This is a genomic window from Brenneria nigrifluens DSM 30175 = ATCC 13028 (genome assembly GCF_005484965.1).
GTDB classification, from domain to species: Bacteria; Pseudomonadota; Gammaproteobacteria; order Enterobacterales; family Enterobacteriaceae; genus Brenneria; species Brenneria nigrifluens.
On the sequence record NZ_CP034036.1, the window covers coordinates 4,190,752 to 4,248,422 of the forward strand.

The window sequence follows — 57,671 nt, forward strand, 5'->3', positions numbered from 1 at the left end:
CCTGGAAAGTACCAGGAGGAGAGGTTGCAGGGCACTCTCCTCAGGTGGACATAGTGAAAGCCGCAGTAATAGCGCAGGCACCTCGCAATATTCTCTCTTCAGCACATGCTGTCTACTATTCCTCTGTTGCTGGCGCACGTTACAGTGCCGAAGATTTCCAGCCAGACTACTGGTATCGCATCCTGCGGGAGACTGTTTTGTTTGAAAACAGTATTCGAGCCTTAATCAACGACGGACATCGCCTTTTTATTGAAGTCAGTCCACACCCAGTTCTGACCTCCATCATTGAAGAACATCTGCGCGCCGCTGGCGTTAAAGGCGCAGCTATCTCCACGCTCGATCGTCGGAAAAATGACAAAGAGAGTTTACTTTATTCCCTCGCTCACGCATTTATCAACGGCGCGTCAATTGATTGGACAAGCGTATTCACTCAACTGCTTCCACAGCAAGCAGACGGCTATTACGCAGCACTGGCCGGTGTGGAGGAAGCCTCGTCCGTTGCCGGAGCGACCTCTTCACTTTCAGCTAATTCAGTAAGTACCACGCTAAACGACGACATCGATCGAGTCGCGCTGGGAAATCGCTCGCCGTCTGAACAGTACGACATACTACTGGGACTCGTATCACGTGAAGTTGAAACACTGCTAGGCGAAACCTTTTCCTCGGACATGCAGGCGTTTCGTGATATTGGCTTTACCTCGTTGACCGTAGTCGAGTTCTCACGAGGGCTATCCATTGCGACGGGAATAGAACTTCCCTCCACGCTCGTTTACGACCACCCCACACCACGAGCATTAAGTGAATATCTGAGACAAGAACTTGGCCTATCGTCATCCGATGATGGACAGGAAGCGCAGGAGACGCGCCATCACGACGAACCTATTGCAATCATTGGTATGGCATGCCGTTATCCTGGAAATGTAAACAGTCCTGAAGCACTGTGGGATCTGCTCGTGAACGAGCGCGATGCCATCGGTGATTACCCGTCGGATCGTGGATGGGATGTCAATAAACTGTATGATCCGGAGGCAGGCAAATTCGGTAAAATATCTACCCGTACCAGTGGTTTTTTATATGAAGCACCGCTATTTGACGCCGGATTCTTCGGTATCTCACCACGAGAAGCCTTAACATTGGAGCCCCAACAACGGCTTCTGCTTGAAGTCTCGTGGGAGGCCATTGAACGCGCGGGCATCGATCCATCAGGCCTATATGGTTCGAATACCGGGATATATGCTGGCATCATGGCGACAGAATATGGCTCCCAGATTCAACATGCCTCAGAGGACGTTTCAGGCTACGGCTACATGGGCACCGCCACCTGTGTGGCGTCTGGCAGAGTAGCCTATAGCCTTGGCCTGCATGGACCGGCAGTCACAATTGATACCGCGTGCTCCTCGTCGTTAGTTGCCATTCATACCGCCTGTGAAGCGCTCCGCAGCAATGACTGTAAATTAGCGTTAGCGGGCGGTATTACTATTATGCCGACGCCAGGTGTACTCATCGATTTTTCTCAACAACGCGTGCTCGCACCGGATGGTCGATGCAAAGCCTTCTCCACGTCAGCGGATGGTGTGGGGCTATCGGAAGGCATTGGTATGTTACTGCTGGAGCCGCTCTCTCAGGCTCAGGCGAACGGGCATAAGGTATTGGGCGTTATCCGCGGTAGCGCAGTGAATCAGGACGGTGCTTCTAACGGGCTGACCGCTCCTAATGGATCCGCTCAACAAAAGGTCATTCGCCATGCGCTGGCTAACGCGGGTCTTAAGTCGCAAGATGTCGATGTCGTCGAAGCGCACGGTACGGGCACTCGTCTTGGCGATCCTATCGAAGCGAATGCGCTGATGGCAACCTATGGCCGTCAACGCTCAGCCGAACAGCCGTTACTCCTGGGGTCAATCAAATCCAACATCGGGCATACGCAAGCCGCCGCTGGGGTTGCCGGGCTGATCAAGATGCTAATGGCTTTCCGTCATAACATGCTGCCGCGCAGTCTGCACATCACTGAACCGTCTCACGAAGTCGACTGGTCAAGCGGTGCGATAAAACTACTTTCAGCCTCACAGCCCTGGCCGCAAGTCGGCGATCGGCCCTATCGCGCAGCAATCTCTTCATTCGGCGTCTCCGGCACCAATAGTCATCTCATTGTGGAACAACCTCCGAGAGATCCCATTGACCACGCAAATGCCGTCGCTGTCTCTGCACCACAGGAAATGCTCTGGCCAATTGCTGCAAAAACCGACACTGCGCTACGCAAAAAAGCAGCGCAACTACGGGAGTATCTAGCGAGCAACCACGAGATTGATCCCATTAATGTGGGTTACTCGCTCGGCATTTCACGCAGCCAATTCCCCTACCGCGCCGCCGTCAGGGGTCAGTCAAAAGAAGCGTTAGTAAAAGGATTGCAAGCTCTTGAAAATATGCAGGATGATTCGGCACTAACCGTCGGAACCTCACCGGCCAACGAATCTGGAAAACTGTTCTTTGTTTTCCCTGGACAAGGGTCACAATGGCCTGAAATGGGGATGGAACTGTATAATAACTTTTCTGTTTACCGGCAGGCTATCGACGAGGTTGATAGCGCGCTTCGTGCCTATGTCGATTGGTCACTGATTGACGTTCTGCGCGGCAACCCCGGAACTCCGCCTTTAGACCGCGTTGACGTCGTACAGCCCGCGCTTTTCGCCGTGATGACCGCACTCGCTCGCCTCTGGCAATCTTTCGGATTTACGCCGCACGCCGTCGTGGGGCACTCTCAGGGCGAAATCGCCGCCGCCTATATCGCGAGCGCCCTGTCGCTACAAGATGCGATCCGGATCGTAGCGTTACGCTCAAGGCTGATGCTTAGCCAGTCAGGACACGGCGCAATGGCCACGCTCGGCCTTTCCGAAGAGCAGACCCGCGCTTTCCTTTCTCCAGATGAGGGAGAAATTACCCTCGCCGTCTTCAATAGTCCGACATCAACTGTGGTTTCAGGCGATACCCGTTCCATCGAGACACTGCTCCAACGTTGTAAAAAAGCGCGGGTTCGCGCTAAACGGATTGCAGTCGATGTCGCAGGCCACTCGCCGCAACTCGACACACTGCGCCCCATTCTGATGGAGCTATTTTCCAGTGTGAAGCCCAATGCCACTCGCATTCCTTTTTACAGCACTGTGGGCGGCCATGTGTCTGACGCCCCACTCGATGGCACGACGCTCGGTGCCAAATACTGGTGCGACAATCTATGCCACCCGGTACATTTTTTCAACACAGTATCTGCATTGAGCAAAAACGGCAAAGTGACCTTTTTAGAGTGCAGCCCGCATGCGGTATTGCTGCCCGCACTCGAAGAAACAACAGACAATACGGCGACGATCGTCGGCTCAATGCAGCGCAATAAGTCCGCTGTTGAATGTCTGACGCAGGCAATGGCACATTTGTACGTCAGTGGACACAGCATCAACTGGCGAGCACTTCACCCCGATGCCAGTCTCGTAGACATTCCGACCTATCCTTTCGAGCATCGTCATTACTGGCTAACACCTCCCACCGCCAGCAATGTCGTCACCGTTGGACAACGCCCGACGGAACATGCACTGTTAAACGCGATCATCGACTTGCCAGACGACGAAGGCGTTCTGCTGACAGGACGAATCGGACTCTCCAGCCAGCCCTGGCTTGCGGATCACGCTGCGACCGGCGTTGCACTGGTTCCCGGAACCGCTTATCTGGATATGGTGAGCTATGCCGCGTTACTGACGGACCACCACAGGATCGCAGAACTGGTGATACAAGCGCCGCTGGTGCTGCCTGAACAGGGTGAGTTGGATCTGCAGCTCAGAGTCGGGCGAATTGATGAGCAAGCGCTGCGCGCTGTCACAATCCATGCCCGGCTCCATAACGATGAGGCGTTGGATGCCACCGAGTGGACGCTATACGCCAACGCGTTATTACAGCGCGGCGTCTCAAAACAGGAACGCCCGTTTGACAATGTGGACTGGCCGCCCGCCGGCGCCGAACCGTTGGATCTCACCCGTCTTCATCAACGGCTCTCCGCGGCCGGGTATGAATATGGCGCAGCGTTTAAAGGGCTGAGTGCAGCCTGGCGCCACGGCGATAGCGTGTATGCCGAAGCCAGTCTGCCTGAAGAGCTATCGACGAACGGACATCTCCTACACCCTGCGCTGCTCGATACCGTGCTGCATACCATCGCGCTGCCCGATAGCGAAGATGACGATGCAACAACGCTACGGCTGCCATTCGCACTGAGCGGCATTACGTTGGCTGACAAACAGCCACGCCAGTTACGCGCCCGCTTAAATTTGAAAACAAACGATAACATCAGCCTGATTGCCACTGATGAGACTGGCGAAACGGTGATTTCGATTGAGACGCTCAATTTACGGGAAACCACGCGAGACAAGCTACGTAACCAGTTACGCATCCAGCCTGAATACGATCTACTGCGCACGACATGGAGTCCTTTACCCAGCGCATCTAAAGTAAAAGAAGCCCCTGCTACTGCCAGTTGGGGATTGCTTGAAAGCGATCTCGATGGCACCAGTCCACTGGATATCGCCGTTCGCTATGAATCGCTACGCGCGTTAAGTGCGGGACTGACGTCATCCACGCTGCCGACGGTACTGGTTTGGCCGTTACCGGTCAGCGATTCGGCGAAGACGGATAATCCCCCTTACACGACCCGCTCGCTATGTGAACAGGTTATCGAACAACTCCAACTCTGGCTGTCTGATGAACGCCTGGCCAACACCACCCTGCTGGTGATCACGCGCCGAGCAACAGAACATGCATCCCATGAGTGTTTGGATGTAGCGCATAGCGCTGCGTGGGCATTGCTGCACTCAGCTCAGAACGAGAACCCCGGCCGCATCGTGCTACTTGATACCGACAGCCCTCTCACCGACACCGGGCTACTCAGCGCGGCGCTGGCAAGCGATCGTCCACAGTTGGCGCAGCGCCAAGGACAACTGCTCATTCCACATTTGGCCAGAACGGTGAAAACCGGGCTGCTAACGCCGCCCTCCGATAGTGCGCTGTGGCGCCTGGACATTTCGGATACTGGGAATCTCGACAACCTTATGTTAAAACCCGCCCCTGAAGCCAACGCGCCACTGGGCAGAGGACAGATCCGACTTAGCGTGCGTGCGGCCGGCGTTAATTTCTATGATGTCGTGTGCGCGCTGGGACTCATCGCGCCTCAGCATGAATTCGGCACGGAAGCCGCTGGCGTCATTACGGAAGTCGGGCCGGACGTAAAAGACTTCAATATAGGCGATCGGGTGATGGTACTGACCGAAGGCGCGTTTGGGCCGACGGTTATCGCCAATCAGACGACAACTTTCCACCTGCCAGAAAACTGGACTTTCGCGCAAGCCGCCGGCGTCCCCATCGCCTTTCTCACCGCCTATTATGCGCTTACGCAACTCGCCTCGTTGCGTAAGGGAGAACGTGTTTTGATTCACGCGGCGGCGGGCGGCGTCGGTCAGGCAGCCATTCAATTGGCGCATCATTTGGGGGCGGAAGTGTTCGCCACCGCGCATCCTGACAAGTGGCCGATTCTGCGCCAACTCGGTATCGCCGGCGATCATATTGCCAGCTCACGCAACCTTGAATTCACCGGGAAATTCCGTCCGCAGCTTACTGGCAAAGGTATTGACGTGGTACTCAACTCTCTTACCGGCGAGTTTATCGACGCGTCAATGTCGCTAATGGCATCGGGAGGTCGCTTTATCGAACTAGGTAAAACCGATATTCGCGAGAATTTTCCTACCGACCTGACTTATCACTACCTTGACCGACCAGACAGCTCCCCTAAACAGACAGCAGAGATGTTGACCACGCTATTATCTCTGATGCGTGCAGGTTCACTGGCACCGTTGCCGATCACCGCATTTGATATCAGAGAGGCGATACAAGCCTTCCGCTTAATGCAGCAAGGGCGACATACCGGCAAAGTTGTTTTGACCTTCTCTCAACCACTCAATCCTGACGGAACCGTGTTGATTACCGGGGGAACGGGAACACTGGCTGGACTACTCGCACACCATCTGGTAGAGGCGCATCAGGTCAAAAACCTGATTCTCGCCAGCCGTCGCGGCGCTCGCGCTGACGGTGCAGCACAATTGAAAGCGAAACTGGAAAACATGGGCGCAACGGTCGAAATTGTCGCCTGTGACACCACCGATCCTCTTGCGCTGGATAAACTGCTCGCAGCAATCCCTGACGCACATCCGTTGACTGGCGTGTTCCACACCGCAGGCGTACTGGCTGACGCCACCATCGCCAATCTGACAGCAGAGAGCCTTGATACGGTATTCTCACCAAAAATCGACGCAGTCTGGCACTTGCACCAAAAAACTCGTACTGACGATCTCGCGGCTTTCGTTCTCTACTCATCCAGCGCGGGTACATTAGGTAGCCCAGGGCAAGGAAACTACTCGGCCGCGAACAAAGCGCTAGACACGCTGGCGCACAACCGCCGCCGTGAGGGATTGTGCGCCACCTCCCTCGCCTGGGGTTGGTGGCAACCCGTCACCGAGCTATCGAGTCGGCTCAGCGAGACTGACAACGCGCGTATCGCGCGTACCGGTCTCGCCCCTATCACGCCGGAACACGGGAATGCGATGATCGATGCAGCATTGGCATTGCCTTATGCCGTCTATACCGCCGCACCATTGAACCCGCAGATGTTACGTAAAAATATGCAGTCTGGGCGTCTCCACCCGTTATTTGAACGGTTGGCAGGACCTGCGCTTGCGCGTCGGGCGTCATCCGGCGGAGAAAAAGCGCCCGATTTGCGCCAGTCTCTGTCTCCATTGGAACCCGGCGCACGGCTAAAGCAGCTACAAGTCACCATTGTCGATAACATCGCAGGTATCCTTGGCCTTGATAACGGTTCGCTTCTCGTACCCGAGCAGTCATTTAAAGAGAGCGGCATCGACTCACTTATGGCGCTGGAGTTACGTAACCGCCTGTCGGCTATTTCCGGCCTGCGTCTGCCGGCGACGATGACGTATGACTACCCCACCCCAGTCGCGCTGGCTGAATATCTCGATGCGGAACTGTTCTCCGGGCTGGACATGACGATGAACGAAACGATAACGGAAGAAAATGAGTTGTACGTTCGTGAACGTATTGCTGGCATCCCGCTTGCCAGTTTGCGTGATGCCGGCTTGCTGGAAAAATTAATTCAGATAGCCGACGGCACCGTCCCCGTGGAAAAAGCCCCGAGAAATGTTCAGTTAACCGATATCGAATTCGCCAGTATAGATGAGTTGGTGTCTATGGCCCTATCTGACAAGGACAACGCACTATGACACACGGAAAAAACAATAACGCAGCGAAAAATACTGGCGTTGACCAGGGAACCACCGAGCAACGTCTGATGGATGCGTTACGTCACAGCCTTTTGCAGAACGAACAGTTGAAACAGAGTAACCAGAATTTGACCCAAGCGGCACATGAGCCTATCGCCATTATTTCAATGGGCTGCCGCTTACCCGACGGCATCCACTCTCCCGAACAGCTTTGGCAACGCCTTTCCGATGGCGAAGAGGCTATTGATTCCTTTCCCGCCGATCGGGGATGGAACGTGGATACCTTATTTGAACAAAACCCGGAACTCAGGGCCATCGCCAACACCTGGAGAGGTGGTTTTCTAGAAGATGCTGCAGGTTTCGATGCCGGTTTCTTTAAGATATCCGACCGTGAAGCACTGGCGATGGACCCTCAACAACGCTTACTACTTGAAGTGAGTTGGGAGGTTCTAGAACGTGCCGGTATCGTTCCCGCCACGTTAAAAAACAGCCAGACCGGCGTTTTTATCGGTGCCACGCACAACGGCTATCTCAGCGATATCGAGCGGCGCAACCCCGCCGCCGACGGTTATCGGTTACAAGGCAGTCTGAGCAGCATCAGTTCTGGGCGCATTGCTTACGCGTTAGGGCTGAACGGTCCGGCCATTACGGTGGACACCGCTTGCTCCTCGTCTCTTACCGCGATCCATCAGGCCATTCACTCCTTGAGGAACGGCGAGTGTTCACTAGCCCTTGCAGGCGGCGCGACGATTATGGCCTCTCCTGAGGTCTTCGCCGAGTTCACCCGTCAGGGCGGTCTTGCCGCTGACGGAAGGTGTAAAGCCTTTTCTGACCATGCCGACGGCACCGGTTTTTCTGAAGGCATCGGGCTAATTTTGCTGGAAAAGCTCTCCGATGCCTTACGGTCTGGACATAACGTGCTGGCCGTGATTCGAGGAAGCGCGATTAATCAGGATGGCGCCAGCAACGGGCTAACTGCGCCAAGCGGTCCTGCACAGGAACAGGTCATCCGTCAGGCGCTGAAGAATGCGGAATTGACCTTCTCCGACATTGATGTTGTAGAAGCACACGGCACAGGCACCACGCTTGGCGATCCCATTGAGGCACATGCGCTGCTCAACACCTACGGCAAACACCGTTCGGACGATCAACCACTCTGGCTTGGCTCACTGAAATCCAACATCGGCCATGTCCAGCTTGCCGCTGGCGTCGCCAGTATCATTAAAATGGTGATGGCTCTCCAACATGGGCGATTACCCAAAACGCTACATGCTGAGACACCGTCCAGTAAAATAGAGTGGTCGCGTGGCAACGTTAAACTACTTAACATGGCGCGCGACTGGCCCGATACCAGACGCCCCAAACGTGCAGCAGTATCATCATTTGGTTTTTCCGGTACTAACACCCACATCATTCTTGAAGAAGCTCCGCCGCTTACGCCTCTAGCAGAAGAGACCGCACCGACAAGCGCGTTCGCCGCTCCCGGCATCGCACTGCCGTTGTCAGCGACTTCACCAGCAGGACTGTGCGCCCAGGCTAAGCAACTACACACATGGATTACCCAGAACACAGACGAGGAGCCGGACCTCACCGCTATCGCCTATTCGCTAGCGACCACCCGTAGCCATTTTGATTATCGCGCCGTCATTACCGCAGAAGATAGCAAAAATGCGCTCAACGCACTGGAGGAACTGGCAGCCAATCACTACGCCCCCGGTGTTATTCAGGGTGTCCGCTCCCCGTCGGGTAACGTCGCGTTCCTTTTTACTGGGCAAGGCGCGCAATGGCCAACAATGGGACAGGGTCTATACCATATGTCCCCAGTATTCGCTCAAACGCTCGACGAAGTCTGCAGGTATCTCGATCCCCTGCTGCCGCAACCGCTTAAAACAGTGATGTTCGCAGAAAAGAGCAGTGCAGATGCCTTGCTACTGGATCGCACTGATTTTACCCAGGCAGCCTTGTTCGCGTTTGAGACCGCTTTATGCCGGACAGTCATGCATCTCGGTGTGCAGCCTGATGTCCTGAGCGGCCACTCTATTGGCGAGATCACCGCCGCCTATATTGCTGGCGTATTCACGCTGGCTGATGCCGCGACATTCGTTGCTACGCGCGGACGGCTAATGGAATCCATTACTGTAGACGGCGCGATGGTCGCCATTGAAGCCAGCGAGACGGAGGTTTTACCGTCGTTGCAAGGATATGAAGCATGCGTCTCGATCGCCGCGATTAATGCGCCATCTTCTGTAGTCATCTCCGGTGATACGAATACTGTACTCAGTATAGCCGAGCAGTGGCAGTCGCGCGGCTACCGCACACATCGTTTAAGAACCAGCCACGCATTTCATTCTCCCCACATTGATAGCATCGTTGATACCTTACGCCGAACGCTGTCAGCACTGTCGTTTCAGGCTCCTGCCATTCCGATTGTTTCAACGGTTACCGGTCAACGTCTGACCAATGAACAGGCGTGTTCTGTTGAATATTGGGCTAATCAGGCACGCTGTGCGGTGCGATTCGACGCAGCGGTCCAATGGCTTGAGACACACAATATCGTCGCCGCGCTGGAAATCGGCCCTGATGGTGTGTTAACGGCTCTGGGTCGAGCCAGTACGACCCGTGAATCTAGCGGCATCCCAAGCACGGCGTGGATTGCCTCCTTGCGTAAAGATCGGGATGAGTGTCGCCCCTTCTTTGCCGCGTTGGCCAAACTTTACGCGCAAGGAAAACCGCTGGACTGGAGGAAATTGCTCGTTCAGACACTGACCGTGCCGTTGCCGACCTATCCATTCCAGCATCGACGCTATTGGTTGCAGGCACCGTCGGCGCGGCCAACGTTCGACGGCGGACTCTTTGCGGTTAATCACCCATTCCTGCATGCAGGAATCCGACTAGCCGGTGAACAAGGCTGGGTTTTCACTGGCCTGCTGGATGCGGCGAAGCAGCCGTGGCTCTTGGAACACGTCGTTGGCGATGTCGCCGCAGTGGCGGGAACCGTAACCGCCGAACTCATGCTTTACGTCGGCGAGCTTATTGGCTGTCAACGCCTGGACGATCTCACCCTACAAACCATTTTACCTATTGAGAAACAGGTTCCCGCCCATATTCAATTGCGTATCGGCGAACCGGAGGCAAATGGCGGACGTCAGGCCGACGCCTATTTCTATCTATCCAGTCCCGAACAGACGCATGACCAGATGCCTATCTGGCAACGCTATGCGACGTGCTATCTAGTGCCAGACCACAGTACGCCCCCGGAATGGACGGATCTACGCTCACCGAACTGGCCGCCAGCGGATGCCAAGCAGGTCGATTTCAGCCCTCTCTATGAACAACTTGCCGAACAAGGCGTAGTGTTGGGTGAATCGTTCCAACAACTGACCAACGTCTGGGAACATGACAACAACCTATATGTCGAGGCGACATTGGCCCCGATTCAGGGAGAGCAGGCAGGGGATTTCATCCTGCACCCAACCATACTGGATGCGGGTATGCAGGCGGCATTGATCGAGAAACTCGACGTAGAAACGGAAAACAATCAACCCCGTCTCCTGTTCTACATCAGCGGACTGCGACCTTACGCCAAGAATGTGCAACGCCTGCGAGGACATCTGGTGCGTAAACCCTTGACATCCTCCTCCCTGGGTTACCGCGAATATTCTCTACGGCTCGCTGATGATACCGGGCGAGCCGTCGCCGTCGTTGACGCCATCGTACTGAAATCGTCCCCCCCCTCACGTATTGAGCCATCGCGCCCTCCGTTTTACCATCTGGAATGGCGTGAAATTAAACCCGATTCATCCAACACGAAGCCGAAAATTCGCTGGATTGTTCCGCAAAACAAGCAAGTGGACCGATTCTCCAGCCTCATAAAAGAGTACGACACCACCAGTGCGTATGACGACGATATTCATCAAGTGCTGGCGGCTTTCTCACCTCAGCAGGATGAGATCGCCGTATTTATCGCACCGGATGGCGACGATACCTCTGAGTTTATCGATCATAGCCCTACGCACTGTGTACTCAATGCACTGCAAGCGTGGATTAACGATCACCGAACCACTGACGTTCCCCTCCTTGTGGTAACGCAAGGTGCGATAGCGACAAACGATGGAGAAAATGTCCCTAATCTCTCACAATCTCCACTGTGGGGATTGGTTCGCACCGCGCAGCTTGAATATCCAGGCCGATTTTTCCTGCTTGATATCAATGAGGTAGAAAATGCATCATTGCATTTGATAAACACCGCGATTAACGCGCTGTCCCATGAACCTCAACTGTCGTTGCGCGAGGGGAAAATTCTCGCACCACGACTGTTGAAAGCCGTTGGCGATGGTGACTTTACTGCTTACGGCCACGCCGACCGACCAGAAAATCAGTGCCGTAACCTTAACCCTGACGGCACTGTGCTGATTACCGGCGGTACGGGTGCACTGGGAAAAGTCATCGCGAAACATCTGGTTGAGCATCACGGCATTCGCCACCTGCTTCTTGCCAGTCGACGAGGTAAAACCGCTCCGGGTGCCAATGCGTTATTAAAAGACCTCGCCGAGCTTGACGCACAGGTGACTATTGTCGCTTGTGATATCGCCGATATGTCAGCGGTGGCATCGCTGCTTGACGCCATACCGACAGCACATCCCCTCACCGCTATCATTCACACGGCAGGAAGCATAGACACGGCAACATTAAAGACAATGAACGCAGAGCAGATAGATAGCGTTTTACTGTCTAAAGCCGTGTCCGCCTGGTGTCTTCATCGGCTCACTCGCCATCACGAGCTTGCAGCATTCGTTCTCTATTCTTCCGCGGTCAGTATTCTTCCGCAAAAAGGGCAAGGCAACTACGCTGCCGCCAACGCCTTCTTGGACGCATTGGCGTACCATCGGCACCATCAAGGTCTTCCTGCGACCTCAATGGCCTGGGGGATGTGGGCCGAACGCTCGGAAATGGGAGAACAGCTTGGAGATGAGGATATACAGCATATTATCGCAACGGGCCAAATCCCACTTTCCCGCTCGCAAGGCTTGGCCTATCTTGATACCGTTGTTGGCACACACGTGACGAATCATCCGCCGCTACTAATACCTGCGCGTTTGAATCTGGAAGCGCTGCGCGAGCAAGGCAACATACCGCTCTTGTCGGAGGCGCTCCCTCGTCGCACAGCGTCCAGGAGCGACGTCGGTTCATCACTACAAATTGCGGATATGCTAGAAAAAGAGCGGTTGCCTTATCTGCTTAAATTAATAATTCAATACGCAGGTGAAGTGCTGGACCATTCGGATCCTAAATCCATAAGAACTGATATAGAATTCATCACGCTTGGCTTTGACTCCCTCACCTCAGTGGAAATGGGAAGCCGATTATCACTAACACTTGGTGTCCGCATTCCTGCTACGGCAATTTTCGATCATCCTACGCCGCAGGTGCTTGCACAATACTTACTGAATATGTTGATCGGGGAAAAGCATACCGTCTCAACAGAAGTGCGTACCGATGCGAAGAAAGACTCCGGCAGGTTCTACCACCTGCTACGACAAGCAGTACAAGAAAACCTGACCCAGGAAGGACTAAGTGTGTTAGCCGGCGCGGCGCGCCTACGCGAGCACTTTTCGCATCAACAGCATGAACAGCATGCGCCGGAGACAATATGGCTGCGTAATGATCGGGAAAAGCCGCTGTTGGTTTGCCTTAACTCATTCATTCCCGCCGCTGCCAATTTAACTTATCAGCGCTTAAGCTCAGCTTTGAGCGATCAATATAGTACGCTGACCGTACCGTTACCCGGATATCATGGCGAACCCTTGCCAGCCACAGACTACGCGGCGGCGGCGGCGCTGGCAACGGCAATAGAGAGAAGCGTATCGGAGCGCGATTTTACACTGGTCGGTTTCTCTACTGGCGGACTCGTCGCCCATGCAGCAGCCCACCAGTTGGAGTCTCGCGGTCGGCAGCCCAAAGCGGTTGTATTAATCGACAGCTTTCCACCATCAGCCATGAATGAAACCGCAATGGCCGATGTACTGCGCACATGGTTTGCGGCCAAAGGCGAATTTTGGTCGGATGAGGACACCTCAGTCATGGCGATGGCCTGGTACCTCGAATTATTCGGTCGACAGTGGATGCCTACACACCTAAAAACACCAACGGTGATGCTTCAAGCCAAAGATTATCCCGCGTCAGCACAACCGGAACAGTGGGCAAATGAATGGCCAAATCTGGTGAAAAGCATCATCACACCGGGGAGTCATTTTGAACTGTTAACAGAATATGCGGTTCATACTGCAAAAAACCTATCTGATTTGCTTTGCGAAACAGAAGAAAAATCGGATAACACAATAGGCAATGAGAAAGAACCGAAAGAATGAATATATTAAAAGTGAATGAAAAATATTTTTATTTATAAAAAATCATCTGTAAAGCTAACTTTAAGCAGGAGAATGATATGTCTGAAAATGACCTAGCCTCTTTTTTCAATGGATCTACTTTATTCCAAGTATTGGGATTTAGCATTATTGAAATAAAGGGCGATGCCATTGTTATGGAAATAAATGACAATAACCCCTGCCATCAAGGAGGCTTTGGCGTACTGACTTCGCTTGGTATGAATGGTGCCGTAATCAGTGCTGCTCTGGAATCAGCGATAGGCTTATGTGGTTTTAATGCTCTTGGTCGAGAACCTGCGGGAGTAATTGAACTTTCAGTAAAAATTTTACGTATCATCCGTAAAAAACCATGCAGAATAGAGGCACGCATTGATAACAAAAATAACAACGTCGCGTTTGTTTCAGCCACATTAATCAGCGCACGTGGTGGCGTTTGCGCCACAGGAACAGGCATTGTTTTAAAGAGTAAGGCAACTGAGATAAAACCATGACAGAGTGCTAACTAACATTCAACTGAAAAGTTCTATTTAAGCGTATTAGTAAAACGCCAGCAATGGCGTTTTACAGGTTATTTATGCCACCAATTCGATCTGGTGTAACAACAGATTAATAGATTTATTCGCTTCGAGAAGGAGTTCAGTATGACAACAAATTATTTAGTTCCTCAAGATATGAAAGCTTATCTGATCCGCCCAGAACGTTATGGCGAACCTATTAATGCAATTCAACAGGAAACTGTCAGTATTCCGAAACTATCGCCGAATCAGGTTCTTATTAAGGTGATGGCTGCAGGATTGAATTATAATAATGTTTGGGCGGCATTAGGAAAACCTGTCGATGTTATCTCAGCCCGCCGTAAAAGGAACAAAGATGCCGAGCCGTTTCATATTGGCGGTTCAGAAGCGGCAGGTATTGTTTATGCTGTTGGTCATAATGTCAGTCACATTAGTATCGGTGATCCAGTTGTGGTCTCCTGCTCGGTCTATGATGCGACGTCGATTGAATCACGCCTCTCGAACGATCCGATGTTTACCCGTAGCCAGGAAATTTACGGCTATGAAAAAAATTACGGATCTTTTGCAGAATTCACCATCGTAGAAGACTATCAATGCTTTCCCAAGCCTGATTTTCTGACCTGGGAAGAGAGCGCGACCCTGATGCTCAATGGTCCCACGGCCTACAAACAGCTCACACACTGGACGCCAAATAACGTAAGGCCAGGAGATCCCGTTCTCATATGGGGAGCCGCTGGCGGTTTAGGATCGTTATCGGTACAAATCGTGCGGGCTCTAGGCGGACTTCCCGTCGCCGTTGTCTCAAGCGAAGAGAAAGGAGAGTATGTTCGCAATCTGGGCGCAGTGGGATATATTGTCAGGAAAAAATACTCACATTTTGGCCGGCTTCCCGATGTCACATCGGATGAACATGCGTCATGGTCCAGAGCATTCGCCAATTTCAGACGTGACTTCTTCAAAGCCTTAGGAAAAAAAGAACTGCCCAAACTGGTTATTGAACATTCCGGGCAAGATACTTTCCCGACATCACTGCAAATCTGCGATCACTCTGGCATGGTAGTTACGGTGGGAGGAACCTCTGGCTATAATTGTGACTTTGACGTGCGCCATTTATGGATGCACCAGAAAAGAATACAAGGTTCTCACTACGCCAATATCCGAGAATGTAATGAGTTTCTTCATCTCGTTAATCAAAAAAAGATCATACCCACCATGAATAAAGTATTCCGTTTTGATGAAATACCATATGCACATCAAGAGCTATTAAACGGAGGAATATTCGGAAATGCGGCAGTATTGGTTAACGCAACAGCTCCAAAACTCGGTTCAAGTATTTCTCATGATGAGAAAAACATACCTGCACACAGTCATTAAGCGAAAAAATGAAAAGCGGATAACGCTATTGAATAATAATAAGAAATTTTATACTTTAATAAGCTCTCCTTCCGAGAGGAGGCAAGGAGAGCTTATTATCAAAAAAACACCATCACAATAGATGAATCAAACCTAAAAAGTGTATTTATAAAAAAAAATTAAAGACAGTAATAAATGCCTTTGCCTTGCTGAGTCCGGCACGGTCACCCTGCGCAAACGCCGCCTTCCTCTGGAAATGATGGTCTGGTGTATCTGACCTGCTCCCCGTTGATTAGTACACCCCGATGTTAGTAATGTCTTCATAAGCCACATGAGGACATCCCCATGAAGAAGCGTTTTTCCGACCAACAGATCATCAGTATTCTCCGCGAGGCTGAAGCCGGGGTTTCTGCCCGTGAACTCTGCCGTAAGCATGCCATTTCCGACGCCACGTTTTACACCTGGCGTAAGAAGTATGGCGGTATGGAGGTGCCTGAGGTTAAGCGCCTGAAGTCGCTTGAGGAAGAGAACGCCAGACTCAAGAAGCTGCTTGCCGAAGCCATGCTGGATAAGGAGGCGCTTCAGGTGGCTCTTGGGCGAAAGTACTGACGACAAACCAGAAGCGCGAAGCTGTGGTGTTGATGTGTGATGCGACCGGTCTGTCGCACGTCGTGCCTGCAGGCTCACAGGTTTGTCCCTGTCGACCTGCCGCTGCTCCGCCCGGCGGCGCCCAATCTGACCTGGTCGATGGATTTCGTCATGGACGCATTGGCCACCGGTCGCAGGATCAAGTGCCTTACCTGCGTGGATGACTTCACGAAGGAATGCCTGACGGTCACTGTTGCCTTTGGGATTTCAGGCGTGCAGGTCACGCGTATTCTGGACAGCATTGCGCTGTTGCGCGGCTATCCGGCTACGATAAGAACTGACCAGGGGCCGGAGTTTACTTGCAGAGCACTTGACCAGTGGGCTTATGAGCATGGCGTGGAGCTGCGGCTTATCCAGCCCGGCAAGCCGACACAGAACGGATTTATTGAGAGTTTTAACGGACGCTTTCGCGATGAATGCCTGAATGAACACTGGTTCAGCGACGTCAGTCATGCCAGGAAAACCATCAGTGAATGGCGTCAGGATTAGTACGGCAACGACTTGTCGAGCGGGCTATAAGGCAGGTATTTGCATACACGAAAGCCGGTTTGCAATAGCGAATAAGTAATATGACCTCCGAGTCCGTAAAGCTGCCCCACCCAGGTGCGTGCCGCGCGCAACGGTTCGCTCTGCATAACCAGCGCAAGGCTGTCCTGGTTATGCGTGGCAAAAAACGGCGCGATGCTAACGCTGCACACCAGACTTGGTGATGAAATTCTGCTCGGTGCAGGTCAGACCTGAAAGCCAGTACAGTACCGGCGGTTTTTCTGCTTCTGCTTTGAGAGGGAGATACACGCCGACATTCATTTCACAATTCAATGTATGTGAATAATGCCGCTACACGTTTTGCCAGCCACCAAAGCTGGCATGCTGTTCAATGAGTTCCATCATCCATTGTCTCACGGTTAATCCCCCTGACCGGAGTCAGGGGAGGAAGCAGGACAAATAAAAGTCAGATAAACGTGTAGGCCGTGATTTTGTTACCGGCCGGATCACGCAGATAGGCAGCATAGGCACCAGGCAAATGGTCGCGAGGACCAGGGAGACCCTCGTCAGTACCACCATGCGCAAGACCAGCGGCATGGAATGCATCAACCTCTTCCGGACTGGCGGCAGCGAAGCCGATCGTCACGCCATTGCCGGTGGGCACTTCACCGTTGCCCGGTCGCGCGATAATGAATGCCGGTTTTTCGCGGCCATAAAGTACCCAGCCATTGCCGAAAGGTCCGAGATTTTTGATGTCAAGAGTACCAAGAACGGCATCGTAGAATACTGAGGATTTTTCGACATCGGACGCGCCTATGAACACATGCGAAAAAATGCCGTCGCCAGAAATTACAGGTGTTGCCATAGTTAACTTCCTTCAGTTGTGGTGTATTCAGAACCCGGCGGAACTCAGTAATGAATAACCGTCCGGATAGATTTGCCTTCATGCATCAACTCAAAAGCGTCATTAATTTGATCCAGCTTCATCGTATGTGTCACAAACGGTTCAAGCTCGATGTCGCCTTTCATGGCATCCTCAACCATGCCAGGTAGTTGTGTACGGCCTTTCACTCCCCCGAAAGCAGAGCCTTTCCAGACTCTACCTGTTACCAGTTGGAACGGGCGTGTGGAAATTTCTTTGCCAGCACCAGCTACACCGATAACTACGGACTGCCCCCATCCCCGGTGAGCGCTTTCCAGCGCGGCACGCATAACGTTGACGTTACCGATACATTCAAAGGTATGGTCGATACCCCACTTGTTGATATCCAGAAGAACATCTTTGATGGGTTTATTATGGTCATTCGGGTTAATGCAGTCAGTGGCGCCGAACTGTCTGGCCAGGTTAAATTTTTCCGGGTTGGTATCGATAGCGATGATACGTCCAGCTTTCGCCTGACGAGCCCCTTGGACTACAGCTAGGCCTATTGCGCCAAGACCAAAAATGGCAACGGAGTCACCCGGCTGCACTTTTGCCGTATTGTGGACAGCGCCAATACCTGTGGTCACACCACAGCCCAGCAGGCAGACATGCTCATGATTTGCCTCTGGATTAATCTTAGCCAAGGAGACCTCAGCCACTACGGTGTATTCACTGAAGGTCGAGCATCCCATATAGTGGTAGAGCGGCTGACCGTTGTAAGAAAAACGGGTTGTGCCATCAGGCATCAGGCCTTTGCCCTGGGTCTCACGAACTGACACACAGAGATTGGTTTTTCCGGACTGACAGAACTCACATTCCCCGCATTCGGCGGTGTAAAGCGGAATAACATGGTCACCCGGCTTAACGCTGGTGACACTTTCTCCCACTTCAACAACAATTCCGGCCCCTTCGTGCCCGAGGACCACCGGAAAGACGCCTTCAGGGTCATTTCCGGAAAGGGTAAAAGCATCGGTATGGCAGACGCCTGTGTGGGTATTTTTAATCAGCACCTCACCTTTTTTGGGTGGCGCAACATCAATTTCAACAATTTCCAAGGGCTTGCCTGGTGCAAATGCAACGGCGGCACGTGATTTCATGGACTGTTTCTCCTCAATCTGGTAACGGTATCAGTTATTTGAGATAGGCACGGACCAGTTCAATGGTATCGTCAACAGATTTACTGACTTCGTGGCTGTAACTGTCATTCTGGTCAAAGGTTTCCCGTATGTGGCTCTCAAGCACCTCAGCCATCAGGCCGTTAGCCGCACCACGGACAGCAGCTATCTGCTGGAGAACGGCACGGCATTCAGCGCCATTCTCCAGCGCTCTTTCCAAGGCATCAATCTGGCCGCGAATACGGCGGACCCGGGTAAGGATCTTCTTTTTTTCTTCCGGAGTACTGGGCATCTTTTTACCTCATGTTTGCGCCTAATATACTATAGATGAGTATATATTACATGTCAATGTATACTCATCTATAGTATATGGCGATGAACGTTGTAAATATCAGCAAAACTGAAATGGTTAATGTGAAGTTTTGACCGCATCCGACCATACATGGCAAAACGTGGCGTAAGTCCGGCGCTGTAATAAGGGATCTTGAATAAGAACAATATGCTGCGGTTTTAATTGTATCTTTTCTAACAACGCGCGCGTGAATTTCGCATTTTCACCCGTATTACGTGAGGTATCTTCCAGAAAAATCCGTTTATCGGGCAAATCCCAAAATCTGGTTGCAATATCATAAAAAAAGGCGGCTTCTGAACGCAGATTACCAGTATCTATCTCTCGATAACGAGGATGCTTTTCAATAGCCGCGGCAAGTAAAGGAGTGGAGTGACCAATACCGCCGGAAAGAATCAGAGGAATATCATGCTTTTTCGCCAATAAACAAGCGCCGTCGATGGTGGTTAATACCTCATTACCGGCCAAAATAATGGCGTCAGCAATTATTTTATCTCGACGAGAAGAAAAATCATCAACAGCAAGCCAAGAGGCGATGACATTTATGGCAGCAATGACATCTTCAGGCATTGCAGGAAACCTCGATGAGGCTAAACCTTCGGCGTTCATATTTCCCCCTAGCAATCAACTTCCGCAACGTCGCCCTCACCTGACATGGTCGGTGGGGAAGACCACCCCGGTCTGACGACGAATTTCCGTCAGTAGTTCTGCCACGATCCGTGAATGCTCCAACCCTGGATGTTCAACGTTACGCGAATTTACCAGTGAGGCAAAAGTTTCCGCCTCAGACACCATAGGCGATTGACCGAGTTCACACCGGCTACCGTCTCTCATGACAAGGGTAACACGTTGACATTCGGATAAGTGCTCACCCTCTTCTCCCTGGATTTCGCTAGCAATGGCCGTGTGGCTAACTTTAGAGTGGATGATGGTTACATAGAAATCACCATAGTCCAGAATTACGCTGCCAAGTCCGTCAACCCAGCAGGGTAGCGCTTGCCAGCACTCTGCTCAGTCTCCTCCACAAAGCGACGGCAAAGGCCAGGCAGTAAAAACCTATGTCCATGATGGAACCGTTGGAAAAAGCCGGATTGAACGTATTGGGATTCTCGCCGGCCAGATAACTGGGATAGCGCGAAGAGAACTGGCAGTAGTTCAGCAGCGCCTTGCGCAGCTGAACGTGAAAGAATCCAGGTTGTCGTGATAAATTGATGGAAAATGAAACTTGCGACAAGAACTATTTAGCAGCGGCAATGTTATATAGTGAATCGCAGAATAAGTTGTTCTCCCGCATTTCGTTTTGTCATTACCAACGGGCTTAAATCTCATTAATTTCCCTCTGAAATGTCACCAGCAATACATCTATTACTATTACCGAAAAATAACGTCTCCAATATTACGCGCCGCCTCCAGACAGGCGTCCGGTGTTTTCAGCTCCGGCATCAGCAGAATTTCAGCGGTCGCCACCGGCGCGCCGCAATAGTCGAAAATCCCCTGTACTATCTGTGCATTAAACGCATCGGAATAACCGCGTTTTTCGAATGTGCGTTGGTTGGCGCCGCCATAATTGCCGCCGACGGTAAAGGTACAGACCTGAATGTACTTCCCGGCGACATTAGGCAGACACCACAGCTGCTGGTAGATATTTTTCCGATTGACGAACTTGCCGGAAGTCTTATCCAGCACTTCATCGTGGTGGCTGACCAGATCAATGTTGCTCCCGCAGCGCCCGGAAATCGGCTTGATCGCATAACCGGTTTTCGCCAGCTCTTCGTTCACCGCAAAATCGGTATCCAGCAGATAGCGATGATGCGGGAACAGCGACCACAGCACCGGCAGAATCGCTTTATTACCGGGGATCGCCGTCCACAGCGGCTCAAAGACCATCACTTCGGGACGCATCAGCACGTCGATCAGCCGTACCTCATTATCCGGATGGCCGGTACGGATCGGCACCGCCGCGAATTCGGCCGCGCTGACCTCGCGCACCTGTTCAATAACGGTCTCCCAGGCCCAGGTTTTCCAGACGCAGTTAACCAGCCGGCCAGCGTCAGGGCGCGTTGCATAAACCCGGCGTGGTAATTCTCTTCCAGATCCTTGTCCTGCATGATGTGGACAAAAGGCCGCGCCAGGCTGTGCTTCCACGCGCCGGTCAGTTCTCCGAGCAACTCTTCCGCTGGGTTATGCCCTTTGCCGGGATATCCCTGACGGGCCCACTGTTCGAGGATCAGCCCGCCTTCAGTGTGGCAGGAAGCGGAATCGGCATTGTATTCATAGACTTTCAGACCGCGCTCATCCATGCAGAAGTCCGTGCGCCCGGTGATCATATCGTGCCGGCGCCGCTGCCAGGAGAGCCGTAAACGCGGCCAGAGAATTTTGGGGATATCAAAAAGCGCCAGCAAATCGTCATCTTTCATCACCTTATCGGTGGCGTGCAAATACATCAGATGCAGCTCATTGGTCGCCTTGACCGGTTCCTGCTCGGCGCATTCGGTGATAGTGAAATATTGATAGGGATCCTGGTTGATATTGCCCACCAGTTGGGTGATTACCGCCACGTGGCCCGTCTGGTAAAATTCGCCGCCTTTTTGCCAGATCAGCAGCGCGCCGGCTACCGGCGGGCATAGAGAACCGTTGGCAAAGGACTGTAAAGGCAGGATATTGTCATTAACGACCTGGCGCAAAAAACGCAGAGAGAAGATTTCATACGCCATGCCGACGTCGGTAAAGACGAAGCCATGGTTCAAAAACAGAAAACGGCGGGCGAACTCGACGCACTGCCACTTATGCCCCATATATTCGTTGTCGATATAGCTGCGAAACGAGACGTCGCCCGGCATATTTTGCCGGTCCAAACTTCTGTAGTTCGATGAATAAATCGCTACGCCGCCCGGCGCGTACCCCAACAACATGCCGAATGGAGCGTCACTGTCTGTTGTTCCTTTGCTCATTGCCTGAGCTCAAATTAATGCAGCCCGGACAGTTGGCGGTAGAAACTCCCTCTATTTATCCCGTCCAGGCAATACCCGACAGAGGTGGGACTATGATAGCACTCATTCGATAGGATAATGGCGCCCATAACGCGCCGCGCCAATTAAGCAATAGCGCTAAAAACTATGTGGATGCGGATGCCGGATTCAACTGGTCGCCGGCCAGCCCGCTAACGTTGAAAGCCGGTTACCGTTATATCGGTATGGATGGAAAAAATTCCCGCGCCAATGAACGTCTGATTGACGGGCCTTATATCGGCGGCAAAGTAAGTTTCTAAGTCTGGCTACTATCCAGTACTGCTTCTGGTTATATCCAACAACCTTACACCAGGGGCGGCGCCGGCCGCCCCTGGTGATGATTATTCCACCTTAACATCAATCATTGGGGGAATATAACCATAATCGAACTCTTCCAGCACGAAGGTCTGTGCGCCTTTCAGTTTGATCAATACCGTGGGAGCTTCGGTTCCTCCGATACGATAGCTGTCTTCACCCGTCGGCACCGAATCAATGAAGGACGTCACCAGACCGTTGGGCATAACGTAGTGCGAGTAGGTCTGGTAAGGCTGTGAAGGGGGATTCCCCAGCACCAGGCCAGAACCATTCAGCGGCACGTAAGGCCCGAACAGGTTTTCACTGACGAACCCGTACACGCCGTCGGGCCCGGTGAGACCGTCGCCATAGGTAAACTTATGGCTGATGGTGAACAGATAATATTTTCCGTCCTGGAAAACAAAGTGCGGACGTTCGGTCTGGTCGTTAACGCCGACGGCGGTAATCAACGGCGGCAGCAGTTCCCAGTCATCCCCATCCTCGTCGCGGCACACCGCAATACCGATGCAGCCCGTTTGGAAGTGGGAATTACCGGCATCCTCGTAGCCCGGCGGCACATCGCCCAGTTCGTCGGGACCGACCACGTGCGAGCCACGCTCCCCGGCAACGTTGCCTTCAAACAACATATACAGCTTGCCGCTTTTCGGATCGCGGAACGGGCAGGGATCGCGGAAAGCCCAGTACGGGTTTTGGCTTTCGGTCTGGTACATTTTGCCATCCGCCTCAAACAGACTTTTCACCTTTTTAAAGCCTACCATTTCCACGCCGTTTTCCGTGGTCACTACGCGACCGCGCACTTTGACGACGGTCGCGCCCGGCGTTACGGCGGTGTAATACAGGTCAATTTCGCCGCGTTCGTTCAACAGAACCGGCGTACCGGCCCATTCGCGCGCGGTCGGCGACACCCCTTCGGCCATTACGCGACCGCCTATGATCCAGTCTTTGCCGGTGCGTGAATACCAGAAGTACATTTTTGCCCGGCCGTGGCGATCGTTCCAGTCGAGGGTGATATCGTAATTGCCCTGTTCGTCCTGATACTCCGGCGCAGTCGGGTTACGGTCGGCGGTCAGGGTGAAAATCACCGACCAGCCGTTAACCGAGGCGATATTGCCGTCAATATCGCGCAGCGGCATGGTGTCCCAGATAAACACTTCATCGCTCATCACCGGGAAATCCCCGCTGACCAGCGGTTGGGTGGTGGTCGGGTCGTATTCATTGACCTTCAGCGCATCGGCCCGCGACCAGATTGTCGCCTTTGTCGGCTTGTACGGCTGAATTCCTTTAAGGGAACTGGTAATGGTGCTTCTTGTTTCACTTTTAGCTTGATATAGTTCACTCATAATATTTCTCTCTTTATAAAAAATAAAAGCGGGCCAGATCAATAGATTTTATTTTCTGGCTACCGCTTTCTTTTAATTGGATAATTTTCACATGATAACAGGCACGCAACGCCCCTCCCGTCAATATAACGGGATATATTCATCATGGGAATTCAACAACATAAAAAATCACTTTATATCACGTTTATCAAATAATCCAGCGTCCACACCTCCTTTATAAAAAGTCAAAAAAATAGCTATAATAAAATAACTCATAAAGTAACCAGAATTACCTGATAAGTTTATTTCCTGGTTTTTTCATCATTCCCGATACGGTCATTGAAAAACCGCAATATCCCGCGACGAAGCTGTTCGACGCCGATAAACCCGATCATGCCCCCCAACGCCGGCACCAGCGTTTTGGGCAGCGAATAATACTCCAGCGACGCCACCGCCGTTAGGGTCAACGCCCCGCACAGCGCGCCCTCCAGCAACATGCGCTGACAGCTTCCGCCGACGTACGCCACGCGTAATATGGCGATAAAAATGGACAGCAGTACACCACCGGCGGGAACATCTCCGCGCCACCAGGCGTGTATTAATTCATAAATTCCTGCCCAGCTGAAGAAATTATTTTGCATATTTATCCGTCCCTCCAGAATGGATTAAGCCAATAGGAAATTTCTCATAAAACCGCCACTAATAAAAAAGCCCCGGAGTTACCCGGGGCTAAAATAAAAAAAGCCTGCTCGCGGCAGGCTTGATAATATGTTTATTGTTCGATGTGCCAATCACTACATCGCCATTATGGAAATAAATCTAGCCAGTTTTGGACAAGAGTGCAAGTATTAATTTAAAAAAATTTTAATTTTATCTCTCGCGCTTTATTGTTGCGGCGAGGTAATCAGGGAAAATAGTTTTTCTGCCGCCATAGCTTCCTGATAACACTGGGTAATAAGAGAGTCATAAAATATCTTCCAATTTCGTGACCATGTGCGCTGCGTTAACTCAGGCACCAGCGCTTTAATCACTTTATATGCCGTCGCGGATTTTACCGGTTTCATACCGCTGCCGCCGCAGCGCGGGCAGACTTTCTCTATTGTCGTCCCCGCTACGCGCGAGGCGACAAGATCGGTCACTTTTCCCCGTCCCCGGCAACGGCAGCGGGCTTGCGGATCGTCCGCGGTCCTGCCGTACTCCTCCACCGCCATTTTCGCCAGCAACAGTATACAGTTCGCCATCTGGCGTCCGGCGGCTATCGCCACCAGCTTTGGCGCCCGTTTCATGCCGATACGGGCAATCCCTTCTACCGCCTTGCGCTTTTCTGCGGCATCTTTGTTGTACTTGGCAAAAATAAGGCTAAGCCCCAATGCCTCATGTGATTGAACCACTCCCAGCGCCAGCAAAATCTCGCTGTATCCATCCCGCGATCCCCGTGAAGCGGTGCTGCCGCTCCTGGCCCGGCTGACGGGCCCGCCGCCGTCTTGCGCCCGGTAAACGGACGGCGGCGGCGCTTCCCGACAGGTAAACATTGATGAGGCTGACTTCGGGCCGCACAAGCTTAGCGCATATTCAATCTTCATCGCGATACCTCCATATAGCAGGCCGGCGCAGGCAGCCTGGCCGTTCTCGCAACGGACGTAGTGTCGGTTTACGTTCCATAAGGTCTTTCCTTTCGATCTTACCGTTAAATTATGTCGCACGGCCGCGGTACGCGGCCATCCCGTCACTGTTCCCTGCTGCTCTGGAAGTCAAAATTCAGTCATTTTTTTGTTGATTTTATTATCTGTAAAGCAGACTATAGTCAACTGAAATCAACAATACAACGAATAAATCCACACAGTGTTTATTTTTAAGTTGGTGAAAATGACAGAGCTAACCGAGCGCCTGCGCTATCTGATGCGCGAAGAGGGAATGAAGCAAAAGGATTTGGCCGAAATCGTGGGTACCTCACCCCAGACAGTGAATAACTGGTTGAAACGTGGAACGCTGAGCCGTGAATCCGCTCAGGCCATCAATGAAAAAACGGGTTATTCACTGGACTGGTTGCTCAACGGCATTGGCCAGCCGAAACCGGAAAGCAGTAATTTCAAGGCCTCCCGCCTGCATGTTACCGAGTGGGAGAGCATTGATAATGATGATGACGAATTTGTGGAGGTTCCATTGTTGGGTGTCAGGCTATCGGCCGGAGGGGGCGCATATGATATTGATGAAGACGAAGTGTACGCTCTTCCCTTTCGCGCCCATACGTTAAGACGGCTTGGTATTCAGGTGGAAGATACCCGCGTGGTTACCGTGATGGGCGACAGTATGGAGCCCAAGCTGTCGGACGGCGATAAAGTCGCCGTCAACCTGTCGGACAGGCAAATCCGCGATGGCAAAATGTACGCCATCCGCATGGGTGAACTGCAACGCGTCAAGGCGCTGATCAAGCGGCCGGATGGCAGCATCATCGTGCGTTCTTACAACCCGCTCTATGAAGACGAGGTGGTGACCAAGAAGCAGATCATCAACGGCGAACTGGCCGTTATTGGCCGCGTGTGGTGGGTATCCGCGCTGGTGTAAGTCCCCCCCGCAAGAGAAAGGCCGTGTCGGAACATGCCGTACCGCCTGCCGCCGTTCGTTTTTGCGCCCCCCTTTTAACAGCACAGAAAGGTCGTTACATCGTGCTCTCTTTTCAGGTAGGTCCCACGGAAACGGCGCCCCGCATAGCACTGCGGCGTTAAATCGGTCAGTAGCTCCAGCTCAAAGGCCTGGCTGACGCTATCCAGCGCGACCATTCTTGCATCCACAAAATCGAAATAGCGCTTAACCTGCGGATACAACGCCTTAAACAGACTCTCTTTAGCGGAAAAACTTAACGTCAACAAACAGCGAAACTCATCAGCCTGGGCGCGTAGCCAGTGATACTCATCTTCGTCCACAATGCCCGGCCACAGCGACTCGGCGCGTTTCGCCGACATAAACGTCTCGATATCCACCCCAACGCCGGAAAGCTCGGGACTGCGGATATGCGCGGCACACAATACGCTATCCGTATTATGACTTAAGGAGCCGGCGATATTTTCCGGCCATTGCGGTGACCGATCCTTAGCGCTGGACAGAACAAAATTCGGGTGCCCCAGCTTGACCAGCACCTGTTTAGCCAAACAGCGGCCGGCCAGAAACTCGGCGCGCCGTTTCGGCACGGAACGCGCCAGCTCATCAGAAAATGGCATATCAGCCGCGGTAAACAGCTCGTCGGTATAAGCTGATAAACGGAAATGACTGCGGGCGCAAAAACCAGGATAAATGGCGCCATCCTTTGCCTGCGGGAACGTTATCCATTCAACATCATCAATAAAAACAGAAAGCATGTCACTTTACTCTTGAAGGAGAATTACTCCCCGGGCGATCCAGCACCTTAACCATCCATGAATGATGGGCGACTCCCGCCCATCATCACTTAACCAAGCACCGTTACAATGCTAAAAAAAACCCTGCGATGCTGGCACTCATCAGGTTGGAAAGCGTACCCGCGGTTACCGCTTTCAAACCAAACCTGGCAATATCCTGACGCCGGTTCGGCGCCATACTGCCCAATCCTCCAATAAGGATAGCTATCGATGACAGGTTAGCAAACCCACAAAGTGCGAATGAAATAATCGCCTTGGTTTGATCGGATAACACCTGCAAGCCGGCGGCGGCGACCACGTCGTCCGCTTTCAGATATTCGCTGAAGTTCATGTAGGCGACAAACTCGTTGACGATCAGCTTCTGGCCGATAAATGAGCCGGCCTGCACCGCTTCATCCCAGGGCACGCCGATCAAAAACGCGACGGGCGCAAACAGCCAGCCTAAAATCAGCTCCAGCGACAGCTGCGGGTAGTTAAACCAACCGCCGACGCCGCCGAGAATACCGTTAAGCAAGGCGATCAAAGCGATAAACGCCAGCAGCATGGCGCCCACGTTCAGCGCCAGCTGCATACCGGAAGCCGCCCCGCTGGCAGCGGCGTCGATAACGTTGGCCGGTTTGTCTTCCGCATCGACAAACCCGCTGATTTCATCGCGGTCATGGGTATTCTCGGTTTCCGGCACCATCAGTTTCGCAAACAACAGACCGCCGGGAGCCGCCATAAAGGAAGCCGCGATCAGGTATTCCAACGGCACCCCCATCTGCGCATAGCCAGCCATGACGGAACCGGCGATGGATGCCAGACCGCCGCACATCACGGCGAATAATTCCGACTGGGTCATATTGGCGATATACGGACGAACCACCAAGGGCGCCTCCGTCTGACCGACGAAAATATTCGCCGTGGCGGAAAGTGATTCGGTGCGCGACGTACCCAGCAATTTCTGTAGCCCGCCGCCAAGCAGCCGAATCACCCATTGCATCACGCCCATGTAATAGAGCACGGCGATAAGCGATGAGAAGAAAACGATAATAGGCAGTACGCGAAGCGCAAAAACAAATCCGCCGCCGCCAAATACTTCGAACATTTTGTCAGAAACCAGGCCGCCGAACATAAAAGATACGCCCTGATTGCCATAGGAAATGACGTTCGCCACCCCTTCCGTCATGCCGCCCAGCACCCGGCGTCCTAACGGAACATATAACACCAATGCGCCAATACCGATCTGAAGAAGGAAAGCGCCCAGTACCGTGCGCAGACTGATGGCTTTCCGATTGCTGGAAAGCAGGACTGCAAATAATACCAGTGCCGCCATGCCGATGAGACTCATAAAGAGTTGCATGTGAAGTTCCCTTTAGCGCGAGATAACAATAATTTTTTGCCGACCAAAAACGGTGATTACCATCAATCGCCATAAAAACAAGCAACCGATAGCCCGACAAGACCGGAAACGGCCTCTATCGGTGGAGCCGATTATAAAGGCAGGATCTGAACAGAGGCCAATTTATGTCACAAATTCATACAACACCGAACAACCGAAAACATATAATAGTGATCTTCATCACATTTTTATCACTATTATAAGAATTAACGTTGGCTATTTCGCAATGCGTAGTGACAGAAAGCGTCTTGAAAACAATTAGCAGGCCGAACTGCGCTACCTGTGCGGCGGCAATGCGAACAGTCGGCAGGTGTTGTGATACATCGCGGCCGCGATATCAACGGCGGGTTCGGGCCTTAACCGGCACAGCGACTGAAAAACCTGGTTTATCCGCTCCGGGCGGTTTGGTTCTCCCTGGTAGCCGCAAACCGGCATATCCGGCGCATCGGTTTCCAGCAACAAACTGGCGAGGGGCAAACGGGCGATCGCCTGACGCGTCTTGTTGGCCCGCGGATAGGTAATGGTGCCGCCGACGCCGATATAATAGCCGAGGCGGATAAAAGCCTGCGCCTGTTCCAGGCTGCCGGAAAAACCGTGGATCACGCCGGTGCGCGGCACCTCGCTACGGCGCAATAATTGCGCCAGCCGATCGTGGCTGCGCCGCGAGTGCAGAATAACCGGAAGATCGTAGCGCTGCGCCAGCTTAAGCTGAGCGCCAAGCAGCGCGCACTGCCGCTCAAACTGCGGCTCCGGCATATACAGATCCAGCCCAATCTCTCCCACGGCCGTCAGCCTGGCCGGACTTTGCCGCAGGCGGTCTTCCAGCAGCTCCAGGTCTGCGTCGCGGTGATCGGCAATATACAGCGGATGCAACCCAAGGGCGGCATAGAGGGGCGGATGGTTAGCGGCCAACGCCAGCACGCGTTCAAAGTAGCGCGCCGCAACGGCAGGAATAATAATACGTTCGACACCCGCTTCTGCAGCCAGACGCAGGCTTGTCAGCTCACGATCGCTAAACGGCGGAAAATCGAAATGGCAGTGGGTATCAATAAAATGATGAGGTATGGCGGGGGGTGCGGTAAGCATAGGCTCAAGCGCCATAAACTTGACAGGGATAATCGATCTGTCGCGGCACATCCTTCGCTGCCGCCAGCAAACCGGCAACAAAAATACGCGTTTCCAAGCTATTTACCCTCAGTGTAAAACCGTCTTCTCCGAGGATACCTTTTCGTGCTCTTTTCCGTAACCTTCTTGCAGTACGCCGGATAAATAACCGTGGTTTCCTTCCAGCCAGGCGCAGTCACTGTCAAACCATTCGGCCCATAGGGACCAGAAATTCCCTTTCCACTGTTTCCATTTGCCAACAGCGATGTCACTATTCATCATACCCCTCCTGATAAACGTTCGAAGTTAAGCAAATACCATCAACACAGTATGCCGGATAAATATGACAGCCACATGGTGTGACCGTCCTATTTTCAGCCTTTGGCGTTATTTATCTTACCACCAGCGCCTGAGGTTATCAGGAATCTGGCTACGGTCGTTTTCGACCGGCGAACAGACTCACCAGGAACAGAATAATCCCGACAACAAAGACGATTTTAGCCGCTCCCGCTGCCGTCCCTGCCAAGCCACCAAACCCCAGTGCCGCGGCAATCAACGCAATCACTAAAAAGATAATACCCCAACGAAACATACGCTCTCCTTACCAGAAAACTGAAAATCGTGACGGCAATCGAAAAACATCCGGATTGCGTATCCACACGGTGGTTGGTGCTGTTTTTTACCGGTTATGGCAGGTTATCCGGCCAGAGCGGACAACTCTGCCCCTTGCCTGACGTTACGACTTGATCGTCAAATCATTTTTGACGCTTTTAACGCCGTCGACCGCTTTGGAGACGCTTTCAGCGCGTTCTGCCTGAGCCTGATTGTCGACGGTACCGCTAAGCTGTACCACGCCCGCATGGGTTTCCACCTTCACTTTACGGGAAGGGACGATGTCGTCCGCCAGCAGCTTCGCTTTGATCGAACTGGTGATTACCGCATCATCGGCATAGGCGCCGACAGACTGCGACGCACTGTCTTTAACCTGCAGCTTGTCGCTGACAGACTTCACCCCTTCCACGCTGCCGGCGATTTGCACCGCGTGGGCCGAGACCTCCTGGCTGCTGACGAAGCCGCTCAGGGTAACCACCCCGTTAGTGGTGGCCACGGAGATATCGCCGCTTTTGATGGCCTTATCTTCCAGCAGCGCGCTTTTTACCTTGGCCGTGGTTGCGCTGTCGCTTACATAGCCGGACGCTTTGTCCGCGGAACTATCGATTTTTTCACCAGTAGTACTTGCTATACGCTGTATTTTTTGTCCCACCGTATCTTCCGCCAGCGCACTACCGCCAGCCAGAATAGAACCCAGTACGACCACCAGCAGTGACTGTGTAAATTTGGTCTTTTTCATCGATTTCTTCCCTTTATGTTTTTATGTGCCCGACGCATGGCGGCGCGGTCCACGTTAACGCGGTGATTACGAATGCTATTCAGAATATTGCCGTTATGCTTGTTAACTTATTGCTCGTCGTTTATGTCATTTAAATGATAAAAAACGGAGCAATACATTGTTAATTCATATAAAAATAAAACAATGAACCACCTTAGATCTCGTCAACAGTTAAACAAACTAAAACACTTAACACGTTGTTAACTATAGACCACTATGGTCAAAATCACAGGGGAATATCGATAAAAGAGGCGCAACCCAGGGGAATTCAGATTTGTCTGTGGCATGCTCTTCAGGCATAACATGCGTTGACGATAGAGAGAACCAGATGATAAATAATCATAAATTGAAAAAAACACCCGCACCAGCCATGATTTATTCATGACCCGGCCGGGTGTTCAAATCTCACGCCAAACGGCGTGAGATTTATACAGCGCGGATTAATGTTCGCGCGTTTTATGGAACTCGACTTCAGGGTAACGTTCCCGCGTCAGGTTAAGATTGACCAGCGTCGGCGCGATATAAGCCAGATTGTCGCCGCCGTCCAACGCCAGATGCTGTTCGTTCTTGCGTTTGAACTCCTCAAACTTTTTCACATCGGCGCACTCGACCCAGCGCGCGGTGGAGACATTGACGGATTCATAAAGCGCTTCCACGTTGTATTCGCTCTTCAGGCGGGCGACCACCACGTCAAACTGCAATACCCCTACCGCGCCGACGATAAGATCGTTATTGGTCAGCGGACGGAATACCTGCACCGCCCCCTCTTCGGACAGCTGTACCAGGCCTTTCAGCAACTGCTTCTGTTTCAACGGATCGCGCAGGCGTATGCGGCGGAACAGCTCAGGCGCAAAGTTCGGGATACCGGTAAATTTCATCTCTTCGCCCTGGGTAAAGGTATCTCCAATCTGGATGGTGCCGTGGTTATGCAAGCCGATGATATCGCCGGGATAGGCCTCTTCAACGTGAGAACGGTCGCCCGCCATAAAGGTCAGCGCATCGGAAATCACCACGTCTTTGCCGGTACGCACCTGACGCAGCCTCATCCCTTTCTCATACCTGCCGGACACCACGCGCATAAACGCCACCCGGTCACGGTGTTTCGGGTCCATATTGGCCTGAATTTTAAACACGAAACCGGTGAATTTTTCCTCGGCCGCCACTACTTGGCGCGTATCGGTTTTACGCGGCATCGGCGCCGGCGCCCAGGCGACCAGCCCATCCAGCATATGGTCGACGCCGAAGTTGCCCAGCGCGGTACCGAAAAACACCGGCGTCAGATCGCCGGACAGGAAAGCATCCAGCTCAAACTCATGGGATGCCCCTTGCACCAGCTCCAGCTCTTCACGCAGTTGCTGCGCCAGATCTTCACCCACCGCCGCGTCCAGATCCGGGTTATCCAGCCCTTTTACGATGCGCACTTCCTGAATCGTATGGCCTTTACCGCTCTGGTAAAGATAGGTCTCGTCTTTATAGAGGTGATAAACCCCTTTGAACAACTTGCCGCAGCCAATCGGCCAGGTGATGGGGGCGCAGGCGATCTTCAGCTCGCTTTCCACCTCATCCAGCACTTCCATCGGGTCGCGGATATCGCGGTCCAGCTTGTTCATAAACGTCAGGATCGGCGTATCGCGCAGGCGCGTTACCTCCATCAGCTTACGGGTACGATCTTCCACCCCTTTCGCCGCATCAATCACCATCAGACAGCAGTCCACCGCCGTCAGCGTACGGTAGGTATCCTCGGAGAAGTCTTCATGCCCCGGGGTATCCAGCAGATTGACCAGACAGTCATGATAGGGAAACTGCATCACCGAAGTGGTAATGGAGATACCGCGCTGTTTTTCCATCTCCATCCAGTCGGACTTCGCATGCTGGCTCGAACCACGCCCTTTTACCGTACCGGCGGTCTGGATCGCCTGCCCGAACAGCAACACTTTTTCCGTAATGGTGGTTTTACCGGCGTCGGGGTGGGAAATGATGGCGAAAGTTCGTCTTTTCGCGACTTCGCGGGCGTATTCACTTGGAGACATGATTTTCAGGTTTCTTCTGTTAGCCACCCGGCGTCGGCATCAAGTCAAAATCATACCGATGTCAGCGTCAGGCGAAGCGGGAATTAAATCGTAAGCCGGGTATTTTCCCTGATTTAACGGTGATACACAATCAGTGAACTGCAAGCGGCGGAAATTGCGCCCTGCGTGGACAACGCGCAGGGCGGCTTCACGCCGCCGCAACGGCGACAAGGTTGACGACAAAGGCCGGGCTTATGACGTGCGCGGCGGCGTCGGTTCAGGCGCCCAGAGTAGCGCCGCCGTCAATAACGATATCCTGTAGCGTGATATGGCCGGCAACATCGGACGCCATAAACAAAATGGCGTCGGCGATATCCTGCGGACGGGCGATTTTCCCCAGCGGAATACCCAGTTTGAACTGCTCGGGAAAACCGTCGATGGTGGACTGCTCCCCCGCCGGCGACGCCCACATGCCGCGCAGCATGGGGGTGTCCGTCGAGCCCGGCGAGATCAGATTGCAGCGCACGCCATACGGCGCCAGTTCAAGCCCCGCGGTCAGACACAGGCTGCGCACCGCCGCCTTGGACGCGCAGTAGGCGGCCATGCCCACGCGGGGAACGTGCGCGGCATTGGACGCCACCGTCACAATGGCCCCGGCGCGCTGGCGCTGAAACTGCGGGATCGCCGCCTGCAACAGATTGAATACGCCGCCCGCGTTGACCGCCAGGCAATCCTGCCAGTCCTGCTGACTAAGCTTTTCCGTCGCCCCCATACGCAGAATACCGGCGCCGTTGACCAGCACATCCAGCCGCGGCGTTTGCGACAGCAGCGCGCCGCAACGCTCGGCAACGGCGGCGGCGTCGCGAATATCCAGTTGGCAGGGGGTAAAAGGCAATGCCGTATCCGGGAACGCCAGATCAAACCCCACCACCCCGGCCCCCGCCTCTACGAAGCGGCACGCCGTTTCATAGCCGATACCGCGACCGGCGCCGGTTACCCATACCTGTTTGCCGCTGAAATCAAAGCGGGCGCTCATGCTTCCTCCCGCTGCGGCTGCGCCAGCAATGTCAGCCAGTGGGTGATGGTCGGGCGTTTTACCAGGGCCACGAAATCCACATCGTGGCCCTGCTGACGCCAGCGCGCCGCCAGCGACATGATGCGTACGGAGTCCAGCCCGTAATCCAGCAGGTTTTCGTCATCGTCCACCTCGCCGCAATCCTCATCCAGAAGCGGCAACAGCTCCGCCCGCAGACGGAATTTTCCGTACCCTTGCGCAGCGGGTTCATCCGCTACCAGTTGGTCGGTGGCGACCACCCGGGCGCAGCGGCCGGCGCCATAGCGCAGGGCCATCATATGCTCCTCCAGGGAGAAATCGGCCAGCGCGTCGGCCACCATAAAGGGCTTAATATCGCGCATAAAAGCATCGTTGGCCGTGGTAAGGCAGCCGATATGGGCGTAAACGCCGCATATAATCAGTTGATCGCGACCGGCGTCGCGCAGCCGTTGTTCCAGGTCGGTGCGCAAAAACGCGCTATAGCGCCATTTCACCAGCACGGTATCCGCGCCCTCCGGCGTCAGGGCGTCGGTGATGTTCTGCTGTTCGGGATAGTTATTCAGCCCCGGCCCCCACATATCGTTCAACAACGCCCGGTCGGCGGCGCTCTGATTATTCGGCTGGGCGGTGTAGAACACCGGAATGCCGTGCTGACGGCAAAACTTTTTCAGGCGCGCTATATTGTCGATAAGCCGGGCGGTCAGCGGGCTGTTCTCCCCCCAGAAATTAAGAAAATAGCGCTGCATATCGTGGATAAGCAACGCCGCCCGCGCCGTTTCCAGCGGCCAGTTCACCTTGTTGTCGGGCAGCGCGTCCGCCGACGGCAGAGGGTAGCTATTCAGTTTGGGAATACTCATGGATGACTCTCCTGCGGGATAAGCTGCTGCGCCATCTCGCGCAAACGCTGTTTATCAACTTTACCCACCGGCGTTTCCGGTAACGCAGGCAGGCTTGCAAAACGATCCGGCAATTTGTAATCGGCAATGCCCTGCTCGCGCAGATGACGGCGCAGCGCCACGGATTTGATCGCTTCCCGGCAAACGACGAAAGCGCAGCTCTTTTCCCCCATCATCGGATCGGGAATCGCCACCAGCGCGGCGTTGATCACCTGAGGATGGCGTAAAAGCAGGTTTTCAATCTCCTCGGCGGCAATCTTTTCGCCGCCGCGGTTAATCTGATCTTTCTCCCGCCCCACCACCTGCAAGTAGCCGTCCTCGCGCTGGATCACCACATCGCCGGAGCAGTAGAAACCCTGTTCATCAAATACCTGCCGGTTATGCTGCGGACTGCGGTAATAGCCCCGAAAGGTGTAGGGGCCGCGGGTCATCAGGCGCCCTGCCTGTCCGCGCGGTTGAGGGTTGCCAGCGGCATCGGCCACCCAGACTTCGTCATCTGTACTGATGGGACGCCCCTGGGTGGTGAAAATACGCTCATCGTCGTCGTCCAGACGGGTGTAGTTCACCAGCCCTTCCGCCATGCCGAACACCTGCTGGAGCCGGCATCCCAGTTCGGCGGGAATGCGCCGGGCCAGCGCTTCGCTCAGCCGCGCGCCGCCGACCTGTAATAATTCCAGGCTGTGCAGCGCCGTGCGCTGCCCGGCCAGCGCGACCGCCTCCAGCCATAGGCTTACCGCCGGCGGCACCAGCGCCGTAACGTTAACCCGATGCCGTTCAATCAGCGGGAAACAGTGGGTCGCGCTGGGGTCGCTCGCCATCACCACCGTTCCCCCGGCATAGAACACGCCCAGCGCGCCCGGCGAACTCAGCGGGTAGTTATGGGCGGCCGGCAGGGCGCACAGGTAGCGGGTTTGGGCGTCAAAACGGCAAATATCCACGCTGGCGCGGATACTGTAGTAGTAATCGTTATGGGTACGGGGAATCAGTTTCGGCGTGCCGGTGCTGCCGCCGGATAGTTGGAAAAACGCCACCTCGTCCGGCGGCGTCGGCGAGGAAAGATTATCATCCCCGCTTTCCTGCAGCAGATGGTGCAAATCGCGCTCAGGATCGCCGTCGCCGCGCAGTATGATCTGTTGTAAAGAAGGGTGACTCTGTTGCAGCGTCGCAATAAACCTATCGTCCTGGAACAGCTCATGGCCGCGATCGGCGATCAGCAACGCCGGCGCGATCTGCTGCGCATAGGCGCTCAATTCACTGCGCTGATGGTTGAACAGCGCGTTCACCGGCACCACGCCAATACGCAGCAAGGCGAAATAGGTCTGGTAAAATTCGGCGATATTCCCCAACTGCACCAGCGCCGTTTGTCCGCGCCGCACGCCGCGCCGCGTCAGCGCGCCCGCCAGGCGGTTGACGCTGTGGTTTAGCTGGCGATAGCTGAAACGGCGATCGCCGTCGATCAGCGCCAGCGCATCGTTGTCTTTGTGGCGGCTGAGAATATCGCCCAGCGGCCGGTCGGTCCAATAGCCGCGCTCACGATAGCGCTGCTCCAGCGCTGCAGGCCAGCGGTTGAATTCAATGTTCATGCGACACACTCCCGATCGTTGGTTATCCCAAAGGCGTTGAGCATGGTGCTCAGCTTCACGCCGGTTTCGTTCCATTCGGAAACCGGCTGCGAATCCGGCACGATGCCGGCGCCGGCAAACAGCGTCACCCGGTTGTCACGTACTTCGCCGCAGCGGATGGTGACCACCCACTCGCCGTTGCCCCGCGCATCGCACCAGCCGACGATGCCGCCGAACAGCCCGCGATCGAAGGGTTCCAGGGAGGCGATCAGGGAACGCGCCGCCTGGAACGGCGTACCGCACAGCGCCGGGGTGGGATGGAGAAGACAGGCCATAGAGAGTGCGTTTTCCCGCGCATCGTCGACCTCGGCGGTAATTTTGGTCGCCAGATGCCACAGCACAGGCGTCGCCAGCAGTGACGGCGTTTCCGGTATCTGCAAGGCGCGGCAGCGGGAAGCCAGCGTCTGCCGCATCGTATCGATGACTAACCGGTGTTCATGGCGATCTTTATCTGAACGCATCAGCGACTGCTGCAAACGACGGTTTTCCGCCGGGTCGTCACTGCGCCGGGCCGAGCCGGCCAGCGGTTGTGAAGTCACCACCTTGCCCTGCTGGCGCAGCAGCAGTTCCGGGCTGGCCCCCAGCAGCGCCCCCTGCGCCAGCGGCACATGGAAATTATAACTTCCGGGATTTTGCCGATTGAGCAACAGCAGCAGATGTATGGAATTCAGCGGGCGATCGGTTTCAATCTCCAACAGACGCGAAAGCACCACCTTATTCAGCGCGCCGCTACGAGTGGCATTGACGCCGGCGGACACCATCCAACAGAAAACGTCATGGGCGGGGATCTGATGCAGTTGCCGGATGCGCAGCGGTTCTTCTTTCAACGCAATATCCGCCAGGGCATCACGCGAAAACCAGCGGCTGTCTTGGGGAACAAACAGGCTGGCGGGTTTTCTTTTGTCAAACGGGATAGCCCCGACGATCAGCGGGTTGGCTATTCCATCGCGCTGCGCCCGGGCGAAAAGCTGACGCAATTGCTGCTGAAAATGGCCGTCAAGCGCCGCGCCACTATCCACCGGACAGTCCAGCGCCGCATAACACCCGCGCGCATGCAGGCTTTTACCCGGCGACAGAAAAAGAAAATCGTCGTTCTGCAGTTCGCTGACATCCAGATGTGGAGGTGTGGCAGATAGCGTAGACAAGATATATTCCTTATGTTCGTTGAATAATAACCGGTTGATGGGATTATTATTTCTGTTAACAAGGGGATTGCGTTAATGAATACGTTCTTTGGCTGACGTTAACGGATACCGGGCGACAACGTCCGCCGCCCGGTGTGCTTGCCAGGAATCACCAGCTATAGCTGACGCTGGCGATAATGCTACGGCCTACGCCATAGAAGCAGGCCGTAGCGCCGCTACATGACGCCACATAATGTTTGTCGCTCAGATTATTGACGTTAAGCTGCACCTCCGCCCCTTTCAACCTGGACGACGCTGCGCCCAGATCGTAACGCGCCATGGCGTCATACAGGGTATAGGCTGGCACAGTGAAATTCTCCGCATTATCGCCGTAGCTGGTGCCGATATAGCGCACCCCGGTGCCGACGGTAATCCCCTTCAGCGCGCCGCTCAGGAAACTGTAACTGCCCCAGGCGGATGCGCTATGCTTCGGAATGGCTGCTGGTGTCTTGCCCGCAGGATTGTTGTTACTGACACTTTCTTTCGTTTCGGCATCGGTATAGCTATAGGCCACCATCAGACTGATTTCCGGCGTCAATTGAGAACGGATTTCGGTTTCCAGTCCTTTGGAACGTACTTTACCAATCTGCTCGTTGTACTGAGTCACACTGTTATAAGAAGTAATATTTTCCTGGGTAATATCAAACAGCGAAAGGGTTAATAGCGTGTTGCTGTCTTTGGGTTGAAATTTCACCCCGACTTCCTTCTGTTCGCCGGTAGTGGGCTTAAAGGGATCGGAACCCGGTGCACCGGAACTCAGGTTTGGTTCGAACGATGTACTGTAGCTGATATAGGGAGAAATACCGTTATCAAAGGCGTATAGCAGACCGGTACGGCCGGTGAATTTGCTATCGTTTTGCTGCTCGGTAGTGTTGTTGGTACGGTCCAGCGTGCGCACCTCGCTCCAGTCATGGCGGCCGGACAGGAGCAGATTCCAGTTATTCCACTCCAGTTGATCCTGCAAGTAGACGCCCACCTGATCGAGCTTTTTCTTGGTACTATCAAATAACGGCAACTCGCCAATCGTAATGCCGTAAACCGGGTTGGCCCAGTCAAATGAACACTTGTCGCAAGAGAGCCGCCAATATTTATAATCGCGGTTTTGCCACTTATAATCCAGACCTCCGATGGCGCTGTGCTTGATCTGTCCAGTATAGAACTGTGCTTTCAACTGGTTATCCAGCCCAAGCTCATCAACCTTGGTTTGCTCTTTTGCAGGACGGCGCCCCAAAATGGTATCGGTATATGTCTCGCTGCCCGTGGTATAAACCAGATATCTATAGGTTTCATCCAACCGCGAGTAACGCACATTCTGCTGGAACGAAAATACATCGTTAATGGTGTGATCGAAAATATAGCCAATTGCCGTCTGTTCCCGTTTCGACTGATTATAGCTCGGTTCGCTAACGTTCATATCGTAAGGAATATAACCAGCAACGCTCTCCTTAACGGTACCGTATATTGGCAGGAAATTACGGTATCCGGCTTTCGGGTCGTTCTGATAGCTGGTCAGCAGGGTAAAACTGGTATCGGCATTAGGTAGCCAGGTCAGCGCCGGGGCGATGGCAACACGTTCCCGTTTAGAATCCTTGATGAATTCATGTTTAGTACTGGCAATTCCATTCAGACGGTAGAGCAGAGATTGATCGTCATTCAGCGCGCCGCCGAAATCAAATGCCGCCTCCGCCAGATGCTGATTACCGCCGCTAAACTTCACCTTGCGGATATCCTGCGCCGTCGGGCGCTTGCTGGTCATGCTGACCAATCCGCCGGGGTTGACCTGACCGTACAGCACCGAAGCCGGACCATGCACCAGTTCCACCCGCTCCAGCAGCCAGGGATCAAAAGTTCCTAACGCAGCACCCTGCCCGCTCAGTCCGTAGCTTAAGCCGTCCAGAAATTTAGGTGCAAAGCGAAAGCCGCGCACCACCACCTCATCATTGCGATTGGACGAACCACGGTAGTTGGTAAAGGCGCCGCTGGAATAACTCAACGCGTCCGATACCGAGGAAACCGCCTGGGCGTCCATCTGGTCGCGCGTGACGACGCTAATGGTTTGCGGGGTTTTGATTAATGGCGTGCTGGTTTTCGTCCCGGCGGCGCTTGCTTTGGCGACGATGCCTTTCAACGGCGCGGTAACGCTTTCCGCATTATCGCCTGCCGTAACGACGATGGTGTCATTACCGCCGGTTGTTGCAGCGTCAGTCGTGGCGGCATGGACCAGCGGCGATATCAGCAAAGTAGAAACAATAGCCAGCGGTATACGGTGATTATCAACACGGAAATTAATGAGACATGCTAACGGTTTCTTGGTCGTTTTAAACATAGATTCATCCCTTCAAAAAACAGCCTTGTCGTAAGTTCACTCAAGATGATTTGAGCTTCTTAAACCACCGCAAAGGCCGGAGCACACCTTATCCCCACTAAGTAACAACCGGTTTTCGCGTGGAATATTATGATTTAAAACAATCATATAAATAGCTCTTAATGTTCTCTCAGCGGGAAGAGAGATCGACATATTATTGCAAATGTAAATGAATCTCAATATTATTCGCGTTAACGTCAGAAATTGTAAAGCAACCGCGTCACCTTATCGCTTATGTCATGAAAAGGTAAGGAACGTAAACGTAACGAAAATCTCCGAGAGGTTTTAATGCTTAAAAAACAACCACCTGGAACTGCCACTGCGTTTCTCTCATCCGCGTCGGCAGGGGACTATCTCTGGTGGCGGCAGATAGCCGGAATCGGCACACCCTTAGTGGAAATCTGGAATGAAAAACAGGTTTGCATAACTTTTTTCTGGCGCGACCCGGCTGGTGACGAACATCGTTCCGCCATTCAGCAGGTTTATATTGATATCAATGGCGTTACCGATCATCACAGCGTTACGCCGCAAAGCATGCAACGTTTGTCCGGCACCGACGTCTGGCACTGGTCGCTGACTATCGAAGCGCAATGGCGCGGCAGCTACAACCTAATCCCCGTCACCCGCGAACAGCTACCGCCAGAATTTTATGGCGATGAGGAACAGCGCAGCCGGCAACAGCGTGAATGGTGGTGCTCGCTGTTTGCTTATGCCATTGCCGATCCCCTGAATCCGTTGAAACCTTACAGCGCCCATTGGGGAAACGTCCTTTCCCCCGCTCATATGCCCGCTGCGCCTGCTCAGCAGGCATGGCGACAGTGGGACAGCGGCGCGGCTCCGCAACCGGATCCCCGGCGGCTGCGACTTTTCCCGTGGCAAAGCGAACGACTGGGGAATCAACGGCGCATCTGGCTGTATACCACAGGCTTCAGCGAGACAGAGACGTCACGTCCGCTGGTGATCGTGCTGGATGGTCAGAAATGGGCGCAACAGCTTCCGCTGTTTTCCGCGCTGGATGCAGAAACGGCCGCTGGACGCCTGCCAGCGGCGGTGTGGTTATTCGTTGACGTGATCGACATGCAATACCGCGAGCGGGAACTGACCTGCAATGCGGATTTCTGGTTGGCGGTACAGGAGGAACTGCTGCCGCTGGCGGCACGGTATGCCGCCTTTAGCGACGATCCCGATCGCACCGTGGTATCGGGACAGAGCTACGGCGGGTTGTCCGCACTTTACGCCGGCCTGTTCTGGCCGCAACGCTTTGGCCGGGTACTTACCCAGTCGGGCTCTTTCTGGTGGCCGAATATAAAAAGCCTTACGCCCGCAGCCCGCCGTCCGGAGCATGACGTTGGCTGGCTGATCAAGCAGGTTAGGCAAGGCGCCGGCAGCCAATCGCCGCTGACCGTCTTTCAGGAAGCAGGGAAGCGTGAAGACGATATCAACATGGTAAATCAACAAATGTATCAGGCGCTGATTGCCGCCGGCCACCAGGTGAACTATCGGGTGTATGACGGCGGGCACGACTCGCTGTGCTGGCGAGGCGGATTAATTGACGGATGCCGCTGGCTATTGTCCGGCGGCATCACACCAACAGACCATGAATTGACAGGTGAACGCGATGAGTCAGGAACAGTTGAACCCTTTTGATGACGACAGCCTTACATTTTTTGTGCTGATCAACGAGCAGCAGCAGTACAGCTTATGGCCGGCGTTTGCCGTGCTGCCGGCAGGCTGGGAGAGCGTATACGGGCCGCACTCCCGCGCGGCATGTATTGAATATACTGAAAAACACTGGCTCGATATGCGCCCCGCCAGTCTGCGCGCCGCATCTTAAGCACAATGCCAAATGCAGTAACCCGCCGGGTGCTGCCTTTCCCATTTGCCAAGCAAGGAAAACACCGTGTCAGAAACAGGATTAGCGCCTGAGATACAGGCGGATTTTCAGGAACTGCCCCTGGTGGCGGCCCAACCCGGTATCTGGTTCGCCGAGCAGATAGCCGCCCAGCGTAATGCTTTTACCGTCGCCCACGTTATTGAACTGTGCGGCCCGGTGGATAGGGATTGTCTGGACGCGGCAATACGTCAGGGACTGTCTGAAGCCGATACGGTACATGCCCGCTTCTGCCTGAGTGAATCGGATACGCCGGTTCAGCGACTTCCCCGCCGCGTGCAGGCGCCGCAGGTCAATGCGCCGGAATGGCTGGACGTCAGCGAGGAAGGCGAAAACGCCGCCCATGCGTTAATACAGGACGATCTGGCAAGCGATCTGCCCGCCGATGGCGCGCGCCCGCTTTACCGCCAGGTGCTCATGCGGGTATCCGCACAGCCGGAGCGCTGGTTCTGGTATCAGCGTTTCCATCATCTGATGCTGGACGGTTTCAGTTTTGATGCGCTGACCCGACGCATCGTGGATATTTACAATGCCCGGCGTAACGGCCAATCCCCCGGCGATACGCCCTTTACCCCGTTCAGCCAGGTGGTGGACGAATATCAGGCATGGCAGTCTTCCGCATCCTGTCGGCGGGCGGCGGCATTCTGGCAAGAACATGCCCGCGATTTACCGGCCCCGGTTTCACTGGCCGGCGAAGTCTGTAGCCCGGTGCCGCAGGGCGCGCGAACGCTGCACCACAGGTTGAACCTGGCCGTGTCGCCGTTTGAGGCGCTTAACGCGGATGAGGATTTAGCGCGGGCCGAACCGGCGGAAATCGTTATGGCGGCGCTGTATATCTATCTGTATCGCATGAGCGGTTCGCCGCGCCTGTCCGTAGGATTCCCTTTTATGCGCCGTATGGGCTCGGCGGCGCTGTGCGCGATCGGCCCGGTGGTGAACGTACTGCCGCTCCAGTTAACGCTGCGCCCGGACATAACGCTGGCCGAGGTGACCCAGGCGTTGCTTGACGAAATCAAGACCGTGCGCCGCCATCAGCGTTACGAAGCGGAGCAGCTGCGCCGCGATCTCGGCCGGGTGGGCAGCAGCGAAGGGCTGTACGGACCGGTCATCAACTTTAAAGTGTATAACGCGGCGCTAAAGCTGGACGGCACCACGGCAATTACCCATACGCTGGCGATGGGGCCGGTGGACGATCTGGAGTTTGAGCTGGGCATTGGTGATGGCAAGCTGCATCTGACGCTGGCGGCAAACCCCGGCCGTTATAATGCGCAAACCCTGCAATGGCACGCGGAACGCATTGCTTACCTGCTGAAACAGCTGCTGCAACAGCCCCGCCAGCCTATCAGCCGCTTCTCTGTGGTCAGTGACGATGAACAGCGGCGTATGGCGCTCTGGGCCTGCGGACCGCGTCTGGCGATGCCGACCGGCGCTGTATCCGTGGTGGACAGACTGCTGCACCAGGTGGAAAAACAGCCGGACGCCGTGGCGGTCCGTTGCGGCGAGGCCAGCCTGAGCTACCGGGAACTCGCCGACCGTGTCATGCAACTGGCGCGCGTACTGATCGCGCGCGGGCTGGGCGCCGAAGATGTGGTTGCCGTCGGTATTCCCCGTTCAACGGACTCACTGGTGGCGATCTTCGGCGTACTGGCCAGCGGCGCTGCCTATATGCCGCTGGATCTGGATTATCCCCGTGAACGTCTGGCGCTGATGTGCGAGGATGCCCGGCCGGCGCTCTTGCTGACCCACCGTACGGTCGCCGAACGGATGCCGGCCCTGCCGCAGACGCTCTGTCTGGATGATGCCGATGCGCAGGCCGCGTGCCGTGAGATGTCGTCAGCCCCGGTGAGAGACGCGGAACGCCGGGAAGCGCTACGCGGCGAGCATCTGGCCTACATGATTTATACCTCCGGTTCTACCGGACGGCCCAAAGGGGTAATGAGCACCCACGGCGGATTACTGAATCTGCTGGCGTCGCACGCCGCTTTCCTGTTCGGTCCGGCGATGGAAACCTTTTCCCGCCGCTACGGCCGTCGCCTGCGCGCGGGCCATACCGCCTCTTTCTCCTTTGACTCATCCTGGGAGCCGCTATTCTGTCTGATCCTGGGCTGCGAGCTGTATATTTTTAACGAGGAACTGCGGCGCGACGCCTGGGCGCTGGTGCAGCATCTGCATCAGACACCCGTCGACCTGATGGACGTTACCCCCTCTTTCTTTTCTCAGATGATCGACAGCGGACTGCTGGAGCCGGGCACGCCCAAACCCGGTTTCATTATGATTGGCGGCGAGGCCGCCACCCCGCGGCTATGGCAACTGATGCGGCAACAGTCGGATATGGCGATCCATAACTATTACGGGCCGTCGGAATACACCATCGATACGTTGGGCGCCGCTATCCAGACCGCCGCGCAGCCGGTTATCGGCCGGCCGGTGGCCAATACCGATGTCTGGTTGCTGGATCACCGTTTACAGCCGGTGCCGCCCGGCGTGGCGGGAGAGCTATATATTTCCGGACCGGGCATCGCGCGCGGCTATCTGCGCCGTCCGGATCTGACCGCCACCCGCTTTGTGGCCAATCCGTTCCGCCCCGGCGAGGTGATGTATCGCACCGGGGATTTGATGCGCTGGCGCAGTGACGGACAACTGGCTTTTATCGGCCGGGTCGATCATCAGATTAAAATCCGCGGTTTTCGCGTTGAATTGGGCGAAGTGGAAAATGCGCTGGTCGCCTTGCCGCAAGTCAGCACCGCCGTGGCGATCGCCGAATCCGTCGGGGCGACCCACCGTTTAATCGGTTATTGTTCCGTGCCCGACGCCGCGCTGCGCGAACAACCGGACATCTCATCGCGCCTGCTGGAACAGTTGGCCGCGCAATTGCCGGATTATATGGTGCCGTCGGTATTGGTGGTGTTGGAAGAGCTCCCCCTGACGGTGAACGGCAAGATCGATCGCCAGGCGCTGCCTGCCCCTCAGCCGGCACAGCCGCACCAGAGCCGGGATGCGCAAGGCGAACAGGAGATATTGATTTGTCAGTCCATTGCCGCGCTACTGGGACTGGAGCGTATCGGAGCCGACGACGACTTCTTTGCGTCCGGCGGCGACAGCATTTCCGCCATGGGACTAGGCACGCTGCTGCGGCGGGCGGGCTGGCAATTACGTCCGAGGGATATTTTCGCCCAGCGTACCCCGGCACGCATGGCGTCGGTCATGGAGCCGCTGTCAACGCCGTCGCGCGCGCCCCGCTCCCCGCAGCGCGGCCCGATTGACGGTTTACCCATATTACGCTGGTTCGCCGAACAGGGTATCAACCGACGCTTTGCTCACGGCGTCTTCCTGCGTGTCCCGGCGGCCTTACAGCAAGCGCATCTGGAACAGGCGCTGGCGGCGCTGAGCGCTACGCATCCGGCGCTGGCGGCCTTTACCCGGGACGATCGCCTGATCGTCGGCGAACAACCGCCGGTTACCCTGCCGTCACGCTGTGAAGTGCGGCAAATCGCTGACGATCTCGCCGCCAGCGCCGAACGCGCCTTTGACGCGGCGCTGGAAAAACTGCAACCGGCGGCGGGTCTGATGATGCACGCCGTGTTATTACAGCGGGAAAACCAGTCGTGCGGTCTGGTGATGGTCATACACCATCTGGTGGTGGATGGCGTGTCATGGCGCATCCTGCTGCCCGCGTTACAGCAGGCGGCGGAAGCGGCCATGGCCGGACAGGCCATCGCTCTGACGCCGGAAACGGCATCGCTGCATGACTGGTCGTCCTGGCTGCTGGAGGATCTTCCGCGACGCCAGGCCGAATTGCCGTTATGGCAGTCAATGTTGCAGGCGCCGCTCCCTTTATTGGGGCAAAGACCGTTGGATGCCGCGCAGGATCGCCAACAGGCGCAGCGGGAAAAACGACTATTGCTTGATGCCGCGCCTACCACGGCGCTGCTGACATCGCTGCCGCAACGTTACCGGGCGGGAACGGAAGAGATGCTGCTCGCCGCGCTGGGACTTGCCTGCCAGCGCTATTACGGCGTATCGCAATTGCGCGTGATGCTTGAATCGCACGGCCGGGCGGACGTGGCGAATAGCGTGGATCTCTCCCGTACCCTTGGCTGGCTGACGGCGGAATATCCCGTACAGATGGCCTGGCCGGCAACCACGGCCGATACGCCATGGCAGGTGGTGCGGGCGGTAAAACGCGTAGTGCGGGCCATCCCGGATCGCGGCATTGGCTACGGCATGTTGCGTTACCTGGACGACACCGCTGCCAACCCGCTGCCGACGCTGGCGCGCCAACATGCGCCTGAAATTCTGTTCAACTACCTGGGGCGCTTCAGCGGCGGAAACGCGCTGTGGACGCCGCAGCGCACGGAGCGCCGTTTCCGTGACGCGTTCGCGGTGGCGCAGGACGGCCACACGCCGCTCGGCTACGCGCTGGAAATCAATATCTTTGTCGATGAACAGTCGCCCGCGCCGCGTCTGGCCGTTCATTGGGGATGGGCCGACGGCATCTTCACCGAACAGGATATCGACGCGCTTCATCAGCATCTGGCGCAGGCCGTGGAGAGGCTGGCGGACTTTGCCCGCCGGCATCCGGCGCAAGCGGCGGATACGCTGGTGGCGGCGGAAGTGATGCAGGAAGGAGTAACGGATGACCAACTGCTGCGGCTGCGGCAGGTTCACGGCCCGCTGGCCGCGGTATTGCCGGTTTTGCCGCTGCAACAGGGTTTATTGTTCCATGCCCAGCTTGCGGACAGTGCCGGCAGCTATAACTCCGTAACGCGCTTGTCCCTGCACGGCGCACTGGACAGCGCCCAGCTCAGACAGGCGCTGGAAACCGTCGTCCGCCGCCATCCGCAACTGACGGCGCGTTTCGATACCGAGCTGACTCAGACGCCGCTGCAACTGCTGCCGCTATTGCGCGATGACGAAACCTACTGGCCGTTTGATGAGCAAGCGCTGCCCGCCCTGTCTCCCCAGGCTGAAACCGACGCGCTGCTGGCGCTGGAGAAAAGCGAACTGGCGCGCGATCTGTTCCGCCAGCCGCACGCCATGCTGCATGCGTTACTGGTACGACATGGCGAATCATCCCGCCATACGCTGTTTCTCAATGCCCATCATCTGGTGGTGGATGGCTGGTCGACGCCGATATTGCTGCACGATCTGTTCACCATCCTGCAGCAGGGTGAAACCGCGCTGGCAGCGCACCGGGTAAGCTACCCGCAGGTCGTCCGCCAATTGGCGGATCGGAACGCCGACACCGCCCGTCAGCGCTGGCGCGAGGCGCTGCACGGCGTCAGGCCGACGCTGCTGTTTGGCGAACAACCGCACGACGGCGCGGTTCATGAACTGGAACTGCTGCCGGAACCCCGGCTGGAACAGGAATTGACGCAGCTCTGCCGGCGGTACGGCCTGACGCTCAATACCCTGATGCAGGGGGTCTGGGGCGTGCTGCTCAGCAGCTACAGCGGATTTAACGATGTGATCTTCGGCTCACCGGTATCGGGCCGTTTTGGTCAGATAGACGGGCTGGAGCAGCATGTCGGGCTGTTCAGCAATACGCTGCCGGTACGCGTAACCTTTTCCCCCGATCGGCCGTTACTCAGCCAGCTTGCCGAGCTACAGTCCCGGCAAATTCAACTGATTGAATACGACAATCTGGGGTTGGGAGAAATCCAGCAACTGGCCGGCGCGGGCACGCTGTTTGATACATTACTGGTGGTGGAAAATTATCCCGATCACGCTATTGCCGACGACGAAAAAACGGCGCTGCGCTGTAGCCACATCAATAACCGGGGCTATACCCACTATCCGCTGACCCTGCTGGTGCTGCCGGGCGAACGTCTGCGTCTGCTGATGGAGTATCGCGACAGCGTAGCGCACCCGCAACGTCTGGCGCAGCGGCTGATGCTGTTGCTGGAACAACTGGTTCGGCAGACGGATTTACCGCTCGGCGCCTGGCGGCTACAGACGCCGGAAGAGCAAGCGCTGATCGCCGCGGTAAATGGGACCGCGCATCATGTGCCGCCAGGCACGCTGCACCAGGCGGTGGACGAACAGGCCCGTCGTACGCCGGATCGCGTGGCGCTGCTGGATCGCGAGCACCGGTTGACCTACCGCCAGATGCGGACTCAGGTACAACTGCTGGCGGAACGCCTGATCGCCGCCGGCGTGCGGCCGGGGGATATCGTGGCGGTCGCCCTGCCGCGCTCGGTGCGCCTTAGCCTGTCGCTGCAGGCTATTCTGGAAGCCGGCGCCGCATGGCTGCCGCTGGATACCGGCTACCCCGACGAACGGCTGGCGCTGATGGTGGACGATGCCAGCCCGCGCCTGATCATCACGGAAAGCGGGCTGCAAACCCGTTTTGCGCCGTTGGCTCCTCTGCTACTGCTGGATCGCCTGGCCGATGAACGCCGGCAACCGACCGCGCCCGACATCAGGGTCGATCCAAGGCAGGCCGCCTACGTTATCTACACCTCCGGCTCTACCGGGCGCCCCAAAGGGGTGGTGGTCAGCCATCAGGCCATTGTCAATCGCCTGTGGTGGATGCAGGACAGCTACCGCCTTACCGACGACGACGTGGTGTTGCAAAAAACCCCCTGTAGCTTTGACGTATCGGTATGGGAGTTCTTCTGGCCGTTGATGACCGGCGCAAGTCTGGTGATGGCGCCGCCGGAGGCGCACCGCGATCCCGATGCGCTGCGGCAGCTGATCGACGATTATGCGGTCACCACGCTGCATTTCGTGCCCTCCATGCTGGCAGCCTGGGTGAGTGCGCTGGCATCGCGTCAGCAGATCGGCTGTACCAGCCTGCGGCGGGTATTCTGTAGCGGCGAGGCGCTTTCACGAGAGCTGGCGCTCAGCTACCAGTCCTCGATCGCCGCGCCGCTGCACAATTTGTACGGCCCGACGGAAGCCGCGGTCGACGTCACCTATCAGCCTGCCTCCGGCGCAGCGCTGACGCGCATTCATGCGCCCGGCGTTCCGATCGGTCTACCGGTGTGGAATACCCAACTGCGTATTCTGGACGGCTATCTGCGCCCGGTGCCGGTGGGTGTGGCCGGCGACTTATATCTCTGCGGTATTCAGTTGGCGCAGGGCTATCTGCGCCGCCCCGATCTGACGGCCGCCCGGTTTGTGGCCGACCCGTTCGCCGAGGGGGAACGAATGTATCGCACCGGGGATATCGCCCGCTGGCTTGACGATGGCGCAGTGGAATACCTCGGGCGCAGCGACGACCAGTTGAAAATCCGCGGCCAGCGCATTGAACTGGGAGAAATTGAACAGACCTTGCTGGCGCAGCCGGGCGTCATGCAGGCGGTGGTGTGCGCCCGTAACCTGGGACAGGCCTCGCTGGCTGGCGCCGATGCGCGTCAACTGGTCGCCTGGATCATCCCGCAAGCGGGCGTCGCGCTGGATACCGATGACCTGCATCAGGCGCTGACGCAGCAGTTGCCCGCACATATGCTGCCGGTCTGCTATGTACCGATGAGCGAATTTCCCCTCAGCGCCAACGGTAAACTGGACCGGAAGGCATTGCCGGATCCGCAAATGCGACGGGAGAGCGGCCGCGTACCGGCGTCCGACACCGAGCGCTTACTGGCTTCCCTGTTTGCCGAGATTCTCGAACGGGATACGGTGTTTGCCGATGAGGATTTCTTTGCGCTGGGGGGACACTCGCTGCTGGCGATGCGCCTGACGGCGGAAATCCGTCGTCGTCTGCATCAGCCGCTGAGCGTCGGCCAGATTATGGCGGCCCGCAGCGTTGAAAAAATCGCGGCGTTGCTCGACGGGCAACAGAGCGCCGATTCGGCGGAAAGTCGGGGGATTGGCGAAACCATGCCGTTGCGCGCGGGCACAGGCCCGGTACTGTTCTGCCTGCATCCGGCCTCCGGTTTTGCCTGGCAGTATGCGGGGTTGCTGCGTTACCTTGACGGCAAGTATCCGATAGTCGGGCTGCAATCGCCGCGACCGCAAGGGGTTATCGCCCGTTGTAACGATGTGGCGGCGATGTGCGAGCATCATCTGGACGCCATCCGTCGCATTCAGCCGGAAGGCCCGTACTTCCTGCTGGGATATTCGCTGGGCGGCACGCTAGCGCAGGGGATCGCCGCGCGGCTACAACAGGCGGGACAATCGGTGGCGTTCCTTGGTCTGCTGGATACCTATCCGCCGGAAGGGCAGGACTGGACCGGTCCCAGCGAAGAGGAGGCCCGTCAGGAGGTGGCGCATGAACAGGCCGCCTTTATGGCGGCGACGGAAGAAGAGTCTGATCCGCAGTTGCGGGCTGAGAAAGCAGCGATGTTCAACAGTATCGTTGCCAACTATAAGGATGCGGTGCGTTTACTGTCGGACGCCGCCACACCTCATTACGCGGGTGTGGCCACGCTGTTTATCGCCACACACACGCTGCCGGCGGGAATGGATGTGTCGGCAGCCTGGGCGCCCTACGTCGGCGCGCTGACGACCTATCCGCAGCCTTGCGAACACGCCGATATTCTGTCGCCGGCGTCATTGACGCATCTGGGACCGCAGTTGAGCCGCCTGTTGTCAGACTACCCGCAGCTTGCACGATAAAGGAGAGGAGCGACGTTTATCGCCCGGCCTTAAGGGACCGGGTGATAACGTCCGCAGGGCACAATCAACGGCGTATGGGATACCGGATCGTCAATAATTACGCATGACATGCCGAATACCTGCTTCACCAGTCCGCTGCTGATGATATCGGCAGGTTTTCCCTGGGTCACCACCTGTCCCGCACTCAGCACAATCAGGTGATCCGCATAGCGGCACGCCTGATTGAGATCGTGCAGCACGGCGATCAGCGTTCGCCCATGCTGCTGATTAAGCGTACGAAAAAGATCGAGCAGTTCAATCTGATGAGCGATATCCAGCCAGGTTGTCGGTTCATCCAGCAGCAGCAACGGAGTCTGCTGGGCCAGCACCATGGCGATCCATACGCGCTGGCGCTGACCGCCGGATAACTCATCCACGCTGCGCTCGGCGAGATCGCTGACGTTGGTGGCGACCATCGCCTGCTCCACCGCATCCTTGTCCGCCTGGCTCCATTGGCGCAACAGCGTCTGATGGGGATAACGGCCGCGCGCCACCAGGTCGGCCACCGTAATATTATCCGGAACAATCGCCTGCTGCGGCAGCAGGCCGATCTGCCTAGCCAGCGCTTTGGTCGGTATACGCTGGATGTTTTTACCATCCAGCAATACTTCGCCCGCCAGCGGTTTCAGCAGCCGGCATAGCGCCCTTAACAACGTGGATTTGCCGCAGGCATTGGGACCGATAATCACGCTGAATTGGTTGTCGGGAATCGTGACGCTCAGATCCTCGGCAATGATTTTTTTGTCATACCCCAGAGTCAGATTCGATGCGTGAAGAAAATGCGTCATGACTATTTCACTCTTTTAACGGTTAACGACGTGATTCACGAACCAGCAGCCAGATCAGGTAAATGCCCCCGATGCTGACGGTGACCGCCCCCACCGGGAGCTGTACTCCGGCAAAGGCGTGCTGGGCGACAATATCAGCCGACAACAGCAAAATGGCCCCGATCATGGCTGATGAAAATAACGGTACTGAACTGGCCCGCATTAAACGACGGGCGATTTGCGGCGCCGCCAGCGCAATAAAGGAGATGGGACCGGCCGTCGCCGTCACCACGGCGGTCAGGATAACGCCGAACAGCATGAGCCACAGCCTGCTGGCTTCCGCATTAACCCCCAGCGATCGCGCGCTGTCATCCCCCATTTCCAGCAGTTGCAAACGCTTTCCCATCAGCAGCGCCGCCGCGATGGCGATGGGAATAATCGCCACGGCGGGCTGCCCTTTGGCCCAGGTCACGCCGTTTAATGACCCCGTTCCCCACAGCGCGGCGGTCATGGCGCTCTCCAGCGATCCGGTAATGATCAGCCAGGTATTAAAGGCCGCCAGTATCGCGCTAATCGCAATACCGACGATAATCAGGCGAAATCCCACTATGCCCTCTCGCCATGCCAGCAGATAGACCGCCGCCGCGGTAATGACGCCGCCGGTCACCGCCCCGCTGGCGATCTCGTAGTAGCCGCCATTTAGTAAAATAATGGTGACTAAGGCGCCGGTATAAGCCCCGCTGCTGAAGCCGATAATATCCGGGCTGCCCAGCGGGTTGCGTATAATGGACTGAAAAATCGCTCCGCTGACCCCGAGGGCCGCGCCCAGAAGCAAAGCCATAACCGCCCGCGGAGTGCGCCACTGGGTGACGACGGTGACGGTGCCCGGTTCTCCCTTGCCGGTCAACGCCTGCCAGATATCGAACGGCGATAATTGCAGGGTGCCGAGACTGACGGCCAGAATAACCAGCAACGTACTGGCGATGAGCAATATGCCGTTAATCCATATTACGCGGCGGGAGAACCGACCGCTTATCAGCCCGAAAGGCGCACTAAGGCTGAGCGTTCTGGTGATCATATTTTCCTCAGGCTTTACGTTGGCGCACCAGCCAAATCAGTACTGGCGCGCCAATAAAGGCGGTAACAATGGAAACCCGCAGTTCGCCCGGAACCAACAGGCGTCCGGCAATATCCGCACAGAGCAGCAGAATGGGCGCGAACAGCAGGGAGTAAATCAGGATCCAGCGCTGATCCGATCCCGCCCACCAGCGCGCGATATGCGGGATCATCAGACCGACAAAACCGATGGGGCCGACCAGCGCGGTGGCGGAGCCGCACAGCAGCATAATCGCCAGCATCGCCAGACAGCGAACCAGAATGACGTTGGTTCCCAGCGCGGCGGCGATATCTTCCCCCATGCTGAGGGTATTCAGCGAGCGGGCGGCCATCAGGGCCAGTATGCAGCCAAGGATAATGGTCGGGGTGGCCAGCGCGATATTGTGCATGGAACGAACGTCCAGCGTACCGGCTTCCCAGATACGCAGTTGATCAAACGCCTGTGGATTAAGCAATGAAATGGAAGAGGTGATGCCGGTTAATACCGCGCTTAACGCAACGCCGGCGAGCGTCAGCCGGACAGGATTAATACGCCCGCCGCTCAACGTACCGATAATCCACACCACAATACTGGTCACCAGCACGCCGCCCCAGGCAAAGCCGAGCCAGGACGCCATGCCGGTAATGCCGAACAGGGTAATGCCCAGCACAATGGCGAAACTGGCGCCGGCGTTGACGCCCAGAATACCGGGATCCGCCAGCGGATTACGGGTCAGCGCCTGTATTACCGCGCCGGCGCCCCCCAGCGCCATGCCGACAATAATCCCCGCCAGCGTGCGCGGCAGACGGGCATTCAGAATGATGGTGCTGTCGGCGTTGGCAAGCTGCCCCGTCAGGCTTAACCAAACGGTTTGCGGAGGAATAGACTTGGCGCCCAGCATCAGGCTGGCGACAGCGGCCAGCGCAATAACGCCCAGCGCGATCGCCACCCCGGACAGACGCCGCAAACGGCCGCGCTGGAGAAAAAAGGGGGCCGGGCGTACGGCATCATGGTGTGTCGGATGATGTGACATCTCCGATTATAGCCCTCTTAACCAATTTAAATGTATATGATTATTATTATCATTAACGTTGAAGCCAAGCTATGGTAGCATGACTTTTTCATCAAATACATTGACATATACCTTGTGTTTGCCGGATTGACACCCGGCTGATTCGCCGGACCGCTTACTAATCCTCCTTTGCAGGGAAAACCATGGCTAAATCATCCATCCTGCTTGATTTCAGCTTGCTGAAAAACAATAGGCATTTCCGGGCGATCTTCGTTGCCCGTATGTTATCGGTATTCGCGCTTGGCATGCTGGCCGTCGGGGTGCCCGTACAGATCCAAAACATGACGGGCTCCACGCTTCAGGTGGGGATTGCCGTCGCCCTGGACGGCGTCGGCATGTTCGCGGGGTTGATACTGGGGGGCGTACTGGCGGATCGTTTCGATCGCCGCAAGCTGATCCTGTTCGCCCGGGGAACCTGCGGGCTGGGTTTTGTCGCGCTGAGTATCAATGCCTTTGCCGACGCGCCGTCGCTGATCGCGCTGTATGTGCTGGCCGCCTGGGATGGTTTTTTCGGCGCGTTGGGCATGACGGCGCTGATGGCGGTAATCCCGCTGTTGGTGGGACGAAAGAACCTTCCCGCCGCCGGCGCGCTGAGCATGCTGACCGTCAGACTCGGCGCCATTCTGTCGCCGGCGCTGGGCGGGGTCATTATTGTGGCTGGCGGCGTGGGCTGGAATTTTGCCGTGGCCGCAGTAGGGACATTGGCCACACTGCTCCCGCTGGTGCGTCTGCCGACCATGAAGCCGGAACAGCAGCAGCCGGAACATCCGCTGCGCGCGCTGGCAAGCGGGATAAAATTTGTCTGTGCGCATAAAATCGTCGGCAGCGTGGTGCTGATTGGTATGCTGGTGAGCATCGTGGGCGCCATGCGCGTACTCTTCCCCGCGCTGGCCGGCGACGTATATCATGCCGGGCCATCCGCCATCGGACTAATGTATTCCGCGGTCCCTCTGGGCGCCATGATGGGAGCTTTCACCAGCGGCTGGGTTTCGCGGGTGCAGCGGCCGGGCCGCATCCTGCTGGGGTGCGCCGTGGGCGCGTTTCTGTCCGTGGCTTCGCTCGGGCTGGCGGGCAATATCATACCTGCCCTGTTCGCGCTGGTATGCTATGGCTACCTGAACGCGATTACCTCGTTGCTGCAGTTTACCCTGATCCAAAGCCATACCCCGGATCACCTGCTGGGACGGGTAAACAGTCTGGGAACCGCGCAGGATGTGACGGGAGATTCAATCGGCGCTTTAGGGCTGGGAATGATGGGAAAAGTATTAACGCCGGCGATGAGCATTCTGTCATTCGGCGCCGCAGCCGCGCTATTGTGCATGCTGCTGGCCGCCTGCATACGCCCGTTGCGTCATTGTACCCTGGGCGATCCGGCCTTATTGCACGAAACGGACAGGCCATCTTCCGACGCGGACACAGAACCAGCCGGCCAGCCCTGATCTCCCGTTCACTGCACCGCGAATCGCCGTTATTGCCCCCACGGATAACCGTGGAGGCAATCTAGGACTTGGCAAAATATCGCTCAATATTGCCGAGCATATTGCTGGCGCTGTAATAGTCCAGCCGGAAGGTATCTGTTCCCATCGCCCAGATATGATGGTTTATCACAGGTTCCAGGTGACTGAGGAACGGATTCGCCATCACTTCGCGGATAAGGCTGTCATCGGCGGAAAACAGCAGCAGGCTTTTACCGTTCAGGCTATCCGCCATATTTTCACCGGAAATCTGCACAATATCCTGGCGCTTACCCTGCTTGGTCTCGGTTTTTACCCCCTCCGGCAGGGTGGCGAGCTGAAAACCGAGTTCGCTCAGCAACTGCCCCTGAGCCGATGCCTTGGTCCAGATATTCGCCCCGCGCCCGTCCTCGTAGTAGACCAGAGCAGAGACCGGCTGCGGCGGCAAGGTAATTGCCTGTTTTACCGCCTGCACCCGTTGTTCAAACTGCGCGATCGCCCTCTCGGCATCCGCTTTATGCCCGGTGATATCACCCAATTGCCGGGACAACTGCTGCCAGCTTTTATCGCCGTAGTCGATCACCAGCGTCGGAGCAATGGCCGCCAGTTGATCGTACAACTTCAACGCTGAATCTCCGCCGGTAGCCGCGATAACAATCAGATCGGGCGCGACCGCGGCAACCGCCTCCGCATTGGGTTCAGTAATATAAAGCGGCTTCACGCCGCGCTCCGCGGCCACTTTACTCCACTGGGAGAAAAAACCCCGGCCATCGGCGACGGATACATTGGGACTGGTGGCGCCTGAGCCGATAACCGGCGCGTTTATCGCCAACAGAGAACCGGTAATCGTCACGCTGGTTGAGACAATGCGCTGCGGCGGACGGGGTAACGTCAGCGGCCCCTTGAGCGTCTGGAAGGTGCGCGGCCAACCGTCAGGTTGCGGCTGAACGGATGAAGGAGAGGAAACCTCGTTGTTATCGCAACCTATGGCGATAACGGCCAGCAATACACCGCATATGATGACAACTATTCTACGAACAATAACGCTTAACATACCGTGCATGACCGTGTTATTCCTCTGATATCTGACTGAAAATACCGGCATTGAGCCACTAACCTTCCTTCTTTCCCCGCCCGTCGCCATCCGCGCCGGCTTCATCCTCCGCGCCGTCATCCTCCTTTACCGGCGTGCCGGCGGTGAGCAGATAGGGCGACTGCTGCCAGCGGGTGCGGCGGTTCTGCAGCAGGGTGCGGGTCAGAATGATGCCGATGGCCAGCGACAGCAGGATCATTAAACGCAGAATATTGGTGGTGTTATCCACCTGCTTCGCTTCCGTCGCCAGCACATGCGTATCGAGGGTAACGCGCAGAAACCCTATCGGGCCGTCTTTCCCCTCGATCGGCTGCACCAGTTGATGATTAAAGTAGCTGCCGACCCGGTTACCATCCAGCGCCAGCCGGTCCCGGAGTGGAACCTGCTCGCCGGCGCGGGCCAGCAGCGAACCGTCCTGCTGATAAATGCCGGCATCCAGAATGCGGCTATGATCGGTGAGTTGCCTGAGGATGTCATGAATTTTCTGGCTGTCGTCGGCGGCGCTTTCCATCAGCGGCGACAGGGAGTAGGCGACCTGTCTGGTCAAGGTGCGCGCCAGCTCTTCAACCTGCTCGGAGCGCGCCATCTGGTGGCTCAGGCTGAAATAGGACGCCCCCTGCATCAATATCACCAGCAGAGTTAAGCAAATCAGCACAATGGCTGTACGATGAAGGCGGAATTTTATCCGGGCCCGAACCATGATAATCCTTACGCGTTTTGGATACTTTATGTTGCCAGAAGCGTTGACGATAGGATAGCTTGTTGCCCTGTTTTGCGACCGATATCTTTGTGGCTGCCGGATACGTACACGCGCCGAACATATTGTACCCAGTCATATCATTACCGCCAGTAGAGGATCTGCCCCATGACGAATAGTCTGACCTATCGTGATCTCCCGGACGAGATTAACCATTGGCCCGGACTGCCGCTGTCGCTGAGCGGCGATGAAGTGATGCCGCTCGATTACCGCGCCGGGGATAGCGGCTGGGTGCTGTACAGCGACGTGCTGGACAAGAATTTGCTGGCCCGCTATCAGCGTCGACTGGGCGCGGCGATGGTGATTGTCAGCGCGTGGAGCGTGGGGGATTATCAGGTGGTGCGGCTGGCGGGCACGCTGACGCCGCGGGCGAGCAAGCTGGCGCATGAACTGAATATGGACGTTGCCCCCATGCGCAACGCCCCCACCCTGCGGTCGCCGGGTTTGCTGGTGATGGATATGGACTCCACCGCGATTCAGATTGAATGCATCGACGAAATCGCCAAACTGGCGGGCACCGGCGATTTGGTGGCCGAAGTGACCGAACGGGCGATGCGCGGCGAGCTGGACTTTGCCGCCAGCCTGCGCCAGCGGGTGGGCACCTTGAAAGGCGCCGATGCGCATATTCTGCATCAAGTTCGCCAAACCCTGCCGCTAATGCCGGGGCTGACCGATATGGTCGCGCAGCTTCAGGCGGCCGGCTGGCACATCGCCATCGCCTCCGGCGGATTTACCTATTTCGCCGATTATCTGCGCGACGAACTGGGCCTGGTCGCCGCCGTCGCCAACGAGATGGGCGTGCGGG

At 55.7% G+C, this 57,671-nt stretch carries 35 protein-coding genes and 6 pseudogenes (2 of these 41 only partly in view); 13 read left to right on the forward strand and 28 right to left on the reverse strand.

The window, feature by feature from the left end; translation table 11 throughout:
- The 6 genes and pseudogenes from EH206_RS19735 to EH206_RS23235 form a co-directional block, all read left to right on the forward strand.
- Nucleotides 1–7,319, forward strand: the 3' portion of a protein-coding gene (locus EH206_RS19735; protein ID WP_009114556.1) for a type I polyketide synthase. The gene continues 817 nt to the left of window position 1, outside the view; 7,319 of the gene's 8,136 nt are visible here — the last part of the coding sequence; the start codon falls outside the window, past its left edge; its stop codon occupies nt 7,317–7,319.
- Nucleotides 7,316–13,687: a type I polyketide synthase gene (locus tag EH206_RS19740; RefSeq protein ID WP_009114557.1), complete on the forward strand. Its 6,372-nt coding sequence runs from the start codon at nt 7,316–7,318 to the stop codon at nt 13,685–13,687. The genes EH206_RS19735 and EH206_RS19740 overlap by 4 nt, the downstream gene beginning before the upstream one ends.
- A gap of 77 nt (nt 13,688–13,764) precedes the next feature.
- Nucleotides 13,765–14,196, forward strand: a complete 432-nt coding sequence (locus tag EH206_RS19745; protein ID WP_009114558.1) for a PaaI family thioesterase — start codon at nt 13,765–13,767, stop codon at nt 14,194–14,196.
- Nucleotides 14,197–14,346: 150 nt separating this feature from the next.
- The gene (gene ccrA, locus EH206_RS19750; RefSeq protein WP_009114559.1) at nt 14,347–15,594 is read left to right on the forward strand and encodes a crotonyl-CoA carboxylase/reductase; all 1,248 of its coding nucleotides are present in this window, start codon (nt 14,347–14,349) and stop codon (nt 15,592–15,594) included.
- A 181-nt stretch (nt 15,595–15,775) separates the two neighbouring features.
- Nucleotides 15,776–15,847, forward strand: a pseudogene (locus EH206_RS19755) (transposase domain-containing protein); the annotation flags it as partial.
- Nucleotides 15,848–15,918: 71 nt separating this feature from the next.
- Nucleotides 15,919–16,707: pseudogene (locus EH206_RS23235) on the forward strand (transposase); the annotation flags it as partial.
- 2 nt (nt 16,708–16,709) lie between these two features.
- Here EH206_RS23235 and EH206_RS19775 read toward each other — a convergent pair.
- The 8 genes and pseudogenes from EH206_RS19775 to EH206_RS19810 all read right to left on the reverse strand — a co-directional run.
- Nucleotides 16,710–16,904 (reverse strand): annotated as a pseudogene (locus EH206_RS19775) (proline dehydrogenase family protein); the annotation flags it as partial.
- A gap of 4 nt (nt 16,905–16,908) precedes the next feature.
- Nucleotides 16,909–17,109 (reverse strand): annotated as a pseudogene (locus tag EH206_RS19780) (alpha/beta hydrolase-fold protein); the annotation flags it as partial.
- A gap of 64 nt (nt 17,110–17,173) precedes the next feature.
- Nucleotides 17,174–17,572 (reverse strand): VOC family protein, encoded by a 399-nt coding sequence (locus tag EH206_RS19785; protein WP_009114561.1) that lies wholly within the window; start codon nt 17,570–17,572, stop codon nt 17,174–17,176.
- A 44-nt stretch (nt 17,573–17,616) separates the two neighbouring features.
- A complete protein-coding gene (gene frmA / locus EH206_RS19790; RefSeq protein ID WP_009114562.1) occupies nt 17,617–18,726 on the reverse strand; it encodes an S-(hydroxymethyl)glutathione dehydrogenase in 1,110 nt (369 codons plus the stop codon).
- 34 nt (nt 18,727–18,760) lie between these two features.
- A complete protein-coding gene (gene frmR / locus EH206_RS19795) occupies nt 18,761–19,036 on the reverse strand; it encodes a formaldehyde-responsive transcriptional repressor FrmR (protein ID WP_009114563.1) in 276 nt (91 codons plus the stop codon).
- Nucleotides 19,037–19,153: 117 nt separating this feature from the next.
- On the reverse strand, nt 19,154–19,702 hold the full coding sequence (locus tag EH206_RS19800) for a YdcF family protein (RefSeq protein ID WP_009114564.1): 549 nt from the start codon (nt 19,700–19,702) through the stop codon (nt 19,154–19,156).
- A 36-nt stretch (nt 19,703–19,738) separates the two neighbouring features.
- Nucleotides 19,739–20,270, reverse strand: a pseudogene (locus EH206_RS23475) (gfo/Idh/MocA family oxidoreductase); the annotation flags it as partial.
- 194 nt (nt 20,271–20,464) lie between these two features.
- Nucleotides 20,465–22,044: pseudogene (locus EH206_RS19810) on the reverse strand (glutathionylspermidine synthase family protein).
- Between the two features lie 167 nt (nt 22,045–22,211).
- Here EH206_RS19810 and EH206_RS19815 point away from each other — a divergent pair.
- A complete protein-coding gene (locus EH206_RS19815) occupies nt 22,212–22,361 on the forward strand; it encodes a YfaZ family outer membrane protein (protein WP_083832804.1) in 150 nt (49 codons plus the stop codon).
- A gap of 81 nt (nt 22,362–22,442) precedes the next feature.
- Here the strand turns inward: EH206_RS19815 and EH206_RS19820 are convergent, their stop codons facing one another.
- From EH206_RS19820 to EH206_RS19830, 3 genes are all read right to left on the reverse strand, one after another.
- Nucleotides 22,443–23,756, reverse strand: a complete 1,314-nt coding sequence (locus tag EH206_RS19820; protein ID WP_009114565.1) for a glycoside hydrolase family 68 protein — start codon at nt 23,754–23,756, stop codon at nt 22,443–22,445.
- Between the two features lie 281 nt (nt 23,757–24,037).
- Nucleotides 24,038–24,376 (reverse strand): phage holin, lambda family, encoded by a 339-nt coding sequence (locus EH206_RS19825; protein WP_009114566.1) that lies wholly within the window; start codon nt 24,374–24,376, stop codon nt 24,038–24,040.
- 243 nt (nt 24,377–24,619) lie between these two features.
- Nucleotides 24,620–25,318, reverse strand: coding sequence for an antitermination protein Q (locus EH206_RS19830; RefSeq protein ID WP_009114567.1), 699 nt, complete (start codon nt 25,316–25,318; stop codon nt 24,620–24,622).
- A 283-nt stretch (nt 25,319–25,601) separates the two neighbouring features.
- On the opposite strand from EH206_RS19830, the gene EH206_RS19835 reads away from it, so the two are divergent.
- A complete protein-coding gene (locus EH206_RS19835; protein WP_009114568.1) occupies nt 25,602–26,300 on the forward strand; it encodes a LexA family transcriptional regulator in 699 nt (232 codons plus the stop codon).
- Between the two features lie 74 nt (nt 26,301–26,374).
- On the opposite strand, the gene EH206_RS19840 is transcribed toward EH206_RS19835, so the two are convergent.
- The 12 genes from EH206_RS19840 to EH206_RS19895 all read right to left on the reverse strand — a co-directional run bounded on the left by EH206_RS19840 (nt 26,375) and on the right by EH206_RS19895 (nt 40,096).
- The gene (locus EH206_RS19840) at nt 26,375–27,091 is read right to left on the reverse strand and encodes a 4'-phosphopantetheinyl transferase family protein (protein WP_009114569.1); all 717 of its coding nucleotides are present in this window, start codon (nt 27,089–27,091) and stop codon (nt 26,375–26,377) included.
- A 103-nt stretch (nt 27,092–27,194) separates the two neighbouring features.
- Nucleotides 27,195–28,472, reverse strand: a complete 1,278-nt coding sequence (locus EH206_RS19845; RefSeq protein WP_009114570.1) for a NupC/NupG family nucleoside CNT transporter — start codon at nt 28,470–28,472, stop codon at nt 27,195–27,197.
- 315 nt (nt 28,473–28,787) lie between these two features.
- Nucleotides 28,788–29,597, reverse strand: a complete 810-nt coding sequence (locus EH206_RS19850) for a TatD family hydrolase (RefSeq protein ID WP_040344142.1) — start codon at nt 29,595–29,597, stop codon at nt 28,788–28,790.
- Between the two features lie 108 nt (nt 29,598–29,705).
- Nucleotides 29,706–29,894, reverse strand: a complete 189-nt coding sequence (locus EH206_RS19855) for a CsbD family protein (protein WP_009114572.1) — start codon at nt 29,892–29,894, stop codon at nt 29,706–29,708.
- 151 nt (nt 29,895–30,045) lie between these two features.
- Nucleotides 30,046–30,207 (reverse strand): DUF1328 domain-containing protein, encoded by a 162-nt coding sequence (locus EH206_RS19860; RefSeq protein WP_009114573.1) that lies wholly within the window; start codon nt 30,205–30,207, stop codon nt 30,046–30,048.
- Nucleotides 30,208–30,351: 144 nt separating this feature from the next.
- A complete protein-coding gene (gene osmY / locus EH206_RS19865; protein ID WP_009114574.1) occupies nt 30,352–30,966 on the reverse strand; it encodes a molecular chaperone OsmY in 615 nt (204 codons plus the stop codon).
- Nucleotides 30,967–31,445: 479 nt separating this feature from the next.
- Complete coding sequence (gene prfC, locus EH206_RS19870; RefSeq protein ID WP_009114575.1) at nt 31,446–33,035, reverse strand: peptide chain release factor 3; 1,590 nt, start codon at nt 33,033–33,035, stop codon at nt 31,446–31,448.
- A gap of 256 nt (nt 33,036–33,291) precedes the next feature.
- On the reverse strand, nt 33,292–34,050 hold the full coding sequence (gene dhbA / locus EH206_RS19875; RefSeq protein WP_009114576.1) for a 2,3-dihydro-2,3-dihydroxybenzoate dehydrogenase: 759 nt from the start codon (nt 34,048–34,050) through the stop codon (nt 33,292–33,294).
- Entirely contained in the window at nt 34,047–34,925 is an 879-nt protein-coding gene (locus tag EH206_RS19880) for an isochorismatase (protein ID WP_009114577.1), read from the reverse strand. The genes dhbA and EH206_RS19880 overlap by 4 nt, the downstream gene beginning before the upstream one ends.
- Nucleotides 34,922–36,547 (reverse strand): (2,3-dihydroxybenzoyl)adenylate synthase, encoded by a 1,626-nt coding sequence (locus EH206_RS19885; protein WP_009114578.1) that lies wholly within the window; start codon nt 36,545–36,547, stop codon nt 34,922–34,924. Before EH206_RS19885 ends, EH206_RS19880 begins: the two co-directional genes overlap by 4 nt.
- Nucleotides 36,544–37,731, reverse strand: a complete 1,188-nt coding sequence (locus tag EH206_RS19890) for an isochorismate synthase (RefSeq protein WP_009114579.1) — start codon at nt 37,729–37,731, stop codon at nt 36,544–36,546. Before EH206_RS19890 ends, EH206_RS19885 begins: the two co-directional genes overlap by 4 nt.
- Before the next feature lie 148 nt (nt 37,732–37,879).
- Nucleotides 37,880–40,096, reverse strand: coding sequence for a TonB-dependent siderophore receptor (locus EH206_RS19895; protein ID WP_009114580.1), 2,217 nt, complete (start codon nt 40,094–40,096; stop codon nt 37,880–37,882).
- 327 nt (nt 40,097–40,423) lie between these two features.
- Between EH206_RS19895 and fes the strand changes: the two genes are divergently transcribed.
- The 3 genes from fes (at nt 40,424) to EH206_RS19910 (ending at nt 50,588) form a co-directional block, all read left to right on the forward strand.
- Entirely contained in the window at nt 40,424–41,782 is a 1,359-nt protein-coding gene (gene fes / locus EH206_RS19900) for an enterochelin esterase (protein WP_009114581.1), read from the forward strand.
- On the forward strand, nt 41,754–41,969 hold the full coding sequence (locus tag EH206_RS19905; RefSeq protein ID WP_009114582.1) for an MbtH family protein: 216 nt from the start codon (nt 41,754–41,756) through the stop codon (nt 41,967–41,969). The genes fes and EH206_RS19905 overlap by 29 nt, the downstream gene beginning before the upstream one ends.
- A gap of 66 nt (nt 41,970–42,035) precedes the next feature.
- A complete protein-coding gene (locus tag EH206_RS19910; RefSeq protein WP_009114583.1) occupies nt 42,036–50,588 on the forward strand; it encodes an amino acid adenylation domain-containing protein in 8,553 nt (2,850 codons plus the stop codon).
- A 29-nt stretch (nt 50,589–50,617) separates the two neighbouring features.
- On the opposite strand, the gene EH206_RS19915 is transcribed toward EH206_RS19910, so the two are convergent.
- The 3 genes from EH206_RS19915 to fepD are packed head-to-tail and all read right to left on the reverse strand — an operon-like array spanning nt 50,618 to nt 53,523.
- Nucleotides 50,618–51,415 carry an ABC transporter ATP-binding protein gene (locus EH206_RS19915; RefSeq protein ID WP_009114584.1) on the reverse strand — a complete coding sequence of 266 codons (798 nt, stop codon included), beginning with the start codon at nt 51,413–51,415 and terminating at the stop codon, nt 50,618–50,620.
- A gap of 22 nt (nt 51,416–51,437) precedes the next feature.
- A complete protein-coding gene (gene fepG, locus EH206_RS19920; RefSeq protein WP_009114585.1) occupies nt 51,438–52,472 on the reverse strand; it encodes an iron-enterobactin ABC transporter permease in 1,035 nt (344 codons plus the stop codon).
- A 7-nt stretch (nt 52,473–52,479) separates the two neighbouring features.
- Nucleotides 52,480–53,523 (reverse strand): Fe(3+)-siderophore ABC transporter permease, encoded by a 1,044-nt coding sequence (fepD, locus tag EH206_RS19925; RefSeq protein WP_009114586.1) that lies wholly within the window; start codon nt 53,521–53,523, stop codon nt 52,480–52,482.
- 182 nt (nt 53,524–53,705) lie between these two features.
- Between fepD and entS the strand changes: the two genes are divergently transcribed.
- On the forward strand, nt 53,706–55,001 hold the full coding sequence (gene entS / locus EH206_RS19930) for an enterobactin transporter EntS (protein ID WP_009114587.1): 1,296 nt from the start codon (nt 53,706–53,708) through the stop codon (nt 54,999–55,001).
- A 61-nt stretch (nt 55,002–55,062) separates the two neighbouring features.
- On the opposite strand, the gene fepB is transcribed toward entS, so the two are convergent.
- Nucleotides 55,063–56,079, reverse strand: coding sequence for a Fe2+-enterobactin ABC transporter substrate-binding protein (gene fepB / locus EH206_RS19935; protein WP_009114588.1), 1,017 nt, complete (start codon nt 56,077–56,079; stop codon nt 55,063–55,065).
- 49 nt (nt 56,080–56,128) lie between these two features.
- Complete coding sequence (locus EH206_RS19940; RefSeq protein ID WP_009114589.1) at nt 56,129–56,809, reverse strand: YtjB family periplasmic protein; 681 nt, start codon at nt 56,807–56,809, stop codon at nt 56,129–56,131.
- A gap of 165 nt (nt 56,810–56,974) precedes the next feature.
- Between EH206_RS19940 and serB the strand changes: the two genes are divergently transcribed.
- Nucleotides 56,975–57,671: the 5' portion of a phosphoserine phosphatase gene (gene serB / locus EH206_RS19945; RefSeq protein WP_009114590.1), read on the forward strand. The gene runs 281 nt beyond the window's last position; only the first 697 of its 978 coding nucleotides appear in the window; its start codon is at nt 56,975–56,977; the stop codon falls past the right edge of the window.

Excerpts from the sequence above, each read along its gene's own strand:
- EH206_RS19740 (WP_009114557.1), top strand. The coding sequence starts at position 7,316 with ATGACACACGGAAAAAACAATAACGCAGCGAAAAATACTGGCGTTGAC.
- EH206_RS19745 (WP_009114558.1), top strand. The coding sequence starts at position 13,765 with ATGTCTGAAAATGACCTAGCCTCTTTTTTCAATGGATCTACTTTATTC.
- ccrA (WP_009114559.1), top strand. The coding sequence starts at position 14,347 with ATGACAACAAATTATTTAGTTCCTCAAGATATGAAAGCTTATCTGATC.
- EH206_RS19785 (WP_009114561.1), bottom strand. The coding sequence starts at position 17,572 with ATGGCAACACCTGTAATTTCTGGCGACGGCATTTTTTCGCATGTGTTC.
- frmA (WP_009114562.1), bottom strand. The coding sequence starts at position 18,726 with ATGAAATCACGTGCCGCCGTTGCATTTGCACCAGGCAAGCCCTTGGAA.
- frmR (WP_009114563.1), bottom strand. The coding sequence starts at position 19,036 with ATGCCCAGTACTCCGGAAGAAAAAAAGAAGATCCTTACCCGGGTCCGC.
- EH206_RS19800 (WP_009114564.1), bottom strand. The coding sequence starts at position 19,702 with ATGAACGCCGAAGGTTTAGCCTCATCGAGGTTTCCTGCAATGCCTGAA.
- EH206_RS19820 (WP_009114565.1), bottom strand. The coding sequence starts at position 23,756 with ATGAGTGAACTATATCAAGCTAAAAGTGAAACAAGAAGCACCATTACC.
- EH206_RS19825 (WP_009114566.1), bottom strand. The coding sequence starts at position 24,376 with ATGCAAAATAATTTCTTCAGCTGGGCAGGAATTTATGAATTAATACAC.
- EH206_RS19830 (WP_009114567.1), bottom strand. The coding sequence starts at position 25,318 with ATGAAGATTGAATATGCGCTAAGCTTGTGCGGCCCGAAGTCAGCCTCA.
- EH206_RS19835 (WP_009114568.1), top strand. The coding sequence starts at position 25,602 with ATGACAGAGCTAACCGAGCGCCTGCGCTATCTGATGCGCGAAGAGGGA.
- EH206_RS19840 (WP_009114569.1), bottom strand. The coding sequence starts at position 27,091 with ATGCTTTCTGTTTTTATTGATGATGTTGAATGGATAACGTTCCCGCAG.
- EH206_RS19845 (WP_009114570.1), bottom strand. The coding sequence starts at position 28,472 with ATGCAACTCTTTATGAGTCTCATCGGCATGGCGGCACTGGTATTATTT.
- EH206_RS19850 (WP_040344142.1), bottom strand. The coding sequence starts at position 29,597 with ATGCTTACCGCACCCCCCGCCATACCTCATCATTTTATTGATACCCAC.
- EH206_RS19855 (WP_009114572.1), bottom strand. The coding sequence starts at position 29,894 with ATGAATAGTGACATCGCTGTTGGCAAATGGAAACAGTGGAAAGGGAAT.
- EH206_RS19860 (WP_009114573.1), bottom strand. The coding sequence starts at position 30,207 with ATGTTTCGTTGGGGTATTATCTTTTTAGTGATTGCGTTGATTGCCGCG.
- osmY (WP_009114574.1), bottom strand. The coding sequence starts at position 30,966 with ATGAAAAAGACCAAATTTACACAGTCACTGCTGGTGGTCGTACTGGGT.
- prfC (WP_009114575.1), bottom strand. The coding sequence starts at position 33,035 with ATGTCTCCAAGTGAATACGCCCGCGAAGTCGCGAAAAGACGAACTTTC.
- dhbA (WP_009114576.1), bottom strand. The coding sequence starts at position 34,050 with ATGAGCGCCCGCTTTGATTTCAGCGGCAAACAGGTATGGGTAACCGGC.
- EH206_RS19880 (WP_009114577.1), bottom strand. The coding sequence starts at position 34,925 with ATGAGTATTCCCAAACTGAATAGCTACCCTCTGCCGTCGGCGGACGCG.
- EH206_RS19885 (WP_009114578.1), bottom strand. The coding sequence starts at position 36,547 with ATGAACATTGAATTCAACCGCTGGCCTGCAGCGCTGGAGCAGCGCTAT.
- EH206_RS19895 (WP_009114580.1), bottom strand. The coding sequence starts at position 40,096 with ATGTTTAAAACGACCAAGAAACCGTTAGCATGTCTCATTAATTTCCGT.
- fes (WP_009114581.1), top strand. The coding sequence starts at position 40,424 with ATGCTTAAAAAACAACCACCTGGAACTGCCACTGCGTTTCTCTCATCC.
- EH206_RS19905 (WP_009114582.1), top strand. The coding sequence starts at position 41,754 with ATGAGTCAGGAACAGTTGAACCCTTTTGATGACGACAGCCTTACATTT.
- EH206_RS19915 (WP_009114584.1), bottom strand. The coding sequence starts at position 51,415 with ATGACGCATTTTCTTCACGCATCGAATCTGACTCTGGGGTATGACAAA.
- fepG (WP_009114585.1), bottom strand. The coding sequence starts at position 52,472 with ATGATCACCAGAACGCTCAGCCTTAGTGCGCCTTTCGGGCTGATAAGC.
- fepD (WP_009114586.1), bottom strand. The coding sequence starts at position 53,523 with ATGTCACATCATCCGACACACCATGATGCCGTACGCCCGGCCCCCTTT.
- entS (WP_009114587.1), top strand. The coding sequence starts at position 53,706 with ATGGCTAAATCATCCATCCTGCTTGATTTCAGCTTGCTGAAAAACAAT.
- fepB (WP_009114588.1), bottom strand. The coding sequence starts at position 56,079 with ATGCACGGTATGTTAAGCGTTATTGTTCGTAGAATAGTTGTCATCATA.
- EH206_RS19940 (WP_009114589.1), bottom strand. The coding sequence starts at position 56,809 with ATGGTTCGGGCCCGGATAAAATTCCGCCTTCATCGTACAGCCATTGTG.